We start from the raw sequence: 56,788 nt of genomic DNA, 5'->3' as shown, positions 1-56,788 counted from the left end.
CCCGACGACCTCCGAGCACGCCCTGCACGTCGCCGCGGAGCACTGGACGTTCTGCCCCGACAGCATCATCCAGGGGGCGGGGAACCTCATCGACTACGCCGAGCAGATCAAGGGCAGGAACGCCTGGTCGTTCTGGTGGGACTGATCGGCCCGGAGGGTTTCCCCCGTTCGGACCTCCGGTGGGGCGGCTGTCCCGAGACGGGGCTGTGGTGTTCCGAGACGGACCCGTGGTGTTCCGAGACGGACCCGTGGTGTTCCGAGATGGAGCCGTGGTGTTCCGAGACGGACCCGTGGTGTTCCGAGACGGAGTCGCGGAGGACGGATTCGCCGGACGGGCCCCGGATTCGAGCGCTCCGGGCAAGGATCCCCGGGGCGGATCGCGGGCTGGGGGAGACATTCGTACTGGTAGGACGGGTGTTGGCCTGGCAGGGCGATCGATGAGGCTTCCTTGAAGCTTGTAGGTAGATCTTCTGGGGTTTTCATGGTGTTTGCTTTGCCTTGTCCGGTTTTGGTAGGTAGTGTCCATTGCTATCGGTAGGCGACCTGCCCTTCACAAGAGGGAGCGGCCGGCCGACGTCGAATCCCGAGAGCCCCACAGAGGCTCCGGGGCCGGGGAACCACTCTTTCGGGGTGAATCCGCCGCAACTACGCGGCGGTAGGGCAACTCCACCGCCCGAACCCGTCAGCTAACCCGGTAGACGAGATGGAGAGGAGATCCCCTCATGGATCACCGCGTTACCACGTCGGTGCACACCTTGTCCGCGCCGACCACCTGAACTTTCCCCCTTCGTCCCGACACAGCTCGCCATCCCCCGTCCCCCCGACCCTTCGCCGCACCTGATCGCGGCACCTTCCAGATCGTGCTCCGCGTAGCGATTGCCTGAGATTCCGGCTACGCCCCCTTTTCCGACGAGCGCGTCCCCGCCAGTGCACCCCTTCGGTGTGTCGCACCTGGCCGCCCCGTTCCCTCGCGAAAGAGCCTCTTCTCCATGCGCCCCTTCTTTGGTATGCACAAGAACGGCCCGAGCAAGTCCGTCTGGCACAGGAGCAAGTCCCGCGGCAACCGCCTCGCCGCCGCCACCCTGGTCGGCGCGAGCGTCCTCGCCTCCGCCGGTGTCGCCCTGGCACTGCCCGCCTCCACCTGTTTCGCCGCCACCGCCGATCCCGAGGTCGGCGTGGCGAAGGCGAGCGCCGAGTCCGTCCTCCTCCAGGGCGGGACCACGGCCTCCTACTTCTGGGACGACTCCTCCGGCCGGGCCGGTGACACCGGTCTTCCCGCCAGCGGCAAGCCGATGCAGAAGGGCATGATCGCCAGCCCGAGCTGGCCCCTGTTCACCGAGGGCTACCTCATCTACAAGGGCAAGAAGGCCAAGTTCTTCGTCGGCGACCGCGGTCCCGGCTCGCCCTCGAACCAGGGCATCATGATCGACATCGATGCCAAGACCTTCGCCGACCTGACCGGTGGAACGTTCAACGCCGGCACGCTCGGCGTGGACGGTAACGGCGGTATGGGTCACATCGACGTCAAGTACGTGGTCACCAAGTGGGGTGAGGGCGCGGGGATCAAGAACCACCCCGTCGCGTTCTCCACCGGTGCCTGGAGCCGCAGGGACACCACCCCGGCCAAGCCCCCGACGGTCGTCTTCGCCAAGGCCCTGGAACTGGGGATAGGCGTGAGGACCCAGCCGGTGAGCGCCGCGGTGCGGCCGTGGGCCGGCAAGCCCAAGGTCATGGTCGAGGCCGCCTCCATGCGCGTCCCGGCCGACGTGGTCGCCGCCGGTGTCCGCGCCGCCGAGATCGGCGCGGGAAAGAACTGAGCCGGGTCCGGTCCCGCGAGAACCCCTCGCGGGAGCCTCCGTCCCGCCGGGCTCCCGCCTCCTGACGGAGTCCCCGTCCCGTCAGGCTCCCGTCTCGCCGGAGTTCCTGTCCTGCGGGAACTCCCACCCCGCCGGTGCCGCGCCTTCCCCCGAATGACATTCTGTCCCGCGGAACCAGCGCGGACGGTAGCGGACGGTAGGAGTGCCATGACCCTGCGGGCCCCGGCGAACGGCATCGAGATCGCCTACGACACCTTCGGCTCCCCGGGGGCACGCCCCCTCCTGCTGATCACCGGCCTCGGCTGCCAGCTGATCCAGTGGGACGAGAGGTTCTGCGCCCTGCTCGCGGACCGCGGGCACCACGTGGTGCGTTTCGACAACCGCGACAGCGGCGAGAGCACCCACCTGGGCGAGGCGGGGACGCCCGCCCCGGACGGGAGCGGGGAGGTCCCCTACCTGCTGGACGACATGGCCGACGACGCCGCCGGGCTGCTCGACGCGCTCGGCTGGGACACGGCCCACGTGGTCGGCCTCTCGATGGGCGGGATGATCGCGCAGTCGCTCGCGATCCGCCACCCGCACCGGGTGCGCAGCCTCACCTCGATCATGTCCACCCCGAGCCCGCGGGCGGCCCTGCTGACCGACCCGGACGTGCTCCTGCCCGCCTTCACGCCCGACCGCGAGAGCGCGATCCGGCGGGCCCTCGACAACTGCGCGGCCGTCGGCTCGCCGGGCTACCCGTTCGACCGGGAGTGGAACGCCGAGATCGCCGGGCTGGGCTACGACCGGTCGTACGACCCGGCGGGCACGGCCAGGCAGGTGACCGCGATCATGGCCTCCGGCGACCGCGCGCCCCTGCTCAAGGAGCTCGCGGTTCCGGCTCTCGTGCTGCACGGGGAGGACGACCCGCTGGTTCCCCTGCCCGCCGGGATCGCCACCGCCGACGCGATCCCCGGTGCCCGGCTGATCACCTTCCCCGGCATGGGCCACGACCTGCCCGCCGAGCTCTGGCCCTCCTTCGTCGACGCGATCGACGAGCTCACCACCTCCGCGGACTCCGGGCGATGACCTCACCGGGAGGAGGACGGGCTCCGGTGCGGTCCGTGCCTCCCGGGGCACGGGCCGCACCGGAAGATCAGACCTCGAGCTTCTCCTCGATGCCGCGCAGGACGTGCCGCGCGAGCGCGAGGTTGGCCCGGCTCCGGTCGAGGGCCAGGTAGAGGAACAGGCCTTTGCCGCTCCGGCCCGAGATCGGGCGGATGATGTGGTACTGCGTACCGAGCGTGATGAGGATGTCCTCGATGCCGTCCTTGAGGCCGAGCGACTCCATGGTCCTCAGCTTGGCCTTGACGACCTCGGTGTTACCCGCGGCGGCCACCTGGAGGTCGAGGTCCTTGGACCCGCCGAGCGCGCCGAGCGCCATCCCGCTGTTGTAGTCGACGACGACCGAGCCGATGGCACCGTCGATCGTCATCATCTCCTTGAGCGAGATGTCCATGTTGCCCATTGCTGTCTCCGATCACTGGGGTATCGATATGCGTGAGCTGACGGCGGCCACCCTGGCCGCCGTCTTGCGGCCCTCCAGCCGGAGCAGCCCGAGGTTGGTTCCCGGGCGCGCCAGGACCGTGAGGACGATCTTGGGTCCGGCGGCGTAGAACGCCGCGTAGCCGTTGGTGCCGGAGATCAGCGTCTCCTCGAAGGTGCCCTTGCCGGCCATGCTCGTCATCCGGCGGCTGAGGGCCAGCACCGCGGAGGAGAGCGCGCCGGTCTGCTCGCTGTCCCTCTCCACGTCGCTCGCTATCGTCAGGCCGTCGACGCTGCACGCGATGCTCCCGTTCACGTCGGGTATGCGCTCTCGCAGCGCCGCCATCTCGCGCCGTATCTCCTCGCGCAGTTCCACCGGCATCCTCCTTCCGATCAGCTTCAGCGTCCGCAGCCTTATCGGCATGTGACCGGGCTCAAGTCGCTCAAGTCGCTCAAGTCATCGCCTCCAATGCGTTCCTGAGCCGGATGAGCAGGTTGACGTCGGCGGGGTCCCCGTTCGCCCTGGGAAGCCACTCCGGCGTCTCCGGAGAGCCCGTTCCGGCCGCCGGGATCTCCGTGGCGCCCCTCGTCCGCCTGGGCAGCGGCTCCGGCACCGGCTCAGGCTCCGGTTCCGGCGCCCGGGGGGCCGGGGGAGCCTCGGACGGACCGGGCTCCGGGACGCGGAGCAGCCCGGACGAGGCGAGCTGCCGTACGGCGAGCAGCACCGAGTACGCGGGACGGCCGAGCCTGCGCGCCAGGTCGGCCGGGGTCGCCGTGGAGTCGGCGCCGACCAGCACCTCCCACTGAAGCGCGCTCAGCACCACCCGCTGGGCGCTGATGCGCCTCAGCGGGACGACCGGGAGCGTGTCCAGCTCCGCGGACGGCCAGATCTGTTCCAACTGCGCCCTCCTCCGCTCGCACTCCCGGAGCAGGCCGGTCGCGTCGAAGTACCACTGCGGTCCGAGCCAGTGCCTTTCCCCTCGCCGGAACCTGGGCCGGTGGCCGGTGGCCCGCAGCAGGAAGTACGCGGCGTCGAGCACCGTGCTCAGCACGCAGAACTCCAGCTCCCCCCTGGTGAGCAGGCCCTGCGCGACCAGCTGCTCGCCCCCCGCGGGCCCGGGGGTCAGCGGGTCCGGGGGCCGGCGGACCGCGGCCTGCCTGGCCTGCCGTACGGCGTGGGCGGATATCCCGCGACAGGCGCCGAGCAGGTCCTCCAGCCGGGGGGCGGCCGCGCTCTCGGCGTAGGTCACGCGGCCGTCGGTGAGGTAGAAGGCCCCCGCCCTGCCGAGCCGGAGGGAACCGGTGGCGTGGTCTCCGGCGAGTCCGCTGAGGATGTTCTCGACGCTCGGCATGATTCACGTCGATATCAGGCGGCCGGAAAGGGCCTGGAGGCGGTGGCGGGCCAGTGCCAGGTTCGAGCGTTCCAGATCGAGCCTGACATAGATGACGAGGGGCCCGTCGAAAAGCGTTTCCATCGGCCGCAGCAAATGGTGGCCGCCGTCCGTGGTGATGATCATGTCGTTGATCCGGACCGTACCGCCGGGCGAGGTGAGGGCGAGCCCGTCCAGCGTCGCGCGCAGGGTCTCGCTCAGCCCCGCGGCCGACCTCTCCACGTCGGCATGGCGGCTCGCACCGCCGGTGGCCACCGCGGTCCCGCTGGTCTGATCGATGAGGATCGCGTCCAGGGCGCCGGGGATGGCCATCACCTCGGTGAGACAGTCTTCGATTCCGAGCACGTGCTCTCCCTCGCCAGCGACTTCAAGCGTCGCCCGGTCAGCGTAGGGAAAGCGCTCGGGGACCAACCTCCCTGACTAGGGCTTTGATAGGAGAAGGCATACGATTCACCAACCGAGTGGGAAGTTATACACCCCGGGTGGAAATCAACCCGTTGGTTCCTCGGTGATGAGTGCCTTTTCGTCCGGCTTGAAAACAAGAATGTTCTTCACATAGGAATTCACCGCGGCGGGCAGCCCGACGTCGTTCCCGGCCGCCTCCGACATGTACCAGCGGTGGTCGAGCACCTCGTGGAAGAACTGGGCGGGCTCCAGCTTGCCCCGCAGCTCCTGGGGCACGGCCAGCACCGTGGGCTGGAAGACCTCGGCCAGCCAGCGGTGGGCCACGATCGCCTCGTCCTCATGGCGGAGGCCGTGCGACACGCGGAAGGAGTCGAGGTCGTTGAGGAGGCGCCTGGCCTGGTTCTCCTCCACGTCCAGGCCGGTCAGCCGCAGCAGCCTGCGCTGATGGTGCCCGGCGTCCACGACCTTGGGCCGGACGATCAGCCGCCCGGTGCCCGCCTTGCGGCGGACCATCATCTCCGCGACGTCGAACCCCAGGGAGTTCAGCCGGCGGATCCGCTGGTCGATCATGTGCCAGTCGACCTCGTCGATGATGTCGTCGGAGGTGAGCTCGCCCCAGAGGCGGTGGTAGCGGCGGACGACCGAGTCGGCCACCTGCTCGGGGTCGACGGAGGGGTGCAGCAGCCCGCCCGCCTCCAGGTCGAGCATCTCGCCGAAGATGTTGGTGTGCGCCACGTCGATGTCGTACAGCCGCTGGCCCTCGCTGATCATGGGGTGCAGCTCGCCGGTCTCGGCGTCGACCAGGTAGGCGGCGAAGGAGCCCGCGTCCCGGCGGAACAGGACGTTCGACAGCGAGCAGTCGCCCCAGTAGAAGCCGTTGAGGTGCAGCCGCACGAACAGCACGGCCAGGGCGTCGAGCAGCCGGTTGAGCGTCTCCGGCCGGACGGTCCCCGACATGACCGCGCGGTAGGGCAGGGAGAACTGCAGGTGCTGGGTGATCAGCGCCGAGTCGAGCGGCTCGCCGTCCGCGTCGGTCCGCCCGGTGACCACGGCCACCGGCTCGACGGACGGGGTGTCCAGCCGGCTCAGGTCCCACAGCAGGCGGTACTCGCGCTTGGCGTAGTACTCGCTGATCTCCTTGATCGCGTAGACCTTGCCCGACAGCCGGGCGAAGCGCACCACGTGCCGGGAGATGCCGCGCGGCAGGGAGACCAGCCGGTGCTCGGGCCACTTCTCCAGGGGGACGTCCCAGGGCAGGCGGATGAGGTCCGGATCGCTCGGGGCGCCGGTGAGCTGCAGGGGCATGCGGTCAGTCCTCGCGACGGGAAGTCCGGCGGTACGCCGGTCGAGCGGGTGGTCGTGCCGTGGTCAGTCCTCGCGGAGGGGGCGGCCGGGGCGGCGGGGGAAGGTGGGCGGGTCGAAGGCGCGCCGGACCACCGCGGCGAGCTGCTCCTCGGTGAGCACGCGGGGCTCGCCGACACTCCTGGCCCGTACGTAGACCTCGCAGAGCCACTCCAGCAGCCGGGTCGCCTCGAAGGCCCCGTCCAGGTCGTTGCCTATCGTGACCCCGCCGTGGTTGGCCAGCAGCGCGGCCCGCCTGTCCTTGAGGGCGTCCCTGACGGAGGCGGCGAGCTCGGGGGTGCCGTAGGTGGCGTACTCGGCGACCCTGACGGTCCCGCCGAGCAGCAGGACGTTGTAGTGGATCGGCGGCAGCTCGGTCATGGTCGTGGCGACCACGGTCCCGAACACGGAGTGGGTGTGCACCACGGCGCCCGCGCCGGTGGCCGTATAGACCGCCAGATGCATGGGGGTCTCCGAGGACGGCCGCAGGTCGCCCTCGACGAGATGTCCCTCGATGTCGACGACCGGGCAGGCCTCGGGCTCCAGCCGGTCGAGGGAGACCCCGCTGGGCGTCACGGCGACCAGGTCGCCCGCGCGCACGCTGAGGTTTCCCGCGGTCCCGACGACCAGCCCGGTCGTGGCGGCCCGGTGGCCGTACTCACACAGCAGTCGGCGCTGCTCGGCCAGCAACATGTTCCCAAAAGTAGGGGGTTGCGGTGCCGGGCGGCAAACCCCCATTATCTGGTCTAGACCGGTTGTTGCCCCTCGATGACCGGGAGGCATGGTTCCTTTACCTTCCCATCGACCGCACGTCAACGGTTTGCCGGGAAATATCGGCTACTGTGTGCCGTTCTGTCATTGGATTGCACTTCCCTGGCGTTTGGTTTCTACCGGATATGTCGCGAGGACATCACGGCTCGGTCTAGACCGGCTACGAGCTCTTGACGGTGGACTCCGGCGGTACGTACCTTCGGGCAAACGTTTAGGAAACTTTCCTAATTGATCCCCCGTTCATGGAGGGTTACATGTCCAACCTGGCCGGTACGCCCGGAGATATCACCCGGCGGCAGATGCTCCGCCGGATCGGCATGACCGCCCTGATCGCCGGGCCCGGCGCCGGGCTGCTCACCGCCTGCGCCACCGGCGGCGGCGCGGCCCCCGCGGCCCCGGCCTCCGCGGCCCCCTCCGCGGGCGGCGCGGTCTCCGCGAAGAACCCGTTCGGCGTCGCCGCCGACGCCCCCCTTGAGGTCGTCATCTTCAAGGGCGGCCTGGGCGACAGCTACGCGACCGAGGTCCACGAGCCGCTGTACAAGAAGGCGTTCCCGCAGGCCCAGGTCAAGCACGTCGCCACCCAGCAGATCGCGCAGACCCTGCAGCCGCGCTTCGCCGGCGGCGACGTCCCCGACATGATCGCCAACTCCGGCACCGACCTGATGGACAACGGCGCCCTGCAGCAGGAGGGTCAGCTCCTGGAGCTCACCGAGCTGTGGGACGCCCCCTCGATCGACGACCCGAGCAAGAAGGTGCGCGACATGGTCGCGCCGGGCACCGTCGAGTCGGGCCTCATCAGCGGCAAGCCCTACCTGATGAACTACGTCTTCTCCGCGTACGGCCTCTGGTACGACTCCGCGCTGTTCGAGAAGAACGGCTGGACCCCGCCGAAGACCTTCGAGGAGTTCAAGACCTTCGCCGAGAAGGCCAAGGCCGCCGGGATCACCCCCTTCGCGTACGCGGGCAAGAACGCCGCCTACTACGCGTACTGGATGATCCTCATCTCCGCCGCGAAGATCGAGGGCAACCAGATCCTGGTCGACGTCGACAACCTCGTCGACGGTGTCTGGCAGCGCGACGCCATGAAGCAGTCCGCCGCCGCCTGGGCCGAGATCGCCAAGTACATGGACAAGTCCTTCGAGGGCCTGATCCACACCGAGGTGCAGCTCCGCCAGAACCAGGGCAAGGTCGCGCTCTACCCCTCGGGCTCCTGGCTGGAGAACGAGCAGAAGGCCCAGACCCCCGAGACCTTCAAGTACGCGCTGACGCCCACCCCCAGCGTCACCGCCGCCGACAAGCTGCCGTTCGAGGCCATCCGCGCCGCCGCCGGCGAGGCCTACATCGTCCCCGCCAAGGCCAAGAACCCCAAGGGCGGCCTGGAGTACCTGCGCATCATGCTCTCCAAGGAGGGCGCGCGCGGCTTCACCGAGAAGTCGGGCAACATCACCGTCGTGACCGGTGCCGCCGACGGCCTGGAGCTGTCGCCCGGCAACGCGAGCCTCAGCGCCGCGCAGACCGCCGCCGGCCAGAACATCGTCACCTTCAGCAGCTTCGAGAACTGGTACAAGGAGTTCGAGACCGAGCTGCGCAAGCAGACCAACGCGCTCATGTTCGGCCGCATCTCCGCCGACGAGTTCTGCGAGAAGATGCAGAAGGCCGCCGACAAGACCAAGTCCGACTCGTCCATCACCAAGCAGAACCGGACGGTGTAGCTCCCGATGCGGCAGGGCAAGTATCCGTTCATCGTCGGCTTTCTGGCCGCGCCGGTCCTTCTCTATGTGGTCTTCGTGATCAGCCCGTACATACAGGCTTTCTACATCTCGATGACCAACTGGAAGGGCATCTCGGCGAACCCTCAGTTCATCGGCCTGGAGAACTTCACCAGGCTCCTTGACGACGAGGTCTTCTGGGCCGCGGTGCGCCACCACGGTGTTCTGCTACTTGTCATGCCGCTGGTCACGATCGCGATCGCGCTGTTCTTCTCCTTCCTGCTCAACCTGAGCGGCGGGCAGCGGGGCGGCCAGATGACCGGGATCTGGGGCTCGAAGGTCTATCGTGTGATCTTCTTCCTGCCCCAGGTCCTGGCCGTGGCCATCGTCGGCGTGCTCTTCCAGGCGATCTACCGCCCGGACGGCACCGGCGTGATCAACGGCCTGCTCGGCAAGATCGGCATCGAGCCGGTCGGCTGGCTCATCGACCCGAACATCGCGCTGCTGTCGATCATCGCGGTGATGATCTGGCAGGCCGTCGGCTTCTACGTGGTCCTGTTCTCGGCCGGCATGTCCTCCATCCCCAAGGACGTGTTCGAGGCCGCCGCGCTGGACGGCGCGGGCCGGTTCACCCTGTTCTTCAAGATCACGATCCCGCTGCTGTGGGACACCATGCAGGTCGCCTGGGTCTATCTCGGCATCGCCGCCTTCGACGCCTTCGCCCTGGTCCAGGTCCTCTCGGTCGACCGCGGCGGGCCCGACAACTCCACGACGGTGCTGCCGCTGGAGATCTGGCGCACGGCGTTCAGCTTCTCCAAGTTCGGCTACGCGTCCGCGATGGGCGTGGCGCTGTTCTTCATGACCATCACGTTCGCCGCCCTCACCCTGCGCGTGACCCGGCGCGAGAGGATCGAGTTCTGATGGCCACGGACCCGGCGCGCGAGCCCGCCTCCCGCCCCTCCGCCCCCGCGTCCGCCAGGCGCCGCGCGAGGAACCCGCTCGGGATCTTCGGCGCGCTGTCCCACGTCGCGCTGCTGGTCTGGGCGATCCTGATCATCGGCCCGATCCTCTGGACGTTCCTGTCCTCCTTCAAGACCAACACCGAGATCTTCGGGGACGCCATCACCCTCCCGGCCTCCTTCGGCTGGGACGCCTGGGGGCGGGCCTGGGAGAAGGCCCACGTCGGCCAGTACATGCTGAACACCGTCTTCGTGGTGGCGTGCAGCACGGCCGGCACCATGCTCCTGGGCTCGATGGCCGCGTACGTGCTGGCGCGCTACACCTTCCCCGGCAACAGGGCGATCTACTTCCTGTTCGTGTCGGGCATGACCTTCCCGGTCTTCCTCGCGCTGGTCCCGCTGTTCTTCGTGGTGAAGAACCTCGGCCTGCTCGACACCCACCTCGGCCTGATCCTGGTCTACATCGCCTACTCGCTGCCGTTCACCGTCTTCTTCCTGTCGGCGTTCTTCAAGACGCTGCCCACCTCGGTGGCCGAGGCGGCGATGATGGACGGCTGCTCGCACACCCGGACGTTCTTCCAGGTCATGATGCCGATGGCCAAGCCGGGCCTGATCAGCATCACGATCTTCAACATCCTGGGCCAGTGGAACCAGTACCTCCTGCCGATCGTGCTGCTCACCGGCAACGTCGAGGGCAAGTGGGTGATCACCCAGGGTGTCGCCAACATCTCCACCAGCGCCGGGTACGAGGCCGACTGGCCGGGCCTGTTCGCCGCGCTGAGCATGGCCATCATCCCCGTCATGATCATCTACATCATCTTCCAGCGCCAGATCCAGTCGGGCCTCACCTCCGGCGCCGTCAAATGACCGGATCCGGTCAAAATTCGAGTTCCGGCGAGTAATCCCGGGAGTGCCGTCGGGAGTCGTTCATATTCGTAACGACTCCTGTCCCCTCCCCACGGAGAACCCGACACATGGCCCACCCCGACCAGGACTTCCCCTTCCCCTTCTTCGGGGCGGGGGAGGCGAGCTACTACATGTGGGCCGAGGTGCACGTACGCTTCGCCCGGCAGCCCAGCACCTCCCAGCGCGCGGTCATCGTCGACACCGTCCCGGTGCCCCTGCGCGGGGCGCTCGACTGGTGCGAGGGGCGCCAGCTGATGGTGGCCAGCGGCCTGTTCCTGCACGGCACGGTGGTCCGCTCCTACCCGGTCGCCGCGGGCGAGTCCGACCGCATCGGCGACGACGGCTGGCTGTACGCCGCCCCCTCCCGGATCGCCGCGCTCAACGCCGACATCGAGGGATGGCTGCTGCGCATCCACCGGGAGTGCCCGATCCTGGCCGCCTACCGCGCCGAGGACCCCGACAGCGGCGGCACCCGCCTGTCGGGCTGGCACGAGTGGAGCCTCGCCCGGCTGCCCGGCCTGCTCCCCGAGCTTGAGCCCCTCCTCGGGCGGGCCGGCCACGCCACCTCCATGGCCCAGGGCATCATGGCCATGGCCCGGCGCGCCGGAAGCCTGCCCAGGCTTGGCGTCCTCGCCGGAGACGTGATCTCCTGGGAGGATGAACCTGCTTGACGACTCCTCGGTGGACGACCGGCTGACCGGCCTGCCCGAGTGGCGGCGCGAGGGCGACGAGATCCGCCGCACGATCGACGCCACCGACTTCCCCACCGCGATCCGCATCGTGGACGAGATCGCGGTCGAGGCCGAGAAGCTCGACCACCACCCCGACATCGACATCCGCTGGCGCACCCTCCACCTGGCGCTCAGCACGCACAGCGCGGGTGGCCTGACGGAACTCGACTTCACCCTGGCCGCGCGCATCGACGAGATAGCCTCGGCCAACGCCTGAACCGCTCCTCGGCCGATCATGACCGACCCGGGCCACGGGCCTCGGACACCGTCCCTGTGCGGCGCGGAACTCGACCGTGCGCCGTCCTCGCCCCTCGTGGAGTCCGACCGGACATCGCCCTCGCTCGTCGCGGAGTTCGGTCGGACACCGCTTCCGTCCCTCGCCGGGCTCGACCGTGCGCCGTCCTCGCCCCTGGTGGAGCTCGACCGGACATCGCCCTCGCTCGTCGCGAAGTTCGGTCGGACACCGCTTCCGTCCCTCGCCGGGCTCGACCGTGCGCCGTCCTCGCCCCTGGTGGAGCTCGACGACCCCAGGCTCGCCCGCGCGGGCGTGCGCGTGCTCCTCAAGCGTGACGACCTGATCCACCCCCTCCTGCCGGGCAACAAGTGGCGCAAGCTCAGGTACAACCTGGCGCGGGCCGCCGAGCTGGGCCACGAGACCCTGCTGACCTTCGGCGGCGCGTACTCCAACCACGTGCGGGCCGTCGCCGCGGCCGGGGCCCGCTTCGGGTTCCGGACCGTCGGCGTCGTCAGGGGCGAGGAACACCTGCCGCTCAACGACGTCCTGGCCTTCGCCGCGCGCTCGGGGATGCGGCTGGTCTACATGGACCGCACCACCTACCGCGCCAAGGACACCGCGCCCGTCGTCGAGACGCTCCACCGGGAGTTCGGCCGGTTCTACCTGCTGCCCGAGGGCGGCAGCAACGAGTGGGCCGTCCGGGGCTGCGCCGAGCTCCCCGGGGAGATCGACGTGCCGTTCGACGTCGTGTGCTGCCCCGTCGGCACCGGGGGCACGCTCGCGGGCATCGCAGCCGGGCTGGCCGCCGGGCGGCGGGCCCTGGGCTTCTCCGTCCTGCGGGGAGCGCGGTTCCTGGCCGACGACGTCGCCAGGCTCCAGACGGCCACCTACGGCCGGGTGTCGGCCAACTGGACGATCGACCACGACTTCCACGCGGGGGGCTACGCCAGGCGCGCCCCCGAACTGGACGCGTTCGCCGACGACTTCGCCCACCGGCACGGGATGTCGCTCGAACGGATCTACGTGGCGAAGATGATGTGGGGCCTCTTCACCCTGGCGGAACGCGGAGCCTTTCCCGGCGGCACCACGGTCGTCGCCGTCGTGACGGGCCCGATGGAGGCGGCCACGTCGTGACGGCTCGGGCGGGGGCGGTCGTTCCCGTTCCCGGAGGTACTTCCGGCTTTTCCGTACGAGATACGGACGCCGTCCGGTCTCCTGTCACGGATCTTCGAGGCGGCGTGGCCGGGAGCGGTCAATACCGAGCGTGGTCATATGATCACTCGATATGGTGAGCGCTGCTCTTCTCCGGCCCGGTCAAGGAGATCTTGGATGCGCATTCTGGGAGTTCTCGCCGCCGTCGTCCTGCTCTGCGCGGGTTGCGGCGAGCAGGTCGCCGCGCCCCATCCGGCCGGGCACAGCCCCAGCGCGGGTCCGAGCGTCGAGGGGATCCGCCTCGCCGGGGGTGGCACGTTCACCCGCCCCGCGCCCCGCGCCTCCGCCATCGTCTACGACACCGCGCTGGTGCCCTCCGGGGCCTCGGCGCAGGTCACCGTGGAGTCGGGGGCGGTGCTCGCCACCGCCACGGTCATCGTCAAGGGCATGCTCCACAGCCGCACGTACGGGGCGCACCTGCACGTCAATCCGTGCGGTTTCAAACCGGAGGACTCCGGGCCGCACTACCAGCACTCCCACACCCGGGCGAGCGCCGAGAACGAGGTCTGGCTCGACTTCACCACCGACGTCCGGGGCGACGCCATCGCCACCACCACCCAGGACTGGGCGCTCGTCCCCGGACGGCTGCCCAGGTCGCTCGTGATCCACGCCAAGCCCACCCGCACCTCCGGCGCCGAGGCGGGCACGGCCGGTCCCCGCGTCGCCTGCGTCACCCTCACCGAACGCTAGCCACCGAACGCCGGCCACGGCAGTGGCCCCTCGTACCGGACCCCGGGCGCCGGGTGCCGAGCCTCGCGCAGGACAGCGGCCCCGCACCGGATTCCGGTGCGGGGCCGCGTGTTCCGCGGTCAGGCGTGGCCGGCGGGGATGGTGCCGAGACGACCGGCCTGGTAGTCCTCGAACGCCTTCGCCAGCTCCGCCTGGGTGTTCATCACGAACGGCCCGTAGTGCGCGACCGGCTCGCCGATCGGACGGCCGCCGAGCACGATGACCTCCAGGTTGGGGCTGCGGCTCTCCTGGGTTCCGGCCGCCGAGAGCGTGATGGTCTCGCCGTCGGTGCCCAGCCCGGGAAGGCTGCCGAAACCGTCGAAGACGGCCAGCTGGCCCGACTCGATCGGCTGCCGGTCGCCGCCGACGGTGCCGCGTCCCGACAGGACGTACGCGAGCGCGTTGAAGTCCTTGCGCCAGGGGAGCGTCAGCCGGGAGCCGGGGCTGAGGGATGCGTGCAGCAGGGTGATCGGCGTCCGGGTGGAGCCGGGGCCGGTGAACTCGCCGACCTCGCCCGCGATGAGACGCACCAGCGCTCCGCCGTCGTGGCTGCTGAGCAGGACGACGTTGGTCCTGCCGATGTCCTGATACTTCGGCGCGACCATCTTCTCGCTGCCCGGCAGGTTGACCCAGAGCTGGATCCCGTGGAACAGGCCCCCCTTCTGGACCAGCCACTCCGGGGGCGCCTCCTTGTGCAGGATGCCGCCACCGGCCGTCATCCACTGGGTGTCGCCGTCGGAGATCGTGCCACCGCCGCCGTGCGAGTCGGCGTGGTCCATCACGCCGTCGATCATGTAGGTGACGGTCTCGAAGCCCCGGTGCGGGTGCCAGGGGGTGCCCTTGGGCTCGCCCGGCGCGTAGTCGACCTCGCCCATCTGGTCCATCATGATGAACGGGTCCAGATACTGGGACTTGATCGTCGCGAGTGCCTTGCGGACCGGGAAGCCCTCTCCCTCGAATCCGCTCGGCGCGGTGGTGACGGCCAGCACCTGGCGCTCGCGGGTCGTGGTCAGCGGCTGCGGCAGGCGGGGCAGGGTCAGCGGGTTCTCTACGGTCACGGCGGGCATCTTGCGTTCCTTCCTGCGGTGTTCGCAGGTGACAACTCAGTTGATGTTTCAACTATTCCATGACGAACGAGGCCGTGGCAACGAAGTATCACGGCCTCGTCGATCAAGGCGGTCGCCTGGGCGGGAACACCTCAGGGTGGCAGGTTCCCGGAGGTCGTCCGCGGCTCCCGGTGGGGCCCCGCCCTCGGGCGGGACTACTTCCCGGAGGCCAGCGCGAAGCCGCCCCGGCTCAGCGAGATCAGCTCGGGGGCCGTGACCCGCTCGTCCAGCGCGGCGGCGGGGTCGCTGGTCAGCACGGTCACGACGTAGGTCCTCCCCCCGGCCGAGCGGGCCAGGTACGACAGGTCGAGGACCCCCGTCTCGGAACCGCCCTTGGCCCAGACCAGCGGCCACTTCTTCCCGTCGAGCCCGAGGCCGACGTCGTTGGCCGACATCACCGCGCTCACCCGCCTGCCGCCCAGTTTGAGAAGCCCGGCGTAGGCGCGGCAGACGTCGCGGGGCGAGCCGAACCACTCCAGTGTGTCGATCTCCCTGGGCTTCTGCCAGAGCACGATGTCCGAGAGCGACTGCTTGGCGACCGTGTCCTTCAGGTAGGCGCGCTTGCCCGCGGTGTCGAGCGCCAGGTAGGCGCCGGCCTGCGCGGGGTGGTTCACGCCCTTGAGCAGGAAGGCCTCGCGCGTGGTGAGGAAGGGGATGTTCCGCTCGGGATGGCTCGACCACCGCCGTACCTTGGCCTCCACGGCCTTGCGGCCGACGGTGTGGATCAGGACGTCGGTGGCGGTGTTGTCGCTGATCGAGATCATCAGCTTGGCGGCCTCCTCGACCGTGGTGGTGCTGCCGTCGGGGCGGCCCGTCAGCCCGTCCTCGCCCAGGCTCTTCCACTCGGGCCTGATCGTGATTTCGGTGTTCCACTTCAGTCCGCCGTCGCGGATCCTCTCGGCCACGGCGCCCAGCACGTACAGCTTGAAGATCGAGCCCAGCGGCCGGACCGTGTCCGGTGCCACGGCGTGCGCGACGTCGCACCTTCCTCGCCTGTCGATCTCGGCGGCGAGGAAGCCCACCCGCGGCGCGACCTCGCGGAGCCGGGCGTCGAGCTTCCTCCAGCTTCCGGGAGCGGCGGGGATGGACGGCTCGGGGGGCGTCAGCCCGAGCAGGTTGATCTTCCCGTCCCCGTCCACGCCGAGCTGCAGGATGAACGCCTGCTCACCGATCGCCCCGGTCCCGGCCAGCGCGGACGGGGTCTCCTTGGTCAGCTTCTCCAGGCGGAAGCCCTTCGACGCCTTGAGGAAGGCGTTGACGCCGTTGACCGTGAGCGACGAGAGGAAGCCGGAGTTGAGACGCTCCTTGAGCTCGCTCTCCGCCAGCGGCGCCCGGTCCGGCGCGCCGAGGAACCAGCGCAGCTGCCGGCCCGCGGGGCTGTCCGGGATCTCCGGCTCGGCCGAAGGGCTCCCGGCCGCGAGTGCTCCGTCCGTGAGTGCCCTGCCCGTGAGTGCCCCGCCCGCGACCGCTTCCGCCGTGACCGTCCCTGCCGCGACCGCCTCGGCCGTGGTCGTTCCGGCCGTGACCGCCGACGCGGGGGCGGCCAGCGGCAGGGTCATCGCTGGAACGGCCGTGACGGCGACGGCGAGGGCCAGCAGGCGCTTCGATCGGAACGGCAACCGCATGAGATGCTCCCTGGGATGTTCTCCGGCGTTGCGGCCACCTCCCCGATGGCCTCCATCCGAAACTAGAAAGCGCCTTCTGCTCACGACACCCGGCGGTCCTCCGTCTCGCGGGTGCGGCGAACCGCACCGGATGTGCGGACAACCCCCTGGACGGCGGAACCCGCGGCAGGTCACCCTACGTCCCATGACGTCCACGGCCTCCCGAACCGTTCCGGCCCCCGCGTCGCCCCCGGGCCCGTCGGCGTCGACCGCTCCGCTCCGCGCCCTCGCCGTCTCCATGGCCGCGGTGTCGGTGGCCGGGATGGTCACGGGCGGCCTGCTGGAGACCGGTGTGCCCGTGCCGCTCACGCAGTGGCTCTTCATCGTGGCCTGCGCGATCCTGCCCTCGGTCGGACTGCTCGTCGCGGTCAGGCGCCCCGACAACCCCTACGGCTGGCTGCTGCTGGCCACCGCCGGCTGCCTCGGCCTCGGCATCCTCGGCGTGGGCCTCCTGGTGGCGTACGGCGACGCCCCCGGCCCTCTCGCCGCGGCCGGCGCGCTGCTGGCCTCGCTGTTCACCGGCTTCTATGGTCTGAACTGGGTGTTCATCCCGCTGATCTTCCCCGACGGCAGGCTGCCCTCGCCGCGCTGGCGCCCGGTCGCCTGGATCGCGGGGGTGGCGATCCTCCTGCACTGGCTGGGCGTCCTGCTGAGCCCCGACGAGGTCTACGCCCTGACCTTCCCGCAAGGCAACCCGCTGGGACTCGAAGGCGCGGCCGGGCTGCTCGCCGCCTCGGTGGGCGGGCTCGGGCAGCTGGTGGTCTTCCTCGTGGCGCTGTCGGTGCTGGCCTCCCTCGTGCTGCGCCGGCGGCGCGGCACCCTCGTCGAGCGGCGCCGCCTGCGCTGGATGATCCTCGGGGTGGTGGCCGCCCTGGGCGGCTCCGTGACGACAGTGATCTTCGGGCAGGGCGGCCAGGCGGTGAGCTGGGTCGGCGTCGTGACGGCGGTGGCCGCGCTGCCCGCGGTGATCGCGACCGCCGTGTTCCGCCACAACCTGCTCGACATCCGGATGGCGGTGAGGGGCTCCAGGCTCCTCCTGGTCTTCGACCTCAGGCCGACGGTGGACGAGCTCCTGACGGGGCTCGGGCCGGGTCTGGAAGAGGCGGACCCCGTGGAGCAGCTGGGCAGGCTGGCGGAGGCCGTACGGGCGGGCCTGGAGACGCGGTGGGCCGCCGTGACGCTCGCGGACGGCACGCGGGTGGTGGCGGGGGAGGAGAACGGGGAGGCGGTGCTCGCCGTCCCGGCGGGGCTGGGGCGCATCGCCTGCGGCCCCAAGATCGCGGGGCGCTTCAACGCCGAGGACCGCAGGCTGCTCGGCTCGCTCGCGGTGCCGATCGGGCTGGCGATCCAGAGCGCGAGGCTGGCGGCACGCCTGGTCAACGCGCAGGAGGCCGAACGGCGGCGGATCGAGCGCAACATCCACGACGGGGCACAGCAGCAGCTCGTCGCGCTGATCGCGGGGCTGGAGCTGGCCCGCGCCACCGGCGGCGGCCCCGGCAGCCTGGCACTCCTGCGCGAGCAGGCCCGCCAGACCCTCAACGACCTGCGGGAACTGGCGGCGGGAATCCATCCGTCCGTGCTCAGCCAGGGCGGCCTGGCCGAGGCGGTCGAGGAGCGCTGCTCGCGGCTGCCGGTGGCCACGACCGTGACGGCCGATCCGGCACTCCGTTCGCGCCGCTTTCCCGACGAGATCGAGGGAGCCCTGTACTTCGCGGTCAGCGAGGCGATCGCCAACGCGCTCAAGCACGCCGCGGCCTCCAGGATCGAGGTGCGGCTGGCCTGGTCGGGCGGGCGCCTGCGGGCCACGGTCTCCGACGACGGCGAGGGCTTCGAGCGGGGCGGGCCTGGGCGCGGGGGCCTGGGCGCGCTGGCCGACCGGATGGCCGCGCTCGGCGGCGGCCTCGACGTCTCCTCGACGCCCGGCGAGGGCACCCTGGTCGGCGCCTGGGTTCCGTACCGGGCTGATGTGCCGGGCTGACGTACCGGGCTGACGTACCGGGCTGATCTGCGGGGCTGATGTGGCGGGCTGGGGAACCGGGCCGATGTGCTCGGCCGGGGGGATGGCGGGTCAGCCGAAGACCGCGGGTGGGGGTACGGGGATGACCACGGCGTCGCCGTCGTTCAGCGGGCGGGCTCCGGCGATGAAGTTGACGATGTCCGCGCCGTGCACGCAGCGGGCCTGCGTGAGGCCGCCCGCGGCCCTCCGGGTCAGGTCGGAGACGGGCAGGGGCACGCGGGAGGCGGCGACGATGAGGTTGCCGAAGCGGCGCCCCCGCATGACGCCGGGCTCGGCGAGCAGCACCACCTGGGGGAAGGTGTCGCGGACGGTGGCGAGCACCCGGCGGGTGAAGGCCAGCCCTTTGCCGTCGGCGATGTTGATCAGCATGGTGCCGTCCGTGCGCAGGACACGGGCGACGTCCCCCATGTACTCGGAGGTGGCCAGGTCGATCGGCATCGTGGCACCGCTGAAGGCGTCCAGCACGAGCAGGTCCGCCGAGGCGTCGCCGAGCCCGGCGGTGGCGGTGCGGCCGTCGAGGATCCTGACCTTGAGCCGGGGCACCGACTTCAGCCGGAGCTGGTCCCTGACGAGCTGGACGAGCCCCTCGTCCGGCTCGGCGACGACCTGCCGGGACCCGGGGCGGGTCGCCGCGACGTAACGCGGCAGGGTGCAGGCGCAGCCGCCCACGTGCACGGCGTCCAGCGGGCCCTCGCCGAGGAGGTCGATGACGTCGGCCATCAGCCGGACGTACTCGAAGTCGAGGTAGGTGGCGTCGTCGAGGTCGACGTACGACTGCGGCACGCCGTCCTTGGAGACCACCCAACCGGAGGGCCGGTCGAGGTCCTGCAGGAGATCGACCTCGCCGAAGGTCACCGGGTACCGTCCCGGCATCGGCTCCCGCGCTTCCCGCCTGCCCATCGGTCCGGTCCCCTTTTCCCTGATGTGAACCCGAGTTCGCCCTGATGTGAACCCGAAGGGGAAACCATATGCGCAGTCGCGACCGGTTGACGTCCGTGTAGGACAGATCACAACCTACGGCGGCGTAACTTACGCTACCGTAGGTTCATGGCCCCGATCCTCGCGGAAACGCTCGCAGAGTCCGTCAAGCCCCGTCTTCGCGGCTGGTTGCACGCCGGAGCGCTGCCCGTGGCGCTCGTCGCGGGGTTCGTCCTCGTCGCGCTGGGGCCCACCCTGGAGGCGAGGCTCGCCGCCGCGATCTACGCGATCACCTCCGGCCTGCTCTTCGGCATCTCGGCCACCTACCACCGCGGGACGCTCTCCCCGCGCTCGGAGGAGGTGCTCCGGCGCCTCGACCACGCCAACATCTTCCTGATCATCGCGGGCACCTATACCCCGTTCGCGCTGCTCGCCCTGGACCGGCCGGCCGGCGCGGTGGTGCTCGGCGTGGTCTGGACCGGCGCGGTCGCCGGGGTCCTCTTCCGGGTGCTGTGGACCGGCGCTCCCCGCTGGCTCTCTACCGCGCTCTACATCGGCCTCGGCTGGACGGCCGTCTTCGTGCTGCCCCAGCTCGTGGAGGGCGCGGGGGTGGTCGCGGTGGCCCTGATCTTCCTCGGCGGGGTGCTCTACACGGCGGGCGGGGTCGTGTACGGCACGCGCAGGCCCGACCCCTCTCCCCGCTGGTTCGGCTTCCACGAGGTCTTCCACGCCTTCACCGTCGCCGCCTACCTGGCGCAGTACGTGGCGGTCTCACTGGTGGTCTACGCGGCGGCGTGACGGGCCCCGTACCGTGTGGCACCGAGCCCGTCAGGTCCGTCCGGTCGGCTCGGGGCGTTCAGCTCGCGGCGAGGGCGAGGCGGCGGGTCGCGAGCTCGGCGTAGAGCGCGGCCCCGTCGGGCAGCACCGCGTCGTCGAACCTGGCCTCGGGGGCGTGGTTGTAGGCGGCCCTGCCCGGATCGGCGTCCGCCGGGCAGGCGCCGAGTGCCACGAAGGCCGACGGCACCTGATCGCAGACGAAGGAGAAGTCCTCGGAGCCGGTGAACGGCTGGGGGGCCTCGACGAAGCGCCGCTCACCGTAGATCTCGCGGATGGCCGCGCTCGCGAACCGGGCCTCGGCGCCGTCGTTGACCGTGACCGGGTAGTTCACCTCGTAGTCGGTGTCCACCTCCAGCCCGTGCGCCGCCGCGATGCCCCTCACCAGCATCACCGCCCGTTCCTGGACGCGCGCGTGCGCGGCGGAGGAGAACGACCGGATCGTGGCCTCGAAGCGGGCCTCGTCGGGGATCACGTTGTCGGCGCTGCCCGCGTGGAAGCTGCCGACGGTGACCACCACGGGATCGAACACGTCGAACCCGCGCGTCACCATGGTCTGCAGCGCGGTGACCATCTCGCAGGCCGCGGGGATCGGGTCCTTGGCGCGGTGCGGGGAGGCGCCGTGGCCCCCGGCGCCGCGCACGGTCACCGTGAACCTGTCCGCGGCGGCCATGATCGGGCCGGCCCTGGTCACGAAGACGCCCTGAGGGAGTATCGAGCTGACCACGTGCAGGGCGTAGGCCGCGACCGGGCGCTCGCCCGTCACGTCCAGCACGCCCTCGTCGATCATGATCTTCGCGCCGCCCTGGCCCTCCTCGCCGGGCTGGAACATGAAGACCACGTTCCCCGCGAGCCGGTCGCGTCCGGCGGCCAGCAGGTGTGCCGCGCCCGCCAGCATGGTGGTGTGCAGGTCGTGGCCGCAGGCGTGCATCCGCCCGGCGACCCGCGACGTAACCGCCGCGTCACCCCGCTCGGAGACCGGAAGGGCGTCCATGTCGCCCCTGAGCAGCACGGTCGGACCCGGCAGGGAGCCGCGCAGCACGGCGGTGACCGAGCTCAGCCCCTCGCCGAGCCGTACCTCCAGGGGCAGGCCCGACAGCGCGGTCAGCACCTTCTCCTGCGTGCGCGGCAGGTCGAGGCCGAGCTCCGGCTCCCGGTGCAGGGCGTGCCGGAGACGGATCAGCTCGTCCCGCATGTCGGCTGCGGATTCGCGAAGGGACATCGGGACTCCTCCTGCTGTTGTACTGCCTTATCGCACTTATCGCACGATAGGCCGATTTGACCGGCTTGTGGTCTCGGAAGGGGTGATCTCCGGGAAGGAAGACGGTCATCCGGGGAGGCCGGACCGTGCGGTCGGGCCGCGGTCGGATCGTGTGGTCGGGCTGCGGTCGGGTCGCGGTCGGGTCGCGCGGTCCGGGCACCCGGACATCCACCCTCCAGTCAGGTGTGAGCAAGAAAATCTTCGCAAGAATCGAATCTGATGCGTAATGTCTCCGTGTAGAAGCGTCAACGACGGGGGATCATCTTCTCGGATCACCGTGGAGGGGACATGGACGTTCATGGTCGTCTCGCCCGTCACCTGCTCGTCGACGGCTACCGTCTCGTGCTGGACCTCGAACGGAGCCGGGGTTCCCGTCTCGTCGACGCCCACACCGGCCGAAGTTATCTGGACTTCTACACCTTCTTCGCCTCGGCGCCCCTCGGGGTGAACCCGTTCGACGACGATCCGGAGTTCCTGGCGCTGCTCGGCAGGGTCGCCGCGAACAAGCCCTCCAACTCCGATCTCTACACCACCCACCTGGCCGACTTCGCCGAGACGTTCGCCCGGGTGCTCGGCGACCCCGAGCTGCCGCACCTGTTCTTCGTGGAGGGCGGCGCCCTCGCCGTGGAGAACGCGCTGAAGTGCGCCTTCGACTGGAAGAGCGGTCTCAACGCCTCGCGGGGGCGCTCCCCGGAGCTCGGCACCAAGGTGCTCCACCTCACCCGTGCCTTCCACGGGCGCAGCGGCTACACGCTCTCGCTGACGAACACCGACCCGATCAAGACCGACCGCTTCCCGAAGTTCGACTGGCCCAGGATCGAGGTGCCCGCGATCCATCTCGGCGACGTCGAGGCGGCCGAGGGGAGGGCCCTGGCCGCGGCGCGGGCGGCCTTCGAGCGCCACCCCCACGACATCGCCTGCTTCATCGCCGAGCCCATCCAGGGCGAGGGCGGAGACAACCACATGCGGGCGGAGTTCCTGCTCGCGATGGAACGGCTCTGCCACGAGTACGACGCCCTCCTCGTCATGGACGAGGTGCAGACCGGCGCGGGGGTGACCGGCACCCCCTGGGCGTACCAGCAACTGGGGTTGCGTCCCGATGTGGTGGCCTTCGCCAAGAAGGTGCAGGTGGGCGGGATCATGGCGGGCCGCAGGGTCGACGCGGTGCCCGGCAACGTGTTCCAGGTCAGCGGCAGGATCAACTCCACCTGGGGCGGCGGCCTGGTCGACATGGTCCGTTCCCGCCGGATGCTGGAGATCGTGGAGCGCGACGGCCTGATCCCGCGCGCGGGCAGGCTCGGCGCCGAGCTTCTCGCGGCGCTGCGGGAGATCCAGGAGAGCTTCCCCGACCTGGCGGAGAACGCGCGCGGGCGCGGCCTGATGTGCGCCTTCGACCTGCCGGACGCGGTGGAGCGCGATCTCCTGGTGGCCCGCCTGCGGGAGGAGGAGGGCGTGCTGGTCCTGCCCTGCGGCGAGCGGTCGGTACGGTTGCGCCCGGCGCTCTCGATCACCTCCGAGGAGCTGGGGGAGGGCACGTCCGCCATCGCCCGCGCCCTGGAGGCATCTCGCTGCCTGCGGCTCTCCGCCTAGCGGTGCCGGGCTCTCCGTCCAGCGCTACCGGGCCTCTCCGCCTGGCGGTACCGGGGCTCCCCGCGCCTGGTGGTACCGGTGCTCTCCGCCTGGCGCTACCGGGGCTCCCCGCGCCTGGCGATGTCGGGGCTTTCCGTGCCCGGTGGGCGCTAGTAGGGCCGGGGCTCGTCGCGGGCCGCCCGTTCCAGCCACAGGTCGATCGCGGTGACCCGCGAGTCGACGCCGAGTTTGGCGTAGATCCGGTTCACGTGGTTCTTCACGGTCTTCTCGCTCAGGAACAGGTGCTGGGCGATCTGCCCGTTGGAGCGCCCCGTCGCGATCAGTTCCATGACCTCGGTCTCACGCCTGCTCAGACCCGTCACGACTCTGGGCTCTGCGTCGAACGGGGCGTCGTCGACTCTCATCCGGCCTCCGTGGCTGCAACACGGTCAGGTCGCCGAAACCCCCGAATCTAACGGCGTAGCGATATCAGCGAGCATAACCTGCAATATCCACTTTTGGTGGGTAATGAGATCGGAAATGAAGAACGGCCGGTCCCGAAGGACCGGCCGTTCTCGTGGGGTGAGCGAGGGGACTTGAACCCCCGGCATCTAGGACCACAACCTAGCGCTCTGCCAACTGAGCTACGCCCACCATCGCCGCCGCAGCAGCACATGAAAAGTGTAGCGGTCTTTGGGAGTCGTTTCGTACCGGGTTTCTCGTGAAACGCTCAAGACCTGCGCGCGGACACGCCCTCGGCCAGCTCCCTGGCGGTGGCGGAGTCGGGGCCGGGCTGGGGCACGAAGACCGCCGCGCGGTAGTAGCGCAGCTCCCGGATGCTCTCGACGATGTCGGCCAGCGCCCGGTGACCGCCCTGCTTCTCGGGCGAGGCGAAGTAGACCCGGGGGTACCAGCGCCGGGACAGCTCCTTCACCGAGGAGACGTCGATCATCCGGTAGTGCAGGAATCCGTCCACGGCGGGCATGTCGCGGGAGAGGAACGACCGGTCCGTGGAGATGGAGTTGCCGCACAGCGGCGCCTTCTTCGGCTCCCGGATGTGGCTCCTGATGTATTCGAGCACCATGGCCTCGGCCTCGGCCAGCGTGACACCGCCCCCCAGCGCGTCCAGCAGGCCGGAGGCGGTGTGCATCTCCCGCACCACCTCCGACATCTGCTCAAGGGACTCGGGCGGGGGCTTGATGACCACGTCCACCCCCTCGTCGAGCTGGTTCAGCTCGCCGTCGGTGACCACGCAGGCCACCTCGACCAGCGCGTCACGTCCAAGGTCGAGCCCGGTCATCTCACAGTCGATCCAGACCAGCAGGTCACTCATAGCCCTCAGGGTAGTACTCACTTCACGGGAGCTTGAATGACTTGATCACCTTGTCTGCCACAGAAATGTCGAGATTGTCCGGCACGGAGACGTAGGCCAGCGCCGGACGCCTGCCCTCGCCACGGTCGACGATCACGAACGCGGCCCGCTCCCGCTTCCACTTCCAGTCGTTGGCCTCGGCCTGCTCGGAGAAGTCCAGGTCGAAGACGAACAGCCAGGCGTCCTTGCCGCTGACCTTGACGGCCTTGTCCTCGACGATCTTCCGGCGGTGCGGGGGAGTGTAGAAATTGGGCTCCACGACCTGCAGCAGCGACGTGGCGACCGAGCGCATGCTGTCGACGCCCCGGTAGCCGAACTGATCGGGAAGCTCGCCGGTCAGCACGTTGCCGAGCCAGTTGCCGCCCCTGCCGTCGAAGTTCTCCTGGGCGACGGCGACGGCCGCGCTGGTCCAGACGAAACCGAGCCCGCCCCCGACGCTGGGGGGCACTTCCCACGGCCCACCGGGCATCTCGTACGACAGGCCGGTCACCGGGTCCGTGACGCGCCCGTCCACGGCCTGGGGCAGCGGGCTCCCCGAGGGCGCGGGGGTCGCCTCGGGGGTCGGCTCCTGGCTGGGCTCCAGGGACGCCGAGGGAGGCGGCGTCGAGACGCCGGTGGGTTCGCTCGCGGTGTTCGTGCGATCGGGGTTGATCAGATACATCGCGGCGACCACGATCACGACGATCAGGATCAGCACGCCGCCGCCGCCCAGGATCCACGGCAGAGGGCCGCTCTTGCGCGGGGGCGGTGCGGACGGGTAGCCGCCGCCGTACGGCGGGAGGGGCATCTGCGCCGTGTGGCCGTTCGGCGGCCCGCCCTCCCAGTGCGGCTGCCCCATGCCCGCCGGCGCCTGCCCGGCCGGACGGGACCACTGGCCGGAGGGGCCGGAGGGGCCGGAGGGGCCGGGAGGACCGGAGGGGCCGGGAGGTCCGGCCGGGTGCGGTCCCGTCTGCTGGGGGCCGGGGCCCGCCGGGTGCGGTCCTGTCCGCTGGAGGCCGGGTCCCGAGGGGTGTGACTGGGGGAAGGGGCCGGTCTGCGGGCCCTGCCCGGCGGGGGCGTCCGTCTGATGGGTGGCGTCGGTCCACTCACTGCCGTCCCACCACCGCAACAGCGGTGAGCCGTAGGGGTCGGGGTACCAGCCGGAGGGGGTCTGCGTGGTCATGGCCGCCAGAGTAGTAAGAACGGCTTTGTGCCGCATTGTGGACCTTGGTGATCACTCATGAACATTTGTAAATGAACGTCGCTCTGTCCTGCAGCTTCTTCCCCTCGGGGACCGGGGAGAGCAGCGTCAGCGTGGCGGTTCCCTTGAAACTTCCCTCGCCCTTGACCGTCCACTCCAGGCTCACCTCGTGCGAGGCGTCCCCGGACGCGATCCGGTCGGTCTGCGTGATCGGCTCCTTGCGGTCGCTCCGCTTCCACCGGTAGCGGATCTCGCCGCCCGCGCCGTTGGTGGACAGCACTCCGGTGATCTTGACCGTCGTGTCGCACCCCTGCGCCTTCTTCGGGGCGCTGACGTCCACCTTCGTCACCTCAAGGGGCGCCGCCGGGGTCCAGAACAGCCAGAGCGCCAGCGCGGCCACGACCATCAGCGCGAGGATCACCGAGGCGAGGACCGTACGGCCGCGCCTGCGCCGCGCGCGGGGGGCCGCGGCGGCGGCGAGCCCGCCGGACGGCAGCTCGGTCTGCTGCTGGTCCCGCCCGGCCCGCCACAGCTGGGCGGCCGTGGTCTCCGACGGCACCCCGGGACCGAACCGCATGACCACGTCCTCGGACCGGCGCTCGCCACCCCCCGGGGCACGCGGATCATCGGCCTTGGGGACGTGTAGCAGCGTGACGATCTCCCCCTCGTCGGGGGCGGAGCGCGCCGGTCCCGGATGCCCGCCCAGGGTGGGCGCCTCGTGCCCCGGCCACCGGTGCAGGGTCGCCACGAGCCGGTCGCGGGTGGTGAACCCGGACGGCAGGACGTCGCGCCCGGCGAGCAGCGCGTCGCGCGCGGGAGCGAGCCCCCTGATGGAGGCCGTCGCCGCCACCCTCTCCAGCAGCCCGGCGGCCTCGCGGTCGGCCGAGGCCCAGGTCGCGGCCAGCCCCCGGGCGAGCGACGCCCAGGCCGCCACGTCGCGTTCCGGCGCGGGAGGGCGGCCGAACAGGGCGTCGGCCAGCCCCCGCTTGGAGAGCAGCGCCGATCCGTCCGAGGAGATCACCACGGTGCCCGGGTGGAGCTCCCCGTGGGCGAGCCCGGAGGCGTGCACGGCCAGCAGCGCCTGCGCTGTCTCCACCAGGACGGTGGCCGCGCTGCCCGCGTCGGGCCGGGGTGACCCGGACGGGCCGGGCGGGCCGGACGACAGCAGGTCGCCCACCGTCGGGCCGGCCGGTTCCGAGGTGATCAGCCAGACCTCGTCCCCGGCCGTGACGAGGTCGGCGACCGGGACCAGTCCGCCCGTGCCGCCCTGCGCGAGCCTGCGGTCGGCGATCACGGCCGCGACCAGCCGCTCGCGCGCCGCGGGGTCGGCGACCAGCCGAGGGTCGAACCTGAGCGCGCTCCCCGGCCGCCCGTCGGCCGTGACGGCCGACGACCAGATTCCCAGGTCGTCCGCCCAGGTGCGGCCGGTCAGCCGGAACCCGGCGCCCCCTCCCCGGTCCGTGCTCATATCGCGATTGTTCCCCTGTCTACCGGCGTTTCCGGTGCCATCCCGCCATGCCGCGCTTGACGGCCAGTGTGAACGGTACGGCACCGCTCGTCACCAGGCCCAGCGCGAGGAACGCGGCCGGGGCCGTCCCCGCGGGCGGCAGGGGCGAGCTGGTGAGGGCCGGAGGCGATTCGGTACCCGGTGACGAGGAGCCTCCGGTGGGAGTGGGCTCCGGATTCGCCGTCTGGGTCTGGGTGGGGGAGGGCGTCGTCGGGGGCGGAGTGGCCGAGCGGGTCGGGGCAGTGGTCGGGCGGGTCGGGGCGGCGGTCGGCTGGGTCGGGGTGGGCGACGGAGGCCTGGTCGTGGGGCGGTCGGGGTCGCGAGGACCGTCCAGGGTGGAACTGCCCTCCGGGGTGGGGGTCGCTGACGGCTCCTCCGGCGCGGGCTTGCTCGTCGGCCGCGTGGTGGGCCTCCTGGTCGGCCTGGCCGACGGCGTGGGCGTCGCGGCCGCCGTCGTCGCGGTGGGCGCCACGGGCGGCAGGCCCGAGGTGGCGGTGGTGCTCGGGGTCGGCGTCGGCGTGGCCGCGGTCGGCGACGCCTCCACCGGCTCGTCGATCTCCTCGACCTCGTCCTCGGGAAGGAGGGTCTCCAGCGGGTCCGAGGGGGTCGGGCTCTGCGAGGTGACGGAACTCTGTGACTGGATCTCCGTGGAGCCGCCCGAGCCGACCAGCACCGCGGTCAGCCCGCCGATCACCGCGATGCAGCCGACACCGACGAGGATCTTGACGCTCAGCCTGCTGATCGAGGAGGTCCGCTCCCCGCCGTCGTCGCCGTCGGCGAGCTCGGTCATCGCCAGCGAGGTCTCGGCTCCGGGGACGGGCGCGTCCAGCGGGAACATCGCGGCGAGCAGACCGGCGATCCCGGCCAGGCGGCGCCGGCCGCGCTCCTGCCAGTCGGGGCCGTAGGCGTCGGCGGCCACGGCCTCCAGCTCGGTGAGGAAGGCGCTGGCGGTCGGCGGCCGGTCGGCGGGGTGCTTGGCCAGGCCGCGCTCCACCAGTCCCTGCAGGGCGGCGGGCACCTCCTCGATCGGCGGTGGCATGACCTGGTGCTGGCGGGCCAGCGCGGCGATGTTCGTGGCCCGGAAGGGCCGGGTGCCGGTCAGGCACTCGAAGAACACGACGGTGGCGGCGTAGACGTCGGTGGCGGGCCCCGCGGGACCGCCCACCCACTGCTCGGGAGCCATGTAGGGCGGCGTGCCCGCGGGGGTGTCGCCGTCGCCGGAGCGGACCGCGATGCCGAAGTCGACGAGCTTGCTCCTCCCGTCGGCCTGCACCATCACGTTCTCGGGCTTGAAGTCGCGGTGCACCACGCCCGCCGAGTGCGCGGCGGCCAGGCCCAGGAGTGAGCCCTTGAGCACGAGCAGCGCGGCCTCGGGGCCGGTCGGCCCTTCCGAGCGCAGCAGCGAGCGCAGGGCGACGCCGTTGACCAGCTCCATGACGATGGCCGCGCCGTCACCGGTCTCGACGTAGTCGTACAGCCGGACGGAGTGCGGGGTGCTCAGGGCGTTGAGCACCCGCGCCTCGTGGCGGAAGCGCGCCACGAACCCGACGTCGCTCCTGAGCTCGTCGGACAGGTACTTGATCGCCACCATGATGTCGTCGGCGTCGTGCCGAGCCATCACCACACGCCCGGCCGCACCGGCGCCCAACTCGCGGATCTCGGTGTATCCGGGGACTCGCCAGGCCGATGGCGTGCCGTACATACGGTCTCCTCAGTTGTCTGGGCCCCCACCCATAACAGACGGACCGTAGCCTAGCGATAGATAACCGCATTTCGCTCATTAACCGCGAATCAGTCTCACGGTACGGAGCTGATCAGTGGTTATCCGCTACCGGTGACCCGATTTCCCGGCGATGGCGGTATGACCGAAATACCGATTTTCGGTCTTGCGCTGCGGGTGACCGGGGGATTCGCGGTGCGGGTGACCGTCGACTCGGAGCCGGGGCGCGTGGGGCGGGTGGCCGTCACCTCCGGTCCGGGCCGGAGGGTGCGGGTCACCGTCGGCCTCGGGGTGGGCCTCCGCGTGGGCCTGGAGGTGGGCTCGGAGGTGGGCCTGGAGGTGGGCTTCGAGGTGGGCGCGGCCGTCCTGGTCGCCGTCGGAGCCGGTTCCGGGGTGCGTGCCGGCCCGGCGCACGGCGGGGTCTCGCCGCTCGCCCCGCTCGTACGGCCCGAGGGGAGGCTGGTCACCACCACGTTCCAGGCCGCCCCGCACCCCACCCGCGGGAAGCCGAACCTGACCGTACGCGAGTAACTCGTCGCGCCCGACAGCGGCACGACCGTTCTCCGCACGGCGGGGCCGGCGCGGAAGACCACGCGCAGGCGTACCTGCCGGGCGTTCGCGGCGTCGACCGCGACCGACACCGAGGCCGCGCCCCGCGCGTTGACGCGGGCCCGCACCACCTCCACCCGGCGTACCCCCGCCTCGGGGGGCGCGGTGGAGGGGCCGGTCGTCGGCGTCGGCGAGGAGGACGGAGGCGTCGGCGTCGCCGAGGGTGTCGGCCCGGGAGTGCCGGTGGCGGGGGGAGCGGTCGTCCCCCCGGCGGAGGGGGTGCCCGCCCCGGTGGGACCGGACGACGGGGCCGGTCCCGTGGTGGGAGCGGTCTGACCCGGGGTGGGACCGGTGGACGGGACCGGCCCCGCGGACGCGGGAGGGGAGAAGCCCGCCGGGGAGGGCGCGGGCAGGGACGGCGGCGCCTGGCCCCGCGTGCCGGGGGAGGGAGGCGGCGGCGGCGTCGCGGCGGCCACGTCGATCCTGCGCGGCGGCTCCGGTCCTCCCGAGGCCAGGGCGTACACGCCTGCGCCGCCCGCGACCAGCACCACCCCCGCGGCGCCCGCCACCACCCCGGCGGACTTCGAGCGCAGCGTGTCCAGCACCGTCCGGAACAGCGTGGTCCCGCCCGCCGGGGCGGGGGTGCCGGCCGGGAACAGCAGCGGGAGCAGCACCACCAGGGCGGCCAGCCGGGCCCGCCCGCGCTCCTCCCACTCCTCCCCGTACGCCGCGGCCGCGACGCTCTCCAGCTCCGCCAGGAACTCCGCGGCACCGGCCGGCCGGTCACCGGGCCGCTTGGCCATGCCCCTGGCGACCAGGGGCCTGACCGGCTCGGGGACCTCCTCCACCGGGACCGGCGCGGTCATGTGCTGGTGCATCAGCACCACCCGCTCACCGGAGAGGTACGGGCGGTGCCCGGCCAGGCACTCGAAGAAGACCGTCGTCGCGGCGTAGACGTCGGAGGCGGGGGAGGCGGGCGCGCCCGTCCACTGCTCGGGGGCCATGTAGGGCGGGGTGCCCGCGGCCCGGCCGCCCTCTCCCGCCCGCACGGCGATGCCGAAGTCGACGAGCTTGCTGGTGCCCGTGGCCTCGACGAGCACGTTCTCCGGCTTGTAGTCGCGGTGCACCAGCCCGGTCCGGTGGGCGGTGGCCAGCCCCAGGAGCGAGCCCTTGAGCACGGCCAGCGCCGCCTCGGGCCCCGTCGGGCCGTGCTCGCGCAGCAGCGCGCGCAGGGAGACGCCGTTGACGGCCTCCATCACGATGGCGGCGGCGCCGGGCACCTCGACGTATTCGTACAGCCGGGTCACGTTCTCGTCCGCCAGCTCCACCAGGAGCCTGGCCTCCTCGCGGAAGCGGGCGAGGAAGCCCGGGTCGTCCCTGAGCCACCCGGCCAGGTACTTGATCGCCACCAGGGTGCCCGACTCGTCGTGACGGGCGAGGACCACCCGCCCGCCGCCGCCCGCGCCGATCTCGCGCAGCTCGGTGTAGCCGGGGGGTGTCCAGCCGATGGCCGTCATGGCCGCCTCCATGGTTCGGGGGCCGGATAGGGGGCCTCGTCATGGAGACGCGTGGCGCGCGGGAGGGGTTTGCCGCGAAGGCTTACCGAACGGGTATGGTTCGCGACGCGATGTGGTCGGGCACGGCCAGGTCCCACGTCAGCGCGGGATCGGGCTCGGGGGTGCCCCAGACCTGGTGGAGCGGCAGGACCCCGGCCCAGATCGGCCGCGCGTAGTCCTCCTCGTCGTCGACCGGCGGGCCCTGGCGCACCTTCACCGACGCCTCGGCGAGGGAGAGGGCGAGCACCATGGTCGCGGCGAGCTCCTTGCCGGTCGGCTCGCGGGTGGCGTCCCACTGGCCGGGGGCGAGCTGCTCGGTGATCGCCCGCAGCCCGGCCAGGCGCTCCTCGGGGTCGTCCACCCGGCGGGGGCGGCCGTAGACCATCGCGGAGCGGTAGTTGAGCGAGTGGTGGAAGGACGAGCGGGCCAGCACGACGCCGTCCACGTGGGTCACCGTGACGCACACCTCGTCCGCGTTGCGCAGGGAGGTCGCGCCGGTGGAGCCGTGCAGGTAGAGGGTGTCGCCGATCCGGCCGTAGCCGGTGGGGACGACCATGGGCGATCCGCCGGCCAGGATACCCAGGTGGCAGACCAGCCCGGCGTCCAGCACCGCGTACAGGTCCTCCCGGGAGGTCCGGCCCCGGTTCTTCGCGCGCTTGAGGGTGGTACGGGGAGTCGTGGAGAGCATGGCACTAATCTAGGAAGAAGTGGATACCGAGAACACGTCCACTTTCATGCTCATACAGGAGACCACTTTGCCGCGCCCCTCCGTCGACCTGCCCGTATCGGTGGACCGCGAGGCCGCCACGGCGCTCGCCGTCCAGCTCGGCGACCGGCTCAGGGACGCCATGCGCGGCGGCGCCCTCTCCTCCGGCGAGCGCCTGCCCTCCACCCGGGCCCTCGCCCGCCAGCTCGCGGTCAGCCGCACCGTCGTCACGGAGGCCTACCAGCAGCTGTACGCGGAGGGCTGGCTGGAGGGGCGTCACGGCTCGGGCACCTACGTGGCCGACATGGCGCTCCCCGCCGAGGGGCGGATCGTCGTTCCCGCACCCGTTCCCGTACTTTTCGTGCCGGTCAGGGAGAACGGGCGGGAGATGATCGACCTGCGTCCGGGGAGGCCCTGGGTCCACGACTACGACAGGGCGGCCTGGCGCCGGGCCTGGCGCGGGGCGGCCGACCTGGCGCCGGAGAGCGACCCCGACCCCCGCGGCCTGCCGAGGCTGCGCGCCGCGCTGGCCGAGCACCTCCGCAGGAGCAGGGCGATCCCCGTCGGGCCGGAGAACGTCATGGTCACCCGGGGCACCGGCAACGGGCTCGACCTGGTCGCCGCGACCCTCCTGCGGCCCGGCGACCGGGCGGGCGTCGAGGAGCCCGGCTACCGCGTCGCCAGGAACGTCTTCGCCGGTCGGGGCGCCGAGCTCGTGCCCTGCCCGGTCGACGAGGACGGCGTCGTCGTCGACGGCCTCCCCGACGACCTGCGCGTCCTCTACACCACCCCCGCCCACCAGTACCCCCTCGGCGGGCGCCTGCCCATCCCGCGCAGGGAACGCCTCCTCGCCTGGGCCCGCCGCACCGGCGCGATCGTCGTGGAGGACGACTACGACGCCGAGTTCCGCTACGACGTCGCCCCGCTGCCCGCCCTGCACGGGCTCGACCCCGACCGGGTGGTGCTGCTGGGCAGCCTGAGCAAGGCGCTGACGCCCGACGTCGGCGTGGGCTGGCTCGTCGCCAGGCCGGGTTTCGTCGAAGCCCTCGCCGTGACCAGGGACGCCCTGGCCGACCGCACGAGCGGCCCGGCCCAGCAGGCGGTGGCGGTGCTCCTGGAGAACGGGGACCTGGACCGGCACCTGCGCCGCACCCGCCTGGAGTATGCCCGCCGCCGCGCCGCGATCGTCGACATCCTCGGCTCCAGGGTCACCGGTGACACCGCGGGGCTGCACGTCATGGTGGAGCTGCCCGAGGACACGGTCGAGCCCCTGGTCGAGGCGGCCCGGGCCCGCGGCGTGCTGCTCGACTCGATGGCCCGCCACTACTACGGGCCGCGGCTGCGGCACGGCCTGGTGATCGGCTACGGCTCCGCGTCGCGGGCCGACGTCAGGCGGGGGATCTCGGTCGTCGCCGAGCTGATCGGCTGACCGGCCGGTCCGCCCTCGGAGCCACCGCTTCCCGGAGCCACCGCTTCCCGGCCGCCGGAAGCGGGGTTCCCACGGTCGTGCGGCGAGGAGTCGCCGGGGCCGCCCGGCGCGGGAAGGACCGTTCCCACGCCGGGGCGGCGGACCGGCTCACGCCTGCATGGACGTCCTCAGCCGGCCGTACGTCTTGAGGGCGCGGTCGGCGGTGGTGCGCAGCAGCGGGCTGGCCAGGACCGTTCCGCGTGCCTTGCGCACCGGCACGCGCAGCATCCAGTGGACGCCGGCGCCGGGGCTCAACCGGGCGATCCGGCCCTCCGCGACCTCGTACTCGCCGTTCTTGAGCTTCTCCTTGTACTCCTTCTCGCCGCGGCCCATGTCGATGACCTCGATCCCGGCCTCGGCGGCCTTCTCGGCCATGGCCAGGTGGTGGATCAGGCCGGGGGAGTATTTGGCGAAGGCGGTGTCGTAGGCGGGGAACCAGCCCGCGAGGGTGGTGCCGGTGCGCAGCCCGAAGTGCCCGGCGACCGGCTTGCCGTCCGCGTACAGCATGTCGAGGACCCCGCCGAAGTGTTCGGTGTCGGTGGCGAGGAACCGCTCGACCAGCTCCACGATCCACGGCCGGGCGAACCGGTCGGTGCGGCCGGTGCGGCGGTACTGCTCGGTCTTCCAGCCGAGCAGCGTGCGCAGCGGCGCGAGGTCGGTGGTGGCGTAGTCGTGCCGCAGCGGCCCGACGTCGCGCTGGAGCTTGCGGCTCTTGTACGCCGTCGAGCGGTAGGTCTTGCCGGAGGTCACCTTGATCGTCTCGATGTACGACTCGTGGCCGTCGCGCAGATCGATGATCGGCGAGGGGTACCTGCAGTGCCCCGGCTGCAGCAGCGGCTGCCCGGCGATCAGGTGGTCGAACTCGTAGACGGCCAGGCCGCACGCCCTGATCAGCCGTTGCGCGTCGATCTCCACGTCCTTGGCGTGGACCAGCCCCTGCGCGTCGGTCAGGCCCGCGGCGACGGGCATGCCGATGCCCATCGGATGTCGTTCGAAGGGGAAGAAGCCGACCACGTCCGGCCCGTCGTGCAGCACCGCCACCCGCACGCGTTCCTGGAGCGCGCCAACGGTGACGGTGAACTCCGGCGACAGGAAGGGGCTGTCGAAGGCGGGGTCGGCACCCTGGAGACTTCTCCATCGGTCGATGTCGGCCGGGCCGAGGTCACGGGGCTGAACGATTGAGACGCGCATGAGCTCCTACTGGGATGTGCGGGGTCCCCTACGTCATCCAATGAAGGATGGCGTAAAGCCCAAGCATGCTGGTAGGCACGTAATGTAACGATAAAGGACGGAATAGAGCGCGGGTGGGGTCCGCCGCAACGTTTCGGGATCTCATTGGACGACCCCGGCTGGCGCCACCGACCCGAGTGACGTTCTAATGGGTGGCTATGAGCACCCCTGGCATCGACTGGCCACGCCTTGTCGGATGGATCGCGGCGAATGTCCCCGACGTCGGTGAGCCTACCGGGGTCTCCCTGATCGCGGGAGGCAGATCCAACCTGACGTACGTCGTCGAGACCTCCGGGCGCCGCCTGGTGCTGCGCCGCCCGCCGCTGGGGCACGTGCTGCCGACCGCCCACGACATGCGGCGCGAGTGGCGGGTGATCTCCGCGCTCGCGCCGACCTCGGTCCCGGTGCCCGAGCCGGTCGCCTTCTGCGACGACCAGGAGGTGATCGGGGCGCCCTTCTACCTCATGGGGCACGTGGACGGCGCGGCCGTGCGGACCCAGGAGGACGCGCTGGAGCTCACCCCCGTCCAGACCAGGCGGCTGTCGGAGCGGCTGGCCGAGGTGCTCGCCGCGATCCACGCGATCGACTACGAGCGGGTGGGGCTGGGGGACTTCGGGCGTCCCGAGGGATACATGGCCCGCCAGCTGGAGCGCTGGGGACAGCAGTGGGAGCGGTCGAAGACCGCCGAGCTGCCCGCGTACGACCGCCTGGTGGCCCGCCTGCGCGAGCGCCTGCCCGCGCGCTCGGCCTCGACGCTGGTTCACGGCGACTACCGGCTCGACAACACACTCGTGCGGCTCTCCCCCGATCCCGACATCCTCGCCGTCGTCGACTGGGAGATGTCCACGCTCGGCGACCCCCTGGCCGACCTCGGCCTCACCCTCACCTACTGGCAGGACCCCGGTGACGAGGAGCGCGCCGCGGTCCCGGTCGCGGCGGGCGTCACCGTGGCGCCGGGCTTCCTCACCGCCCGCGAGTTCGCCGCCCACTACGCCAAGGTCTCCGGCGCCGACCTGTCCGACCTGGACTTCTACGTGGCCTTCGGCAACTACAAGCTCGCCGTCATCGTGGAGGGCATCCACGCCAGGTTCAAGCAGGGCAAGACCGTCGGGGAGGGCTTCGAGCACATCGGCGCCGCCGTCCCCACGCTCGTCGACCGGGCGCTGAGGGTCCTGGGGGGCTGAGACGCCCGGCGGCGGCCCCTCGGGCCGCGCGGCCGGGTCGTTGCGGCGGGAGTTCCCGGCCGGGGCGCGGCAAAGGTTCGCGGCCGGGGCGCGGCAAAGGTTCGCGGCCGGGGCGCGGCGGGGGTTCCCGGCCGGGGCGCGGCGGGGGTTCGCGGCGGGGGTTCGCGGCCGGAGGCGCGGCGGGGGTTCGCGGCGGGGTGGAAACTGCCGTAGAAGTTTCAAGCGTCATGCAAGCCGCCCTCGATACGCTGGTGGCGCGGCCGGTAACGCTTGCCTGTGAACCATGCCGGGGCACCGTCACGCCCGATGCCGCTGTGGAACGCTACATTCGTTGACCTGCGAGGATCGAGGATTCGGTGATACCGACTAACGGACGGCACCAGCGACGGCGCCCGGCCTGGCCGGTCGCACTGGGAGCGTTGGTCGTGACGGCGGCACTCGTGGTCGGCATCATCGCCTATGCCGCCAAGCCGGACGTTCCGCGCGGACAAAGCATGACAATGGCCCCAACGCAGGCGGCACCCGTGCTGGAGGCGCCCCCCGCCGTCCACGAGTGGCCGCGCTGGGGCATCACCCACACGGAGTTCAGCGCCGACAACGAGGGCGGCGACGTCACCGAGGCCGCCTCCCACATGCTCAGCCGGGTCCCGATGCTGCAGAACCAGCACATCATGGGCTGGGGCGCGGGCAACCCCGAACCGGCGCCGGGCAGGAACGACTTCCGCGACCTCGACCGCCGGATCAGGTTCATGTCCGACTCCCAGTCCATCCCGATCATCACGCTGTGCTGCGCGCCCGACTGGATGAAGGGCGGCAGCTCGGGCCGGACCGACTGGACGCAGCTGGAGACCGCGGTGCGGCCCGAGCACTTCGACGACTACGCCAAGCTCGCCGCGACCGTCGCCAGGCGCTATCCCACCGTCAAGCACTTCATGGTGTGGAACGAGCTGAAGGGCTTCTGGAACACACCCCAGAACCGCTGGGACATCGAGGGCTACACCGAGTTCTACAACAAGGTCTACGACGCGCTGAAGGCCGTCGACAAGGACATCAAGGTCGGCGGCCCGTACGTGTCGGTCGGCAGCACCACCACCCCCGAGCGGGGGGCGGAGATCCAGGGACCGTGGGGGAGCATCGTCCAGCGCGACCTGGAGGCGGTCGAGTACTGGATACAGAACAAGAAGGGCGCCGACTTCATCGTCGTCGACGGCGCCTCGGTCACCAAGGAGGCCGGGGCCTTCCCCGACGAGTTCACCGCCCTGGGCAAGTTCGGCGCCCTCACCAGGTGGCTCCGGGAGAAGAGCGGCGACATGCCGGTCTGGTGGGCCGAGTGGTACGTCGAACCCCTCAACAGCGACTGGGAGGAGGATCGCCGCATCGCCGTCCACACGGCCGCGATGATGGAGTTCGCCACCAGCGGCGTCACCACGTCCCTCTTCTGGAACCCCCAGCGCAAGTCCACCGGCGACGACCAGGCCTGCCCCGGCTGCCTGTGGCACCCGAGCACCGGCGCCGAGATGCCCATGGCGGGCGTCATGAGCGGCTTCACCAAGTGGTTCCCCCTCGGGGTCGCGCTGGAGACGGTGACCTCCTCCGACCCGAAGGTGCGGGTCCTGGCCCAGGAGCGCCAGCTCGTGATGGTCAACACCACCGCCGCGGCCGTGACCACCGTCGTGGACGGCAGGCAGTTCGAGCTGAGGCCGTACGAGGTCAAATGGGCCGAGCGCCCGGGAGCCTAGGCGACGGCCGAGGCTAGCGCTCCGGAGCCCGGGACGGGGCCTGGGCGGGGGCCGGGGAGCGGGCGGGCCTGCGCCGGTTGGTGAACCAGCGCAGCAGCCACTCCACCGGCCCGTAGCGGTGGCGGCGCAGCCACCACCGGCTCCACACGGCCTGCGCCGCGAAGATGCCGACGCCGATCATCACCACCCGGAACGGGCTGAGCCGGTCGACCAGGCTCAGCCCGTAGCCGGTGAAGATGAGTGAGCTGATCAGCGACTGCCCCAGATAGTTCGTCAGCGCCAGCCTGCCGGGCGCCGCGAGCGCCCCGGCCAGCCGGGGCACCGCGGGCAGCAGGCGCAGCAGGGTGGCGGCGTAGGCCGCGGCCAGCAACGGCGCGGTGACCAGGTTCACCGCCTGGCCGACCATGTGGTACGCGTGCCCGCCGCCGGCCCAGGTCGAGTGCGCGTAGACCACCGCCCCGGCGAGCCCGGCGGTGAACCCCGCCCACTGCAGCCGCCGCAGCGTGGCCGTGTGCCCGGACAGGTCGGCCATCAGCCGCAGCTTGCCCAGGGCCAGCCCGACCAGGCAGGCGGCGAGCACCGTGGGCCCCTGGAAGAAGACCCGCAACACGAGGATCTTGGCGAGCTTGTGCAGGTGCTCGTTGATGATCATGGATGCCGAGCCGTGCAGCGCCTGGTCCGACAGGGCGGCCTGCGCCGCGCTCTCCGAGACGGCCTCGGAGGCGTCGGTGCCCAGCGCCGCCAGCCCGGCCAGCAGCAGCACCCCCACCGCCAGCGCCACCGTCAGCGCGAGCGCGGCGATCATCGCGGTGCGCGGGGTGATCCGCCGCACCGCCAGCAGGACCAGCCCCACGATCGCGTACGTCGCCAGGATGTCGCCGGGGAACAGCAGGATCGCGTGGGCCAGGCCGAGCAGGAACAATCCGCCCAGGCGGCGCAGGAACCGGGGGACGAACGCCGCCGACGACCGGCGGGCCGAGTCGATCTGGAGGGTGAAGCTGTAGCCGAACAGGAAGGCGAACAGCAGATAGAACTTGTTCTCGAAGAGCACCGAGACGACCCAGCGCACCTCCCAGTCGAGCGGCGCGGAGAACGACGGCGCCGCCAGCCCCGCCATCCGGTATCCCGAGGCGAGATAGGTGATGTTGACCACCACGATGCCGAACAGCGCGAAACCGCGTAGCGCGTCGACCGCCGCGATCCGCCGCCCTGTGACCTCGGTGGAGGTCCCCGCCCGGTCACGGGGTTCCCCTTCGAGCATCCAACCGCCCTTCGAGCAGCTTCGAGACGTGCGTTCCCCGGGGAACGGTGCTCAGTATGGCCCGCCCCGGCCGGTCCTACGCCGGGTGACTTCGTCCTTTACCCAAGTCAGGACCCGATCACGATGAACCTCTCCACGATCACTCCCACGGCCAGCACGAACGCCGGCACCGCGACGAACAGGATGCGCCTCCTCGTCCTCCTCGTCCTGGGCGTCTGATCGCGGCCGCGCAGGCGGAACACCTCGTAGCCGAACAGCGCGATCCACGTCACGCCGAGCGCGCCCAGGCCGATCGGCGTCCACGGGGAGGTCGGGTCGCTGCCGCCCAACGGCACCCCCGGCTCGGGGATCTCGGCCCCGTCGGGATACTTCCTGAGCGTGTAGACGGCGGCGTCCTCGCCGTTGAAGACCCGCTTGAGCTCCTTGTGGGAGTCGAGCGCGGCGCGGAACCGCTGCGCCCAGTCCGTCGGGAAGCCGTGGTTGAGCTGCAGGTATCCGGCCTGTCCCCGGGTCGCCACCAGGTAGGTGTTGGGCGGCGACACCCGGAGCTTGTCGATGATCGTGGAGAGCAGGGCCGGGTTCTTGTCCACCAGCACCTGCTGGTAGGAGATCTTGTCGAAGTCGCGTTCGCCCCACGGGATGCTCGGGGTGACCTCCTCGCCGACCACCGGGACCAGGTAGAGGACGCGGGCGCTCGGCTTGTCGTGGTCGTAGATGTAGTGCATCGCCGCGACCTCGCTGGCGGAGACCCGCTCGAACTGCTCGTTGCCGTACCGGGCGACCAGGAAGACCATCGCCAGCACCATGGCGCACCCGGCGGCGAGCAGCAGCGAGATCCGCCGCGTCAGCTCCGGGTTGAACCGGATGTTGCGTTTGCGGATCGGCACCGTCTCCTCCGGCGCGTCCTCGGTACCCGCCGGGAGGTTCGGGAAGAAGGCGTACGCGGCCAGGATGCAGGCGCCCGGCAGCGCGAACAGGTAGATGCGCAGGCCGATCTCGCCGCCGTAGTTCTGCAGGCCGAGGGCGAGCACCGGGACGCACAGCAGCAGCAGGGCCGCGCGGTCGCCGACGCCGCGCCGCAGGCGGCGGAACAGGCCGGCGGCGGCCAGCGTCAGGATGACACCGCAGATCCCCAGGCGGGCCATGAGGACGAGCGCGTGCTTGGGGTCGCTGCCGTCGATCCGGTCGCCGGTGTTGCTCTGCAGGTTCTCCAGGATCCGGCCCAGGCCGCCGAAGAGCTGGTCGATGTGCCCGCTCCAGAAGGTGACCGTCTGGTAGCTGATCCACGCCAGCACCATCAGGCCCAGGAAGAAGGGCAGCCCCCAGCTGAGCGAGGAGCGCCGCAGCAGGATCAGGCCGGTCAGCGCGCCGAGCATCATGAACGGCGTGATCTGGTGCGAGGCCGTCGCGGTCGCGAACAGGCCGATCAGCACGATCAGCATGATGGCCCGGTCGTAGACGCCGGTGGAGTGCGGCAGCTCGCCCGGTGTCAGCCCGTCCAGGCGGGCCAGCAGCCGCCGGACGAACCCCTTGGCCGGCATCGGCTTCTCACGGGGCTCCACCTTGCCGAACCAGCGCAGCACGATCGCCACGAAGGCCAGGTAGATCGCGTACGTGAAGCCCTGGGAGGAGAAGTAGTCCTGGCCGATCCACTGCACGATGACGAACAGCAGGGCGGCGAACCAGCGGGCCCGGGTGGTGGCGACGACCTGGCGCAGGATCAGCACGAACGGCAGGAGGTACAGCAGGTTCGACAGCAGCGGCGTCCACCGCATGATCGTCGTCAGGTCGGTGACCCCGGCGGCCTTGGTGACGAACCCCACCAGCGCGAAGAAGCCCGGCCAGGCCAGGCGGGCGTCGAGGACCGCGGAGGCCTCGCCGGTGCGGTTGATGTACTCCACGAAGCCCGCGTGGACGTAGGCCGTGTGGAACCTGGCCTCGTCCTCGATCAGCGCGGCGGCCCCGTGCAGGGCGAACATGATCGCCGCGATCTGGAAGAGCAACAGGAACTTGCGGTCGGTGTTCTGCCCGATCGTGACGAAGAACGCGACGACCATCAGCAGGATCGCGGCGAACGCGGTCGGCGGCATGGCCGAGATCAGGCCCACACCGTCGATGTCGTTCAGGTCGACGCCCCGCAGCGGGCCCGGCGCCACGCGCAGGGCCAGCACGTACATGATCAGGCCCTCGACGGTGAGGACCGGCGGCAGCCACACCATGGCCGACCGCATCACGGTCTGCAGGCGCGAGGGTCTGGCGGCGGGCGTCGCGGCAGACGCGGCCGTCGAGGCCGTGGCCCCGGTGGCGGTCGCCGCGACCGGGGGCATGGCGCTGGTCGCCGGTGCCCTTCCCGATCCCTTCGTGGCCTCCTTCGCCGCTCCGGAACCGGTCCCCGAGCTCCTCTGCGTGCCCTGTGGGGCCTGATGGGCCGCCGGGGCTTCCGTGACCTCGGGGAGGGGTCTGGAGACGTCCAAGGGCTGCTTGGAGGCCCCTGCGGTTCGTCCCCACGGCTCCCCGCCCGGAAGCCCGGAGGTCTCCCAGGGGTCCTCGGGGCCTTCGCGGTCTGCGGGGTCCTCAGGGTCCTTGGGGCCTTCGGGGTCCGAGGGGGCGGCGGGTGTCGCGGGCTTTCGAGGGGTGGGCGTGAGGAGCGGCGCGGCCCGGCCGGGCAGGCGCATCTCCGCCGTGGTCTCGGCCCTGTCCTCGTCCTCGTCCTCGGCGGGCGCGGGCGGCGCCTCGGGAGCGCGGCCCGGGGGGACCGGAGGGGGCGATGGCGGGGACATCGGGCGGAGGGGGAGCCTGATGATGGCGGTGACCTCGGGGTCGTCACCGTAGACGCTGTCGTCCGGCGCGCCATCCGCGCCATCCGCGCCATCCGCGCGGTTCGAAGCGCTCGCGTTGCCTGAAACGCTTGAAGCGTTCGCGTTGTCCGAAACGTCTGCGTCGCTTACCTCGTTCGCGTCGTTCGCGTCGTCCGGTGCGCTCGCGGCGTCCGCGGCGTCCGTGGCGTCCGGTGCGCCGAGGTCCGCGAGGTCCGCGTCGTTCGTGCTGTCCACGGTGTCCGACGCGTCGCTGTCCGCGGCGTCTGCGGAGTCCGGCGGCGTGCCGTCGTCCGTAGCGCTGTCGTCCGGCGCGCCGTCGTCACGGGGGTCGCCCCCCGAAGCCTCTCCACCTCTGGGAGTCTCGCCGTCGGACGCCTCACCGCCGGATGTCTCACCGCTGGGAGCCTCGTCGTACGGACTCCCGCCGGACGTCTCGCCGTCCGGAGCCTCGCCTTCGGCGGTCTCGTCGCCCGGGAGCTCGCCGGGAGCCTCGTCGTCGGGCGCTTCGAGGGGCGCCGTGCCGGTGGGCTCGCCGTCGGACCCGGCCCGGGGCCCGTCCGAGGGCGCGGGGTGGGTGGGATCGATCTCCCCGACCTCGGCGGTCTCCGCCGCCCCCGTCGTCGTCACGTCATTACCTGCCCGTTGCCTCACGTCTAACATCATGGCGGCTACGCGGACCAGGGTGTGACGAGTCGGCGCGAAGATCCGTCACGTCCGGGCGCTTCGCGTAGATCGTTGAGAAGCGGTACCGCGGCCGGGTGGCCCCTCTTCCGGCGCCCCCGCTCCCGGAGGGGAGGGGGCGCCGGACGGATCGAGGGCCGCGGATCACACCGGTCCGGCCACCGGTGCGCGATCCGTCCCGCGGACCGCGTGTCTCGCGGGGCGTAGCCGGTCGTTCACGCCTGGCCGCGTACCTTGCGCAGACCGTATCGCGTGCGCCTGACGACGGCGTATCCCTTCGTCAGCATCCGTTCCCTCATGTAGATCAGCGGGACCTGGTTTCCCTCGACCGCCCGGCTGAACATCCCCATCGACGTGCCCTCGGCGACGGTCAGGCGCGGCAGCGCGAGCACGTCGTGCCGGTCGGCGGCGATGGCGTTGTTCACCGCGCAGGCGGCCCAGTATCCGGCCTTCCTGACCTCGCGCCGCACACGCGCGCTGGAGTAGCCGTACGGGTAGGCCATCGTCGAGACCAGGGAACCGATCTTGTCTTCCAGCAGGGCCTTGTTGCGCCGCAGCTCCTGGCGGAGCTCGTCGTCGGGCAACTGGTCGAGCTGGGGATGGCTGTGGCTGTGCCCGCCGATCTCCATGCCGCACGAGGCGGCCTCGCGGGCCTGGCTCCACGACAGCATCGTGTCGAGGGGCCTGCCCGCCGCGTCCTTGCCCGCGTCACGGACCCAGCCGCTGGTCAGGAAGACCGTCGCGGGGAAGTCGTAGCGTTCGAGCAGGGGCAGCGCCTCGCTGTGGAAGTCGGCGTAGCCGTCGTCGAAGGTCACCACGACCGGCCGCTCCGGGATGGAACGGCCGTTGTTGTTGTGCAGCGAGGCGACCAGATCGGCCACCGTCAGCGGCGTGAAGCCCTTCTCCTTCAGGTAGGCCAGCTGCTCGCCGAAGGCCGAGGGCCGTACCGCCAGAGGCTTCGTCTCGGCGTTGGGCCGGTCGGAGACCGAGTGGTACATGAGGATCGGTACGCGGATCATGACGGACGCACCCGCTTCAGCTTCAGTCGAACGGAGCCGACGACGTAACCCCAGGTCGTCCAGGCGAGGCCGACGACGATCGCCCCGGCCCTGCCGAGACCGGACACGTCGCCCCGCAGCGCCTGGCCGACCCCGCGCAGCGCGCCCAGCGGCAGCGCCTTCAGCGCGTGGGCCCGCTCGCTCGACAGACCGTCGCCCGCCCCCACGCTCTGGGCGACCAGCGCCTTGGACAGGCCCTCGGCGAAGCAGCGCGAGCGGAAGTAGGCGAACGTCGAGCGTACGGGCGGCACCTTGTGGCCGATCACCGCGGCCGGCTCGAACAGCATTCCCGACCCCGGCATCCGCTGCGAGAGCCGGATGCAGAACTCGGTCTCCTCGCAGCCCAGCGGGCGGGGCTTGCGCCCCTGCACGCTGCGCCCGATGCCGGTGTGGAACCCGCCGACACCGCCGACGACCTCCCTGCGGAAGGCCGCGTTGCCGCCCATGACGTTGCGGATCCGGGCCCGCTTCGTGGGCATGCCCAGATAGCTGCACCCGATGGTCCAGTCGAACTCGTGGGGGTACCAGCCGGGCCGTTGCCCGGTCCTGGTGCCCCACAGCGGCCTGGTCAGCCCGCCCACCCCCACGATGGTCGGGTCCTGGAAGCCCTCCTCCAGTGCTTCCAGCCAGCCAGGCTCCGCGACGGCGTCGTCGTCCAGGTACGCCACGATGTCGCCGGAGGCGGTCGCCGCACCGGTGTTCTTGCCGCCGGACAGCCCCTTCTCCTCGGCGTTCTCCACCACGATCGCGCCGGGATACTCCTTCTTGAGCCTCAGATGGAGATCCGGGTTGTAGTCGACGACAAGGATGATCTCGTGTGGCTCGCGTGTCTGGTTCTCGACCGACTCGACGGCCGCCCGGATGTCATCCCAGCGGTCCTCGGTGTAGACGCAGATGACGACGCTGCTTCTCATGGCTACGCGGCGCCCTGATCGGCGGCCGGGGTGGCGGCGGCAGGCTCGTGGACGACGGGGGCGGGGTTGCTCCGCCACTCGCGGATGATGGTCTTCAGCACCCGGATGCCGTCGCGGACGGCGTGCAGGTTGCTCTCGCCGTGGATGCGGCAGCGCTCGTGGCTGGGGACCTCATGGACCTTGAGCCCGGCCTTGGCGGCGCGGACGTTCATCAGGGTCTCGATCTCGAAGCCGTCGCAGTCGAGGTTGAGGACGTCGAGGTGGCGGGCCCAGAAGGCGTTGTAGCCGTAGCACAGGTCGGTGTAGCTGGTGCCGTACATCCGGTTGACCAGCGCGGTCAGCGACTTGTTGCCGAACTTGCGGATGAACGTCAGGTCGTCGCTGCCGCCGCCGGAGGCGTAGCGCGAGCCCTTGACGAAGTCGGCCCCGGTGACCAGCGCGCCCACGAACTGGATGATCTCGCGGCCGTCCGTGGACCCGTCGGCGTCGATCATCACGATGATGTCGCCGCTGCACGCGGCGAACCCGGCCGACAGCGCGTCGCCCTTGCCCTTGCCGGTCTGGTGCACCACGCGGACGTTGGGGCGCAGCTTCCTGGCCACGGCGACGGTGTCGTCCTTGGAGTTGCCGTCGACCAGGACGATCTCGTCGATCCACTGCGGCAGGGTCGCGAAGACGTGCGGAAGGTTCTCCGCCTCGTTCATGGCCGGGACGACGACGCTGACGGTGGGGGAGATCGCCATGTTGGGAGTGATCGGTGTGAACCGCTCGATGGGTGGCACAGCCCTCAGCGGTGGCTTGTTGTTGTAGTGCTTGGTGATCTCGGGACTCATTGTGACGGATGTCCTTCCGGGCGGTCGGTCGTCAGGGGCGACTGGCGGACGGACCCGGGGCCATCGCCGACCGTAACGACCGGCGGAAACGGCGAATGCGATGAGGGATGCATGCGAGGGTCCTGGCGGGTGATGTGGTGATGAACGGAAGCGGGCTAGCCCACTCCCCATGGTTCCTTGACGACCGGAGTGCCTGATTGGTTCTGCGCGGGAGAGCGCATACGGCCGAAACCCTTCAGCACACGGTCAGCAAGCCTGTACAAATTCGGGCGATCCGTGACGATCGTTCGTGCCTTGTTGACCGGGGTGCGGCCGATCCAGTGGACGGCGGCGGCCGGGGAGGGACGCGACACGCGACCTTCCGCGACGAAGAGGTCACCGCTTTTCAACCAGCTCTTGTACTCGCGCCCGCCCTTGCCCATGTCGACCTGCTGCAGCCCGGAGTTCGCGGCGTGCTCGGCCATGTGCAGGTGGTGCATGATGCCCGGCGAGTAACGCGCGAACTCGGTGTCGTAGGCCGGGAACCAGCCCACCAGGGTCGTCGCCGTCCTGAGGCCGAAGTGACCGGCGACGGGCCTGTCTCCGGCGTAGACCATCGTCAGGACGCCCGCGAAACTCGCGGACTTCTCCGCGTGCATCTCGTCGAGGAGTTGAACGATCCAGGGCTGGGCGAAACGGTCGACCCGTCCCGTCCTGCGGTACTGGTCGGACTTCCAGTTGGTGAGGGTCCGGAGCGTGCCCAGGTCGGCGGAGTCCCACTCGAAGCGGATCTCACCCTGCTCGCGGCCGAGCTTGCGCTCCTTGTAGCGGACCGTCTTGAGGTTCTTCGGGGAGTTGGCCTTCACCTGCTCGATGTAGGTCTCGAACCCCACGCTGAGGTCCATCACCGGGGCCGGTCGCACGTCCGACTCGTACGGCGCGAACGTCGGCTGGCCGGGGACCAGGTGGTCGAAGTCGAAGACGGAGAGCTTGCAGGCGCGCAGCAGGGTCCGGACATCGAGCTTGAGGCCGGAGACCGAGATCAGCCCGTGGCAGGTGGTGAGGAAGCCGCCGAGAGGCTTGCCGATCCCGAAGCTGTGGCGCTCGTAGGGGAAGAACCCCACGATCTTGCCGCCGTCCTGGATGACCGCGACACGGACGTAGTCACGCAGCCGTCCCATGGCGAGTGTGAACTCGACGGAGAGGAAGGGGTTGTCCAGCGACGGATCCGCCACCTGCAACTCCCGCCATCGCGAGATCTCGGACTCCCCGAGGTCACCCGGGCGAACGATGACGATGTTCACCTTGACCTGGCCCCCTGTTCGGTCTGCAAGCTCCCGCTCCCCCGATACAACACGCGTAGTACGTATATGAAGCCGCCGAGCACCGCGATCGTCGCGACTCCGGCACGGGGCGACCATGCGTCAAAAGTAAGCATGGCAGCGGCCAGGAGAACGTTGACCACCAGGCTGGCCGCCGCACCCACTGATAGTGCCTCAAGCGGGTCACGATCACGCAACAGTCCTACCACCGCGGCGCCCGGAACGACCAACAGGAACAGGGGCGTAAGGATCAATCGTAACGGAGTGTCGATGTCGGCCAAGGCGATCACGGCCCCCGCGAGGCATGCGGAGGTGAGTGCCCATTTGAGCACCCTGCGTTTGATCGACATCTCCGAGCTCCTGGTTGGTAATGATGTGACTGATCGCGCTCTTCATGTGACCAATCACTCAGCATGGACGTCAATGCCGACGCTCGGCACGACTCCATGGTTTACCGGATCCCAGGGAGAAGTCTCGCTGTTAGGTAAAACGAGATGCGCGAATCAGCCCGTGGCCCCCTCGGAGCTCGCCCCGGCGGAGGGGGTCGGGGTCGGGTCGGGAGCCGGCTCGTCGTCGGGGGGCGCAGGGGCGTCTGGCTCGGGACTTTCCCACGAGATCGCGCATCCGGCGTTGCCTCCGGCGGACCTGAACGCGACCCGTCCGGTGCCGCTCTCCGAGGGGTCCTTGGCGGTGACCCAAATCACGCTTCTCGCACCCGCCTTCAACTGCCCTCGCGCGGGGTGCACGGCGAGCCCGCCGGAGGTGGTCGCCGACCACGAGACCGTGGTGCCGCGGGCCGCGAGACGGATCTGCCCGGCGCCCTCCCCGATGTCGCCCGGACACGAGACGCTCAGCCGTCCGGCCGCGGGCGGCGTGGTGGTGGCGGTGCGGGTGGGCCGGGGCCGTCCCGCCGTGGGGGCGCGGCTCGGTGCCGGTCGTGCCGCGCTGGCGGTGGGGGCCGCGGGGGCTGTGGGAACGGGCGTCTCGGTCCTCCTGCTCCGCCTCGGCGTGGGTGTCGGCGCGGCCTCCGCCTCCGGGTCCTCCAGCAGCGGGTCGGGCTCCGTCCCGGGGCCGGGCTCCAGCGTGATCAGCGCGGGTTCCGTCCCCGGCCCGGTCTGGGGGTCCCTCAACGCCCCTCCGGCCAGATCCTGCCCGCCCACGACGACCACCGCCCCGGTGGCCGCCAGCACGCACACCGCCGCCAGCAGCACGGGCCCCCTGCGCCCGCGCCGCCGCCGCGCGGGCGCTGCCTCCCTGCCCGACGCCTTCCCCCGCTTTCCCTCACCCGAGGACGACGGCGTACGCTTTCCCCCGGGACTTCCCGCCGGTGGTGTGAGCCGTGCTCCGGAGGTCCCGGCCGGTGACGTACGCCAGACCTCGGTGCCACCGGCCGGCGGGGTGGGGCGAGCCTCCCCGCGCGCGGGGGACTCCCCGAGCCAGGTCTCACCGTCCGGTGACGACGCGGGCCACGAGCCGCCGTCGGGTGACGACGCGGGCCACGAGCCATCGCCGGGGGGCGACGCGGGCCACGGTCCGCCGTCCGTGGACGATGTGCGCCAGGTCTCGCCGTCCGCGCCCGCGGGCCACGGTCCGTCGCCGGAGGGCGGCGCGGGCCACGGTCCGCCTTCTGGGGACGACACGGGGCGCGCCTCGCCGTCCGGGGACGGCGTGCGCCAGGTCTCGCCGTCCAGGGACGAGACGGGCCACGGCCCGCTGTCGGGGGACGGCGTGTGCCAGTTCCCGGTGTCCGGGAACGGCGGGGTGCGCCAGGTCTCGCCGTCGACGGACGGCGCCGACGGGGCTTCGGCGTTCGCGGGTGGCGCGGCGCGCCACGCCTCGCCGTCCGCGGGGGGAGCCGGCCAGGCGTCGGGGTTCGTCGTCGGCGCCGGCCACGCCTCGGCGCTCACGGCCGGTGCCGGCCAGGCGTCGACGTCCGCGGGGGGCGGCGCGTGCCGCGTCCCGCCGTCCGCGCTCCAGGACGCGCGCGGGGTCTCGGCGCCCGTCCACGGTGCTGCGTGTCCGGGGTCGCCGTCCGCGGGCGACACCATCACGTATCTCGGCGCGGCCCCGGCCTCGGGGTGGCGCGGCCCGCTCTCCGGGGAGCGGGCCCCGGTCTCCGCGTACCCGGTCCGCCTCTCCCCGTACCGTGCCTCCGTCCCGGCCGGCCACGCTCGCGCGTCCGTGGGTGACGTTCCCGCGCCGGCGGGAGGCGTCCCCGCGTCGGCGAGCGGTGTTCCCGCGTCCGTGAGCGGCGTTCCCGCGTCCTCGAAGGGCGCGGGGGGCCGGGAACGGGTGCCCGCGGGAGGCGTGGCGCCCGCGCTCGCGGCGGGTCTCTCCTCGCGTGCGCGCCTGCCGCCCGTGCCTCTCCGCCCGCCCCACCGGCGGCCCCCCGAGCGCCGTTCGGCCGGGGTGGGGAATCCGGCCTTGTCGAAGCCGTGCCCGGCGACGACGGCGGCGCGCTCCTCGCGCGCCTCCGGGTTCACGCAGGTCTCGATCACCCGGCGGCGCAGGGAGAGCGGGGGGTAGGCCAGGGGGACCAGGTCCAGCAGCCGCCCGGCCGAGACGTGGCGGTCCCTGCGCTCGACGCAGACCTCGCAGCGGCCGATGTGGGCCGAGAGCCGCCTGCGCAGCAGCGTGGTGAGGGGACCCTCCCACGAGTCCACCATCGCCGACAGGTCGGGGCAGTGCGCCCGGCCGACCTTGGCGAGCACCACGGCGGCGGCCGCGTTCTCCAGGTGGTCGCGGGCCCGGCCGAGCCTCGCGGTGACCTGGCGGGAACTCAGCCCCAGCACCGCGCCGACCTCGCCGCTGCCGAGGTCGTGGCGGAGCGACAGTTCGAGCACCTCGCGCTCCTGCCCGCTCAGCTCCGCCATCGCCTCGTGGACCAGGGCCGCCAGTTCCCGCTCGCCCGGGTCGTCGTGGACGTCGGGCGGCGGCGCCGACCCCCGCGGGCCGCCACGCCCCTCGTCCGCGCACCGGATCCGCACGAGCGCGTACAGCCACGCGCGCAGGCGGCCGGGCTCGCGCAGGTGCTCCACCCGGCCCCGGGCCGTGACCAGGGCGTCGTGCACGGCACCTGCGGCGGCCTCACGGTCGCCCAGCAGAGAGTGGGCGTAGTCGTTGAGACGTTCGGCATAGGAGTCGTAGAGGCTCGCGGGCGCCGTTGTGTCGGCACGCCGCAGCGCCTCAACGAGTTGTTGATCGTCGGTCCGGCCGACGGTCGGCCATCCGGGCACGGATATTCCTCCCCCGCGAGACGGGCTCGTTCACGGGTTTCACCACTTGCCCGTTCCAGCCCACACGCGTAGGACGTCACCTCCCGGCAACCGGTTGACCGAAGGGGTCGATATCATGCCGACACGGTATGACCTGGGAAAACTGCTACGGCTGGTGCCAATGTGACACCAGCCGTACAGGATGAAGGTGATGCGGGAGGGTCAGTCGCAGTTGGGAGCGCAGAGGCGGCGCTTCATGCCCTCCAGGAAGAATTTCCTGACCTCCAGGATGTCCTTGGCGATGAACGCGTCACCGGCTGTCGCCTTGGCGAGGGCGTCCATCTGGCGCTTGCCCTTGGGGGCGTCGGGGCCGAAGGCGATGATCAGGACGCTGACCGGCTTCTCCGGGTCGAACTGGTCCTTGAGCCGCTTCAGGATCTGCTGGTTGCTGATCCCGCCGTCCGGGTCGTCGTTGCCGGCGCCGTCGGTGAGGATCAGCACAGTGTTGATCTTGTCGCTCTGGTACTCGTCGGTCATCTGCTTGTAGGCGGCGGCGAGGGTGTCGTTGAGCCCGGTGTCGCCGGTCGACTTGGCCCGGGTCGTGATCAGCCTCTGGTTGATCACGTCCCTGCGCAGGGCGCCGTTCATGTCCTCGGTGAGCGGGCCGACCGGGACCGTCTCGCGGTAGTCGACCCCCTGGCCGTTGAGATGGGTGGAGAACTCCCACAACCCCATCTCGCTCTTGGCCGGGAAGAGCTTCATGCCCTCGACGGCGATCCTGCTGATCGCCTGCATCCGGGTCAGGCCGGTACCGGGCACCGGGAGGGCCATGGTGCCCGAGACGTCCAGCAGGGTGAGGAGCCTCGTGCCCAGCTTGATCCGGGACCAGGTCTGGGACATCCTCGCGACGGTGTTGCCGTCGGGCGGCTCGATCGCCTGGGGGGCCTTGGCCTGGAAGCCCTCGGAGCCGGAGATCGCCTTGCCGCCCTTGCCGTCCGGGGTGCGGAACCCCTGGTCCTGCAGCGTCTTCCTGGACGCCTCGCTGCCCAGCTCCTTGCGGAACGCCTCGGCGGCCTTGCGCACGGCGGCGTCCTCGGCGGTGATCACCACAGGGTAGTCGAGGTTGATGGTCCCCTCGGCCGGGTAGAGCGGCACGGCCGGGACCTCGGGCTTCTTGGCCTTGTTGAACGCCCAGACCCCCTGCTCCGAGGAGATGCCCAGCGGGGCCTTGCTGCCCTTGACGCCGAGGCTGGACAGCAGCGCGTCCTGGTCGCGGACCGTCGACGTCGACCCCGACAGGCTCTTGAGCGCGCCGACCAGCTGCTCCTCGCCCGCGCCCGAGGCCGTGGCCACCCCGGCGGCGGCCAGGAGCGCGCCGAGCCCGGCGGCGTTGAGCGAGGGATCCAGTACGAGGACGCGCACCTTGCGGCCGGGGCCGTCCACGTTGGCCACGTTGGCGGCGTTGATCATGCCGCCCCAGCTGGCCTCGCCGAAGCTCTTCTTCAGGTTCGGCACCACCGAGCCGGAGGCCACCATGACGATGGGGGAGTGGGCGATGGACGCGCCCGCCTCGGGCACCTCCTGGTTCCTCGCCCGCAGGTTCGTCACCCACAGCTTCGAGTCCGGGATCCACATGTCCATCGGGACGGCCTTGCCGCCGCTGAAGGAGGAGGCGACGGTCGCCGGGGCGCTCTTGGTCACCGCGACCGTGGCGCACCTGCCCTCGACGTCGTGGGCCGCCTTGTTGAAGCGCGCGGCGATCTGGGACAGGGCGGGCTGGATGTCCGGGGAGGCGGTGATCCGTACCGGGAGCGCCTCGCCCCCGCACGCCCCGGTGCCGCGGTCACGGTTGATGACCACGAACGCGGCGACGCCGAGCAGCACGGCGAGGGCGACGGAGCCGGCCAGCGGGACCAGCACCTTGCCCCGCCCCCCGCGCCTGCGTCTGGGCTGCGGTTCCTTGTACGGGGTGTAGCCGTCCTCGAGTTCATCCGTCCGGTGACGTCCGCCCACGATGTCCTCTTTGGTGTCGATGTCATGGAGCTAGCCGGTCACCCTATCGGGAGGTAGACCGCAATATTCACGGAACTGTACTGGGAATGATTACTGGGGCAAAAAACGCATTTCGGTGTCGCTGTTACGGAGTGTGTCGATCATGAAGCTCTGTGTCCGCGAGGCGGCCGGCGACCGGCGACGACGGAGATCACCTGGTCGGGCGCCGGAAACAACGGAAGATCGCCGACAGGGAGACGGATGATCGGCGCTCGGCGCGGGGCGGACGGCCGGTGGCGGGAAACGGGTGATCGGTGACCGGCGGGGGCGGATGGCCGATGCCGGGAAAGGGGATCGGCGGTCGGCGCGACGCGATGTGGGACGTATGACCGATGACGAGGGAAGGCGAGGAGAGGTGATCAGTGGCAGCAGGAGTGCCCGCGCCACGCCCTGAGGCCCTCGCGCGCCGCCACCGCCGCCAGCAGGACCGCCATGGCGGGATCGATCCACCACCACCCGAAGTGATTCAGCGCGAGCCCCGCCAGCACCCCCGCCGCGAGCAGGGCGCACAGGAGGTTCTGCGTACCCTCGCCCGCGGTCGCCGCCGAGTGCAGCCGGGCGCCCAGCCGCCGCTTGGCCGCTCCCAGGAACGGCATGCCGACCACGCTGGCCGCCGTGACCACGATCCCGAGCACGCTCGGCACGGCCCGGTGGCCCGCGTCCAGGTCGTGCGCCACGTGCAGCACCAGGTAGGGGGACAGGATCCAGAAGCTGACCGCCACCGCCTTGCGAGCCCGCGCCTCGGCGTGCGCGGAGCCGGTCCTGGTCCCGGTGAACCGCCAGACCACGATCAGGCTGGCCGCCGCCTCCACCAGGGCCGACACGCCCCAGCCGATGAGGGCGACCGAGTGCGCCCCCAGGCCGGCGGCGATGCCGAGCACGCTCTCGACGCCCAGCCAGACCAGGGTGGCCAGGGAGAGCGAACGAGCCCTGCGGGCGTCACGCAGCCACTCGGCGCTCGGCGGCGCCAGCACGATCTGGTCGGTCACGACGGCCTCCGGGTACCCGCTCGACAGCGCTCGGTAATCTATCTGTCACAGCGGGTCGAAGCTCGGGGAAGTGGAGAAGCTCCTGACGGCGACAGCGGCGTGCCCCCGCGTGCCCCCGCGTGGCGCCTTCGGCGCGGTGCCGCCCCGCCCGTCAGATCGCCGGAGGAGACGGTGAGGCTTCGCGGGCCGGTGGAGCCTTGTTCCCGTGAAGCGGTCATGCCGCACGACGGACCTGCCCGGATCGTTCGGGGGGCGGTGAAAGCCCGCTCTCCCGAGGTGGTCGTGTCGCGAGGTGGACCTGCCCGGGGGCGCCTACGACCCGGTGAAGTCCGGTCTCGTGAGGCGGTGATGCCGCAAGATGGACCTGTCCAGCAGATCGTCGGAGGGAAGTCCGTGCCGTTCACGCCCAGCCACGTCGCAGCCGTGCTGCCGCTGATCTCCTCGGAGCGGATGCGCCGGTTCCTCGACCCCTGGGCGCTCGCCCTGGGCGCCATGGTGCCCGACCTGCCGATCTTCTTCCCGTTCCTGCCCGACTACATGATCTGGCATTCCCTCAGGGGCGTCCTCACGATCGACCCGTTCGCCGTCGTGGTGCTGCTCGCCGTCTTCCACCTGGTGCTCCGCGACCCGCTGACCGCGCTCCTGCCCCCCACCCTCGCCGGGCGCGCCGCCTCGCTGACCCCCGGCATGTACGGGTTGCGGCGGCTGCCCGCCGTGATCGCCGGAGGCGTCGTGGGTGCCCTCACCCACAAGGTCTGGGACTCCTTCACCCACTCGTACAGCTCGGCGCTGTGGGGCTGGAGCTGGCTGGACACCCGGGTGGCGGGAGTGATCTCCCTGTTCCGCCTGCTGCAGTACACCTCCACCGTGGTCGGCCTGGCGGTCGTCCTCTGGTGGGCCTGGCGCGGGCTGGCCGGGATGGAGCCGCGGCCGGTGCCCGAGCGGCTGCGCCTGCCCGCCGGTGAGCGGGCGGCCGTGCTCCTGGCCACCGCCGTGTCGATCCCGCTGGGCGCGGTCGCCTGGGCGGTGGCCTTCCCCTCGGGCACCCGGGCCGAGCTGGTGACGCGGCTGGGCGCCGGGGTGGTCGTCGGCTGCTCCTCCCTGCTGCTCGTCTACGCGCTGATATGGCAGCTCAGGCGGGTCATGGCAGTATTCGAGGGTGCCTGAAGCCATCGACCCCCACCTGGCCGACTACGCCGACCTGCGCGACGTCGAGCTACGCAAGAGCATGGAGGCCGAGCACGGCCTCTTCATCGCCGAGGGGGAGAAGGTCATCCGCCGCGCCGTCGCGGCGGGCTACCCCGTACGCTCGGTCCTCCTCACCTCCCGCTGGGCCGAGCCCCTCGCCGACCTCCTCGCCCCGCTGGGCGACCGGGTCCACGTCGTGGACGACGCCGTCATGGAGGACGTCACCGGCTTCCAGGTCCACCGGGGCGCCCTCGCCGCGATGGAACGCCTCCCCCTTCCCGAGGTGGGGGATCTCCTGTCCGGGCGCGGGGCACGAAGGGCCCCCGCCGGGGGGCCGGCGGGGGCGGACGACGAACCCGGGTCGGGCCGTCCCGCCGAGCACGCGACGCCCCGGCGCGTCCTCGTCCTCGAAGACCTCGTCGACCACGGCAACGTCGGCGCCATCTTCCGCTGCGCCGCCGCCCTGGGCGTGGAGGCGGTCATCCTCTCGCCGCGCTGCGCCGACCCCCTCTACCGGCGCTCGGTGAAGGTCTCGATGGGCGCGGTCTTCGCGATCCCGTACGCCCGGATGACCGACTGGTACGCGGGCCTGGCCGAGCTGCGCGGGGCGGGCTTCCAGACGCTGGCCCTCACCCCCGACCAGTCCGCCACCCCCATGGACAAGGTCGCCATGGCCGGCCGGGTGGCCCTGCTCCTCGGCTCGGAGGGGGACGGGCTCTCCTCCCGCTGGCTGCGCGAGGCCGACGAGGCGGTCTGCATCCCGATGAGCCCGGCCGCGATGGGCCTGGGCGTCGACTCCCTCAACGTGGTGGCCGCCGCCGCCATCGCCTGCCACGGCCTCATGCGCGCGGGCTGAACTACTACGGCGGGGCCAGCTCTCCTCGGGGGAAGGCGCGAACGGTGAAGGCCGGCCCGGACACCGTCCGGCTTCCCACCCGGGCGCGTGCGCTCGCCGACGGCAAGGTCCTCTGCGCGCTCGCCGAGAGCGAGTTCGACGTCGACTCGCACTTCATGGGATCCGAACGATCCATGCGACCGTACCTCTCGGAATCATGTCAGGTGTCGCCGAGCTTTTGCCCGTTGCTTCGTATGGCCGTGCCGAGCAGGGCGGTCAGCGGGCGCTCCACCCGGGCCAGGAGTTCGGTGCCGAAAACGCAGAGGGTGCGCTCCCACGGGTGACCGAAGGTTCCCATCCGGAGGTCGGCGGTGAGATAGAAGTAGTAGTCACCGTTGGGGTGGACATCGCCGGGCCAGAGGGGCTGACCGGCGCGGCCGACTCTTCCGGGATCGAAGCGGTAGCCGATGTGCTGCCAGTCGAGCCAGTAGAGCACTTCCCCCGAGGGGACGCAGGCGAGCAGGCCGCGCTCGATGATGCCCTGAAGCTTCTCGTCGGACTCCTGCGAGGCGCGGAAAGCTTTCAGAGACCAGGTGACCGATGGGGACGGTTCGGCGATGCCCGGAAAGGTCGTCGTGCTGGGCCGGAAACCGAGTTCTTCGTCGAGGCGGTTCCAGAGCGCGTCGTATTCGGGATCTTTGAACAGTTCCTTCACCGGGCGGTTCGCGGCGGGGCGGGTGGGAGGTGTCCAGTGGTAGGTCGTGGTTGTGGTGACCGCCTGGAAGCCCGCCCGTTCGAGCGCGGCCCGGAGCGCTCCGTCCGCTTCCGCGAGGAGATAACGCACGTCAGGTCTTCGGCGCCAGGCGGGACGGCCGTCGCGTCGCCAATTCCACGCGGGTAGACGGGGAGCCAGTTCGAGCTCCGGATCCACTATGCCCCCGATGACCATGAAGTTCGTGTCGTAGGCGGTGTACGCCCAGGCCACGGCGTCTATCGGCGTGTCGGAGTCCAGGACCAACACCTCCGCTCCCAGCGAGAACAGTTCTCCGTTGGCGAGGAAATCGGCGAAGGAGGTGTGCTGGGGTCCTGCTTCGGCCGATGTTCGAGTGACCCGCTCAAGTTCCAGGGTCGCGTGCATCTCCCGTAGGCCGCTCATGGGGGCGACCGGTTCCAGGGACGCGATCAGCACCGTGCGTTCCCATCCTTGAGTGAAACCGGCCGCGCGCAGTCTGGCCGGCAGATCCGCGGGGGTGTCGTGAGCGTAGACCTTCCACTCGACCCGCTCCCCACGGGCGGTGAAGATCCTGAGCTGCCGGGCGATCAGCTCATCGAGACCGGTGGCGGGAAGGTGCAGATGATCGACGCTGCCATGGGTGCCGTAGTGGATCCGGGTCAGTGGACCATCCTGTTCGACGACCGCGCCGGTCGGAGGAAACGCGGGTGCTCGCCCCCGGAGCTGGGTGTCGTGAAGAGCAAGTAGAACTTTGATGTCTCCAGTCGTCATGACCTGTCTCTGTCGTTTCGATCGACGCCTACGGCATTGCGGAGAACTTCGGAAGGTGTGTCGCGAGTGGCCACCGCAGGTGGTCAGTCGACGGCGGAGTCGAGTTCTGGAGGCGTGGCGCGGCGCGCGTCGACCTCGATCTCGATTCTCATGCGGGGGTCGGCGAGGCCGCAGACGAGCATCGTCGCGGCCGGGCGGATCTCGCCGAAGTGGCGGCGCAGGGTCGGCCAGCAGGGTTCGAAGTCCTCTCGGTCGGGCAGCATGTACCGCACCCGGACGACGTCGGCGAAGGAGCAGCCCGCCTCGCTCAGCGCCGCCCCGATGTTGCGCAGGCACTGCTCGGCCTGCTCGACCACGTCGTCGGAGATCGTCATGGTCGCGTAGTCGTAGCCGGTCGTCCCGGACACGTGGACCCGGTCGCCGTCGACCACCGCCCGCGCGTATCCGATTTGCTCCTCGAAGGTCGAACCACTCAGGATCGCGAACCGCTCAGTCATGCCGAGAACCGTAGCAACCGGCGCCGGCGCACGGTCGTTCCGCGTTCGCCATCACCAAGCGCGGAACGCCCCTGAGGCTGTCGCCGGGGCGTCAGGACGGCGGCAGGGAGCGGAGATAGTCCGGCCAGTTGCCGTGGTGGCTGATGTCGGGGGCGTCCTCGGTGGCGTACGGCTCGCACAGGAAGCCGTGCACCGCCCGGCCGTCGGCGAGTTCGATCGTGCCGAGGCCGAGGGGTGAGGTTGTCTGCGTCAGGAGGGTGCCGAGTGCCGAGGCGCTCAGGTCGTACAGCTCCACCTCCACCTGGACGCCCCCGGAGGTCGAGCGGACCAG

49 protein-coding genes, 1 tRNA gene and 1 riboswitch (2 of these 51 running past the window's edge) are annotated in these 56,788 nt (G+C 71.1%); of the genes, 18 read left to right on the top strand and 32 right to left on the bottom strand.

Annotated features, from left to right (window positions below; all coding sequences use genetic code 11):
* The 3 genes from ACFYWM_RS17945 to ACFYWM_RS17935 all read left to right on the top strand — a co-directional run.
* Positions 1-145, top strand: the end of a protein-coding gene (locus ACFYWM_RS17945; RefSeq protein ID WP_389915823.1) for a DUF4253 domain-containing protein. It extends 719 nt beyond the left edge of the window; 145 of the gene's 864 nt are visible here — the last part of the coding sequence; the start codon falls outside the window, past its left edge; the stop codon is at positions 143-145.
* A 419-nt stretch (positions 146-564) separates the two neighbouring features.
* Positions 565-716, top strand: a riboswitch (cyclic di-AMP (ydaO/yuaA leader).
* Positions 717-989: 273 nt separating this feature from the next.
* A complete protein-coding gene (locus ACFYWM_RS17940; protein ID WP_389915821.1) occupies positions 990-1,817 on the top strand; it encodes a hypothetical protein in 828 nt (275 codons plus the stop codon).
* Between the two features lie 207 nt (positions 1,818-2,024).
* Positions 2,025-2,885 carry an alpha/beta fold hydrolase gene (locus tag ACFYWM_RS17935; RefSeq protein ID WP_389915818.1) on the top strand — a complete coding sequence of 287 codons (861 nt, stop codon included), beginning with the start codon at positions 2,025-2,027 and terminating at the stop codon, positions 2,883-2,885.
* A gap of 67 nt (positions 2,886-2,952) precedes the next feature.
* Here ACFYWM_RS17935 and ACFYWM_RS17930 read toward each other — a convergent pair whose 3' ends face one another.
* From ACFYWM_RS17930 to ACFYWM_RS17905, 6 genes are all read right to left on the bottom strand, one after another.
* Complete coding sequence (locus ACFYWM_RS17930; protein WP_389915815.1) at positions 2,953-3,324, bottom strand: hypothetical protein; 372 nt, start codon at positions 3,322-3,324, stop codon at positions 2,953-2,955.
* Positions 3,325-3,336: 12 nt separating this feature from the next.
* Positions 3,337-3,723, bottom strand: a complete 387-nt coding sequence (locus ACFYWM_RS17925; RefSeq protein ID WP_389916036.1) for a roadblock/LC7 domain-containing protein — start codon at positions 3,721-3,723, stop codon at positions 3,337-3,339.
* A gap of 70 nt (positions 3,724-3,793) precedes the next feature.
* A complete protein-coding gene (locus ACFYWM_RS17920; RefSeq protein ID WP_389915813.1) occupies positions 3,794-4,693 on the bottom strand; it encodes a hypothetical protein in 900 nt (299 codons plus the stop codon).
* A 3-nt stretch (positions 4,694-4,696) separates the two neighbouring features.
* Positions 4,697-5,077: a roadblock/LC7 domain-containing protein gene (locus ACFYWM_RS17915; protein ID WP_389915811.1), complete on the bottom strand. Its 381-nt coding sequence runs from the start codon at positions 5,075-5,077 to the stop codon at positions 4,697-4,699.
* Positions 5,078-5,221: 144 nt separating this feature from the next.
* On the bottom strand, positions 5,222-6,442 hold the full coding sequence (locus tag ACFYWM_RS17910) for a DUF4032 domain-containing protein (protein ID WP_389915808.1): 1,221 nt from the start codon (positions 6,440-6,442) through the stop codon (positions 5,222-5,224).
* Between the two features lie 63 nt (positions 6,443-6,505).
* Complete coding sequence (locus ACFYWM_RS17905) at positions 6,506-7,171, bottom strand: class II aldolase/adducin family protein (RefSeq protein WP_389915805.1); 666 nt, start codon at positions 7,169-7,171, stop codon at positions 6,506-6,508.
* 332 nt (positions 7,172-7,503) lie between these two features.
* Between ACFYWM_RS17905 and ngcE the strand changes: the two genes are divergently transcribed.
* From ngcE to ACFYWM_RS17870, 7 genes are all read left to right on the top strand, one after another.
* Complete coding sequence (gene ngcE / locus ACFYWM_RS17900) at positions 7,504-8,961, top strand: N-acetylglucosamine/diacetylchitobiose ABC transporter substrate-binding protein (RefSeq protein WP_389915802.1); 1,458 nt, start codon at positions 7,504-7,506, stop codon at positions 8,959-8,961.
* Positions 8,962-8,967: 6 nt separating this feature from the next.
* Positions 8,968-9,879 carry a carbohydrate ABC transporter permease gene (locus tag ACFYWM_RS17895; RefSeq protein ID WP_389915798.1) on the top strand — a complete coding sequence of 304 codons (912 nt, stop codon included), beginning with the start codon at positions 8,968-8,970 and terminating at the stop codon, positions 9,877-9,879.
* Positions 9,879-10,784, top strand: coding sequence for a carbohydrate ABC transporter permease (locus ACFYWM_RS17890; RefSeq protein WP_389915795.1), 906 nt, complete (start codon positions 9,879-9,881; stop codon positions 10,782-10,784). The genes ACFYWM_RS17895 and ACFYWM_RS17890 overlap by 1 nt, the downstream gene beginning before the upstream one ends.
* Positions 10,785-10,891: 107 nt before the next feature.
* Positions 10,892-11,494, top strand: coding sequence for a hypothetical protein (locus tag ACFYWM_RS17885; RefSeq protein WP_389915792.1), 603 nt, complete (start codon positions 10,892-10,894; stop codon positions 11,492-11,494).
* Positions 11,481-11,771, top strand: a complete 291-nt coding sequence (locus tag ACFYWM_RS17880; RefSeq protein WP_389915789.1) for a 4a-hydroxytetrahydrobiopterin dehydratase — start codon at positions 11,481-11,483, stop codon at positions 11,769-11,771. Before ACFYWM_RS17885 ends, ACFYWM_RS17880 begins: the two co-directional genes overlap by 14 nt.
* Positions 11,772-11,789: 18 nt before the next feature.
* Positions 11,790-12,923, top strand: coding sequence for a 1-aminocyclopropane-1-carboxylate deaminase/D-cysteine desulfhydrase (locus tag ACFYWM_RS17875; RefSeq protein WP_389915787.1), 1,134 nt, complete (start codon positions 11,790-11,792; stop codon positions 12,921-12,923).
* Positions 12,924-13,118: 195 nt separating this feature from the next.
* The gene (locus ACFYWM_RS17870) at positions 13,119-13,691 is read left to right on the top strand and encodes a superoxide dismutase (RefSeq protein ID WP_389915784.1); all 573 of its coding nucleotides are present in this window, start codon (positions 13,119-13,121) and stop codon (positions 13,689-13,691) included.
* Between the two features lie 119 nt (positions 13,692-13,810).
* On the opposite strand, the gene ACFYWM_RS17865 is transcribed toward ACFYWM_RS17870, so the two are convergent.
* The gene (locus ACFYWM_RS17865) at positions 13,811-14,797 is read right to left on the bottom strand and encodes a pirin family protein (RefSeq protein ID WP_389915781.1); all 987 of its coding nucleotides are present in this window, start codon (positions 14,795-14,797) and stop codon (positions 13,811-13,813) included.
* A gap of 194 nt (positions 14,798-14,991) precedes the next feature.
* Complete coding sequence (locus tag ACFYWM_RS17860; protein WP_389915778.1) at positions 14,992-16,461, bottom strand: serine hydrolase; 1,470 nt, start codon at positions 16,459-16,461, stop codon at positions 14,992-14,994.
* Between the two features lie 184 nt (positions 16,462-16,645).
* On the opposite strand from ACFYWM_RS17860, the gene ACFYWM_RS17855 reads away from it, so the two are divergent.
* Positions 16,646-18,478, top strand: coding sequence for a sensor histidine kinase (locus tag ACFYWM_RS17855; RefSeq protein ID WP_389915775.1), 1,833 nt, complete (start codon positions 16,646-16,648; stop codon positions 18,476-18,478).
* Positions 18,479-18,568: 90 nt separating this feature from the next.
* On the opposite strand, the gene ACFYWM_RS17850 is transcribed toward ACFYWM_RS17855, so the two are convergent.
* Positions 18,569-19,417, bottom strand: a complete 849-nt coding sequence (locus ACFYWM_RS17850) for a spermidine synthase (protein ID WP_389915773.1) — start codon at positions 19,415-19,417, stop codon at positions 18,569-18,571.
* A gap of 147 nt (positions 19,418-19,564) precedes the next feature.
* Between ACFYWM_RS17850 and ACFYWM_RS17845 the strand changes: the two genes are divergently transcribed.
* Positions 19,565-20,233 carry a hemolysin III family protein gene (locus ACFYWM_RS17845; protein WP_389915770.1) on the top strand — a complete coding sequence of 223 codons (669 nt, stop codon included), beginning with the start codon at positions 19,565-19,567 and terminating at the stop codon, positions 20,231-20,233.
* Positions 20,234-20,291: 58 nt separating this feature from the next.
* Here the strand turns inward: ACFYWM_RS17845 and ACFYWM_RS17840 are convergent, their stop codons facing one another.
* Entirely contained in the window at positions 20,292-21,491 is a 1,200-nt protein-coding gene (locus ACFYWM_RS17840) for a M20 family metallopeptidase (protein ID WP_389915767.1), read from the bottom strand.
* 327 nt (positions 21,492-21,818) lie between these two features.
* On the opposite strand from ACFYWM_RS17840, the gene lat reads away from it, so the two are divergent.
* The gene (lat, locus tag ACFYWM_RS17835) at positions 21,819-23,120 is read left to right on the top strand and encodes an L-lysine 6-transaminase (RefSeq protein ID WP_389915764.1); all 1,302 of its coding nucleotides are present in this window, start codon (positions 21,819-21,821) and stop codon (positions 23,118-23,120) included.
* A 149-nt stretch (positions 23,121-23,269) separates the two neighbouring features.
* Here lat and ACFYWM_RS17830 read toward each other — a convergent pair whose 3' ends face one another.
* The 8 genes from ACFYWM_RS17830 to ACFYWM_RS17795 all read right to left on the bottom strand — a co-directional run bounded on the left by ACFYWM_RS17830 (position 23,270) and on the right by ACFYWM_RS17795 (position 31,671).
* Entirely contained in the window at positions 23,270-23,524 is a 255-nt protein-coding gene (locus ACFYWM_RS17830; RefSeq protein ID WP_362865811.1) for a helix-turn-helix transcriptional regulator, read from the bottom strand.
* A gap of 153 nt (positions 23,525-23,677) precedes the next feature.
* Positions 23,678-23,753 (bottom strand) — tRNA-His (locus tag ACFYWM_RS17825).
* 76 nt (positions 23,754-23,829) lie between these two features.
* Entirely contained in the window at positions 23,830-24,432 is a 603-nt protein-coding gene (gene orn, locus ACFYWM_RS17820) for an oligoribonuclease (RefSeq protein ID WP_389915760.1), read from the bottom strand.
* Positions 24,433-24,454: 22 nt separating this feature from the next.
* A complete protein-coding gene (locus ACFYWM_RS17815; RefSeq protein ID WP_389915758.1) occupies positions 24,455-25,633 on the bottom strand; it encodes a DUF2510 domain-containing protein in 1,179 nt (392 codons plus the stop codon).
* Between the two features lie 55 nt (positions 25,634-25,688).
* Positions 25,689-27,119 (bottom strand): hypothetical protein, encoded by a 1,431-nt coding sequence (locus ACFYWM_RS17810; protein ID WP_389915756.1) that lies wholly within the window; start codon positions 27,117-27,119, stop codon positions 25,689-25,691.
* Positions 27,120-27,138: 19 nt separating this feature from the next.
* A complete protein-coding gene (locus ACFYWM_RS17805; protein WP_389915753.1) occupies positions 27,139-28,860 on the bottom strand; it encodes a serine/threonine-protein kinase in 1,722 nt (573 codons plus the stop codon).
* Positions 28,861-28,979: 119 nt separating this feature from the next.
* A complete protein-coding gene (locus ACFYWM_RS17800) occupies positions 28,980-30,944 on the bottom strand; it encodes a protein kinase (RefSeq protein WP_389915749.1) in 1,965 nt (654 codons plus the stop codon).
* 82 nt (positions 30,945-31,026) lie between these two features.
* The gene (locus ACFYWM_RS17795; RefSeq protein ID WP_389915747.1) at positions 31,027-31,671 is read right to left on the bottom strand and encodes a pyridoxamine 5'-phosphate oxidase family protein; all 645 of its coding nucleotides are present in this window, start codon (positions 31,669-31,671) and stop codon (positions 31,027-31,029) included.
* 67 nt (positions 31,672-31,738) lie between these two features.
* Between ACFYWM_RS17795 and ACFYWM_RS17790 the strand changes: the two genes are divergently transcribed.
* On the top strand, positions 31,739-33,118 hold the full coding sequence (locus ACFYWM_RS17790) for a PLP-dependent aminotransferase family protein (RefSeq protein ID WP_389915745.1): 1,380 nt from the start codon (positions 31,739-31,741) through the stop codon (positions 33,116-33,118).
* Positions 33,119-33,265: 147 nt separating this feature from the next.
* On the opposite strand, the gene ACFYWM_RS17785 is transcribed toward ACFYWM_RS17790, so the two are convergent.
* Entirely contained in the window at positions 33,266-34,348 is a 1,083-nt protein-coding gene (locus ACFYWM_RS17785; RefSeq protein WP_389915743.1) for a GNAT family N-acetyltransferase, read from the bottom strand.
* A 197-nt stretch (positions 34,349-34,545) separates the two neighbouring features.
* On the opposite strand from ACFYWM_RS17785, the gene ACFYWM_RS17780 reads away from it, so the two are divergent.
* Together ACFYWM_RS17780 and ACFYWM_RS17775 are read left to right on the top strand one after the other, a co-directional pair.
* Positions 34,546-35,571 (top strand): phosphotransferase family protein, encoded by a 1,026-nt coding sequence (locus tag ACFYWM_RS17780; protein ID WP_389915741.1) that lies wholly within the window; start codon positions 34,546-34,548, stop codon positions 35,569-35,571.
* Positions 35,572-36,065: 494 nt separating this feature from the next.
* Positions 36,066-37,310 (top strand): xylan 1,4-beta-xylosidase, encoded by a 1,245-nt coding sequence (locus tag ACFYWM_RS17775; RefSeq protein ID WP_389915739.1) that lies wholly within the window; start codon positions 36,066-36,068, stop codon positions 37,308-37,310.
* A 13-nt stretch (positions 37,311-37,323) separates the two neighbouring features.
* Here the strand turns inward: ACFYWM_RS17775 and ACFYWM_RS17770 are convergent, their stop codons facing one another.
* The 10 genes from ACFYWM_RS17770 to ACFYWM_RS17725 all read right to left on the bottom strand — a co-directional run bounded on the left by ACFYWM_RS17770 (position 37,324) and on the right by ACFYWM_RS17725 (position 52,433).
* Entirely contained in the window at positions 37,324-38,571 is a 1,248-nt protein-coding gene (locus tag ACFYWM_RS17770) for a DUF418 domain-containing protein (RefSeq protein WP_389915736.1), read from the bottom strand.
* A 107-nt stretch (positions 38,572-38,678) separates the two neighbouring features.
* Complete coding sequence (locus tag ACFYWM_RS17765; RefSeq protein ID WP_389915734.1) at positions 38,679-42,017, bottom strand: hypothetical protein; 3,339 nt, start codon at positions 42,015-42,017, stop codon at positions 38,679-38,681.
* Between the two features lie 269 nt (positions 42,018-42,286).
* Positions 42,287-43,090, bottom strand: a complete 804-nt coding sequence (locus tag ACFYWM_RS17760) for a polysaccharide deacetylase family protein (protein ID WP_389915731.1) — start codon at positions 43,088-43,090, stop codon at positions 42,287-42,289.
* A complete protein-coding gene (locus tag ACFYWM_RS17755) occupies positions 43,087-44,043 on the bottom strand; it encodes a glycosyltransferase family 2 protein (RefSeq protein WP_389915728.1) in 957 nt (318 codons plus the stop codon). Before ACFYWM_RS17755 ends, ACFYWM_RS17760 begins: the two co-directional genes overlap by 4 nt.
* Positions 44,044-44,045: 2 nt before the next feature.
* Positions 44,046-44,876 (bottom strand): glycosyltransferase family 2 protein, encoded by an 831-nt coding sequence (locus tag ACFYWM_RS17750; protein ID WP_389915725.1) that lies wholly within the window; start codon positions 44,874-44,876, stop codon positions 44,046-44,048.
* A 155-nt stretch (positions 44,877-45,031) separates the two neighbouring features.
* The gene (locus ACFYWM_RS17745; protein ID WP_389915722.1) at positions 45,032-46,159 is read right to left on the bottom strand and encodes a GNAT family N-acetyltransferase; all 1,128 of its coding nucleotides are present in this window, start codon (positions 46,157-46,159) and stop codon (positions 45,032-45,034) included.
* A complete protein-coding gene (locus ACFYWM_RS17740; RefSeq protein WP_389915719.1) occupies positions 46,156-46,527 on the bottom strand; it encodes a hypothetical protein in 372 nt (123 codons plus the stop codon). The genes ACFYWM_RS17745 and ACFYWM_RS17740 overlap by 4 nt, the downstream gene beginning before the upstream one ends.
* Before the next feature lie 153 nt (positions 46,528-46,680).
* Positions 46,681-49,413: a sigma factor-like helix-turn-helix DNA-binding protein gene (locus ACFYWM_RS17735; RefSeq protein WP_389915716.1), complete on the bottom strand. Its 2,733-nt coding sequence runs from the start codon at positions 49,411-49,413 to the stop codon at positions 46,681-46,683.
* A 201-nt stretch (positions 49,414-49,614) separates the two neighbouring features.
* Positions 49,615-51,405, bottom strand: coding sequence for a substrate-binding and VWA domain-containing protein (locus tag ACFYWM_RS17730; RefSeq protein WP_389915714.1), 1,791 nt, complete (start codon positions 51,403-51,405; stop codon positions 49,615-49,617).
* 398 nt (positions 51,406-51,803) lie between these two features.
* Entirely contained in the window at positions 51,804-52,433 is a 630-nt protein-coding gene (locus ACFYWM_RS17725; RefSeq protein ID WP_389915711.1) for a hypothetical protein, read from the bottom strand.
* 393 nt (positions 52,434-52,826) lie between these two features.
* Here ACFYWM_RS17725 and ACFYWM_RS17720 point away from each other — a divergent pair, with 393 nt between their 5' ends.
* On the top strand, positions 52,827-53,600 hold the full coding sequence (locus ACFYWM_RS17720) for a DUF4184 family protein (protein ID WP_389915708.1): 774 nt from the start codon (positions 52,827-52,829) through the stop codon (positions 53,598-53,600).
* Complete coding sequence (locus ACFYWM_RS17715) at positions 53,593-54,477, top strand: TrmH family RNA methyltransferase (RefSeq protein ID WP_389915705.1); 885 nt, start codon at positions 53,593-53,595, stop codon at positions 54,475-54,477. The genes ACFYWM_RS17720 and ACFYWM_RS17715 overlap by 8 nt, the downstream gene beginning before the upstream one ends.
* A gap of 199 nt (positions 54,478-54,676) precedes the next feature.
* Here the strand turns inward: ACFYWM_RS17715 and ACFYWM_RS17710 are convergent, their stop codons facing one another.
* The 3 genes from ACFYWM_RS17710 to atzF form a co-directional block, all read right to left on the bottom strand.
* The gene (locus ACFYWM_RS17710; protein WP_389915703.1) at positions 54,677-55,960 is read right to left on the bottom strand and encodes a DUF2716 domain-containing protein; all 1,284 of its coding nucleotides are present in this window, start codon (positions 55,958-55,960) and stop codon (positions 54,677-54,679) included.
* A gap of 83 nt (positions 55,961-56,043) precedes the next feature.
* On the bottom strand, positions 56,044-56,457 hold the full coding sequence (locus ACFYWM_RS17705; RefSeq protein WP_389915700.1) for a RidA family protein: 414 nt from the start codon (positions 56,455-56,457) through the stop codon (positions 56,044-56,046).
* Positions 56,458-56,548: 91 nt separating this feature from the next.
* Positions 56,549-56,788, bottom strand: the 3' portion of a protein-coding gene (gene atzF / locus ACFYWM_RS17700; RefSeq protein ID WP_389915697.1) for an allophanate hydrolase. Its footprint extends 1,659 nt past the window's final position; only the last 240 of its 1,899 coding nucleotides appear in the window; its start codon lies off the right edge, out of view; it ends in the stop codon at positions 56,549-56,551.

The sequence above is a fragment of the Streptosporangium sp. NPDC002721 genome, assembly GCF_042888905.1.
In the GTDB taxonomy this organism is placed as follows: Bacteria; Actinomycetota; Actinomycetes; order Streptosporangiales; family Streptosporangiaceae; genus Streptosporangium.
This window is presented reverse-complemented; position numbering and strand designations above follow the sequence as displayed.

Coding starts and splice junctions, on each gene's coding strand:
- ACFYWM_RS17775 (WP_389915739.1), top strand. CDS start 36,066: ATGACAATGGCCCCAACGCAGGCGGCACCCGTGCTGGAGGCGCCCCCC.
- ACFYWM_RS17805 (WP_389915753.1), bottom strand. CDS start 28,860: ATGTACGGCACGCCATCGGCCTGGCGAGTCCCCGGATACACCGAGATC.
- ACFYWM_RS17845 (WP_389915770.1), top strand. CDS start 19,565: ATGGCCCCGATCCTCGCGGAAACGCTCGCAGAGTCCGTCAAGCCCCGT.
- ngcE (WP_389915802.1), top strand. CDS start 7,504: ATGTCCAACCTGGCCGGTACGCCCGGAGATATCACCCGGCGGCAGATG.
- ACFYWM_RS17895 (WP_389915798.1), top strand. CDS start 8,968: ATGCGGCAGGGCAAGTATCCGTTCATCGTCGGCTTTCTGGCCGCGCCG.
- ACFYWM_RS17880 (WP_389915789.1), top strand. CDS start 11,481: ATGAACCTGCTTGACGACTCCTCGGTGGACGACCGGCTGACCGGCCTG.
- ACFYWM_RS17785 (WP_389915743.1), bottom strand. CDS start 34,348: ATGCGCGTCTCAATCGTTCAGCCCCGTGACCTCGGCCCGGCCGACATC.
- ACFYWM_RS17770 (WP_389915736.1), bottom strand. CDS start 38,571: ATGCTCGAAGGGGAACCCCGTGACCGGGCGGGGACCTCCACCGAGGTC.
- ACFYWM_RS17890 (WP_389915795.1), top strand. CDS start 9,879: ATGGCCACGGACCCGGCGCGCGAGCCCGCCTCCCGCCCCTCCGCCCCC.
- ACFYWM_RS17740 (WP_389915719.1), bottom strand. CDS start 46,527: ATGTCGATCAAACGCAGGGTGCTCAAATGGGCACTCACCTCCGCATGC.
- ACFYWM_RS17885 (WP_389915792.1), top strand. CDS start 10,892: ATGGCCCACCCCGACCAGGACTTCCCCTTCCCCTTCTTCGGGGCGGGG.
- ACFYWM_RS17705 (WP_389915700.1), bottom strand. CDS start 56,457: ATGACTGAGCGGTTCGCGATCCTGAGTGGTTCGACCTTCGAGGAGCAA.
- ACFYWM_RS17855 (WP_389915775.1), top strand. CDS start 16,646: ATGACGTCCACGGCCTCCCGAACCGTTCCGGCCCCCGCGTCGCCCCCG.
- ACFYWM_RS17930 (WP_389915815.1), bottom strand. CDS start 3,324: ATGGGCAACATGGACATCTCGCTCAAGGAGATGATGACGATCGACGGT.
- ACFYWM_RS17920 (WP_389915813.1), bottom strand. CDS start 4,693: ATGCCGAGCGTCGAGAACATCCTCAGCGGACTCGCCGGAGACCACGCC.
- ACFYWM_RS17780 (WP_389915741.1), top strand. CDS start 34,546: ATGAGCACCCCTGGCATCGACTGGCCACGCCTTGTCGGATGGATCGCG.
- ACFYWM_RS17870 (WP_389915784.1), top strand. CDS start 13,119: ATGCGCATTCTGGGAGTTCTCGCCGCCGTCGTCCTGCTCTGCGCGGGT.
- ACFYWM_RS17830 (WP_362865811.1), bottom strand. CDS start 23,524: ATGAGAGTCGACGACGCCCCGTTCGACGCAGAGCCCAGAGTCGTGACG.
- ACFYWM_RS17865 (WP_389915781.1), bottom strand. CDS start 14,797: ATGCCCGCCGTGACCGTAGAGAACCCGCTGACCCTGCCCCGCCTGCCG.
- ACFYWM_RS17905 (WP_389915805.1), bottom strand. CDS start 7,171: ATGTTGCTGGCCGAGCAGCGCCGACTGCTGTGTGAGTACGGCCACCGG.
- lat (WP_389915764.1), top strand. CDS start 21,819: ATGGACGTTCATGGTCGTCTCGCCCGTCACCTGCTCGTCGACGGCTAC.
- ACFYWM_RS17875 (WP_389915787.1), top strand. CDS start 11,790: ATGACCGACCCGGGCCACGGGCCTCGGACACCGTCCCTGTGCGGCGCG.
- ACFYWM_RS17910 (WP_389915808.1), bottom strand. CDS start 6,442: ATGCCCCTGCAGCTCACCGGCGCCCCGAGCGATCCGGACCTCATCCGC.
- ACFYWM_RS17810 (WP_389915756.1), bottom strand. CDS start 27,119: ATGAGCACGGACCGGGGAGGGGGCGCCGGGTTCCGGCTGACCGGCCGC.
- ACFYWM_RS17840 (WP_389915767.1), bottom strand. CDS start 21,491: ATGTCCCTTCGCGAATCCGCAGCCGACATGCGGGACGAGCTGATCCGT.
- ACFYWM_RS17850 (WP_389915773.1), bottom strand. CDS start 19,417: ATGGGCAGGCGGGAAGCGCGGGAGCCGATGCCGGGACGGTACCCGGTG.
- ACFYWM_RS17795 (WP_389915747.1), bottom strand. CDS start 31,671: ATGCTCTCCACGACTCCCCGTACCACCCTCAAGCGCGCGAAGAACCGG.
- ACFYWM_RS17755 (WP_389915728.1), bottom strand. CDS start 44,043: ATGAGAAGCAGCGTCGTCATCTGCGTCTACACCGAGGACCGCTGGGAT.
- ACFYWM_RS17750 (WP_389915725.1), bottom strand. CDS start 44,876: ATGAGTCCCGAGATCACCAAGCACTACAACAACAAGCCACCGCTGAGG.
- ACFYWM_RS17800 (WP_389915749.1), bottom strand. CDS start 30,944: ATGACGGCCATCGGCTGGACACCCCCCGGCTACACCGAGCTGCGCGAG.
- ACFYWM_RS17935 (WP_389915818.1), top strand. CDS start 2,025: ATGACCCTGCGGGCCCCGGCGAACGGCATCGAGATCGCCTACGACACC.
- orn (WP_389915760.1), bottom strand. CDS start 24,432: ATGAGTGACCTGCTGGTCTGGATCGACTGTGAGATGACCGGGCTCGAC.
- ACFYWM_RS17860 (WP_389915778.1), bottom strand. CDS start 16,461: ATGCGGTTGCCGTTCCGATCGAAGCGCCTGCTGGCCCTCGCCGTCGCC.
- ACFYWM_RS17940 (WP_389915821.1), top strand. CDS start 990: ATGCGCCCCTTCTTTGGTATGCACAAGAACGGCCCGAGCAAGTCCGTC.
- ACFYWM_RS17760 (WP_389915731.1), bottom strand. CDS start 43,090: ATGATCCGCGTACCGATCCTCATGTACCACTCGGTCTCCGACCGGCCC.
- ACFYWM_RS17925 (WP_389916036.1), bottom strand. CDS start 3,723: ATGCCGGTGGAACTGCGCGAGGAGATACGGCGCGAGATGGCGGCGCTG.
- ACFYWM_RS17710 (WP_389915703.1), bottom strand. CDS start 55,960: ATGACGACTGGAGACATCAAAGTTCTACTTGCTCTTCACGACACCCAG.
- ACFYWM_RS17815 (WP_389915758.1), bottom strand. CDS start 25,633: ATGACCACGCAGACCCCCTCCGGCTGGTACCCCGACCCCTACGGCTCA.